This is a genomic window from Streptomyces sp. NPDC031265 (assembly GCF_055570295.1).
Genome location: NZ_JBVIHM010000001.1, coordinates 260053 through 316335, shown reverse-complemented (window position 1 = coordinate 316335; position 56283 = coordinate 260053). Strand labels below are relative to the sequence as shown.

The following is a 56283-nucleotide window of genomic DNA, read 5'->3' as shown; positions in this document are numbered from 1 at the left end:
GTTGCGCTTGATCGCGACGAGCAGGGCCTTGGCGATGAGCAGGAGCGGGTTGACCCGCAGCCCCGCCATCTCCTTGTCGCCCTTCAGCTCCTCGACCAGCTTCATCGTGCGCGTCACGTCCACCGTCACGAACTCGGTGACGTGCGGCGCCGTGAACGCCGAGCCGATCATCGCCTGCGCGGTCGCCTTCCGTACGCCCTTGACGGGGATACGGGTCTCGCGCGCGTCCGTGGAGACAGCGGCCGCGACGGGCGCGGGGGTTGTTTCACGTGAAACAGGGGCCGGTTCTGCCACCGGGGCCGCCGCCGCGTGGACGTCGTCGCGGGTGATGACGCCGTCCGGGCCGGTCGGGACCACGCTCGCCAGGTCGATGCCCAGGTCCTTGGCCAGCTTGCGGACCGGCGGCTTCGCCAGCGGCCGGGCGGCCGGGGCGGCGCCGTGGCCGTTCAGCTCGGCCGGCACGGCCACGGCCTGCTCGGGGACCGAAGCCCCCTTGCGCGGGCGGCGCTTGGTGGAGGACTCCGCGACCCCGTAGCCGACGAGGACCGGCTGGCGGCCCTTGGGCGCCTCAGGCTCCTCGGCGGCCGGGGCCTCGGCGACCGGTGCCTGGACGGGGGCGGCGGCCTCGGCGGCCGGCTCACCGGAGCCCGGGGCCACGTCCACCGAGATGATCACCTCGCCGACGTCCACCGTCGTGCCCTCGGGGAAGCGCAGCTCGTGCACCACCCCGTCGAACGGGATCGGCAGCTCGACGGCCGCCTTCGCCGTCTCCACCTCGCAGACGACCTGGCCGTCGGTGACCGTGTCGCCGGGCTGGACGTACCACTTGAGGATCTCCGCCTCGGTGAGCCCCTCGCCGACGTCCGGCATCTTGAACTCGCGGAAGCGGGCAGAAGTTTCAGTCATGGTCACGGGACTCCTCAGTACGCCAGCGAGCGGTCGACGGCGTCGAGCACCCGGTCCAGACCCGGCAGGTACTCCTCCTCCAGGCGCGCCGGCGGGTACGGGGCGTGATAGCCGCCGACCCTGAGCACCGGTGCCTCCAGGTGGTAGAAGCTGCGCTCGGTGATCCGCGCGGCGATCTCCGCGCCCGCGCCGTAGAACACCGGCGCCTCGTGGACGACCACCAGATGGCGCGTCTTCTCCACCGACGCCTGGACCGCGTCGAAGTCGATCGGGGACATCGAGCGCAGGTCCAGGACCTCGATCGACTTGCCCTCCTCGGCGGCGGCCGCGGCGGCCTCCACGCAGACCTTCACCATCGGACCGTACGCCACCAGCGTCAGGTCCGAACCGGCCACGACCGTACGAGCCTTGTGCAGCGGACCGGGGATGGCCTCGGTGTCGACCTCGCTCTTGTCCCAGTACCGCCGCTTGGGCTCGAAGTAGATGATGGGGTCGTCGGACTGGATGGCCTGCTGCATCATCCAGTACGCGTCGGAGGCGTTGGAGGGCGAGACCACCTTGAGGCCGGGGATGTGCGCGAAGAGCGCCTCCGGGGACTCGCTGTGGTGCTCGACCGCGCCGATGCCGCCGCCGTAGGGGATGCGGATGACGACCGGCAGCTTGATCTTTCCGAGCGCGCGGGCGTGCATCTTCGCGAGCTGGGTGACGATCTGGTCGTACGCCGGGAAGACGAAGCCGTCGAACTGGATCTCCACGACCGGGCGGTAGCCGCGCAGGGCCAGGCCGATCGCGGTGCCGACGATGCCCGACTCGGCGAGCGGGGTGTCGATGACCCGGCCCTCGCCGAAGTCCTTCTGGAGCCCGTCGGTGACCCGGAAGACGCCGCCGAGCTTGCCGACGTCCTCACCCATGATCAGGACCTTGGGGTCGTTCTCCATCGCCTTGCGCAGCGACTCGTTGATCGCCTTCGCGATGGGAAGCTTCTGTACGGTCATGGCTACTTGCCCTCCCCCGCGGCGAAGCCGCCATCGGACTCAGTCGCGAACGACGCCTGGTAGGCCGCGAACTGGGCCCGCTCCTCGTCGACGAGCGCGTGCCCGTCGGCGTAGATGTTCTCGAAGATGGCCATCCGGTCCGGGTCGGGCATGGCGCGGACCGCCTCGCGGACCTGCTTGCCGAGCGTCTCGGACTCCTCTTCGAGGGAGGTGAAGAACGCCTCGTCGGCGTGCCCCTCGTTCTCCAGGTACGTCTTCAGCCGCAGGATCGGGTCCTTGGCCTCCCACGCCTCGCGCTCCTCGTCGGCCCGGTACTTGGTCGGGTCGTCGGAGGTGGTGTGCGCGCCCATCCGGTACGTGAACGCCTCGACCAGGGTCGGCCCCTCGCCGCGCCGGGCCCGCTCCAGGGCGGACCGGGTCACGGCCAGACAGGCCAGCACGTCGTTGCCGTCGACCCGGATGCCGGGGAAGCCGTAGCCCTGGGCGCGCTGGTAGAGCGGCACCCGGGTCTGCTTCTCGGTCGGCTCCGAGATCGCCCACTGGTTGTTCTGGCAGAAGAACACGACCGGGGCGTTGTAGACGGCGGAGAAGGTGAACGACTCCGCGACATCGCCCTGGCTGGAGGCGCCGTCGCCGAAGTACGCGATCACGGCCGAGTCCGCGCCGTCCTTGGCCACACCCATGGCGTAACCGGTCGCGTGCAGCGTCTGCGAGCCGATCACGATCGTGTACAGGTGGAAATTGTTGCTGTTGGGGTCCCAGCCGCCGTGGTTCACACCACGGAACATCCCGAGGAGGTTGGTGGGGTTGACCCCCCGGCACCAGGCGACACCGTGCTCGCGATAGGTCGGGAACACATAGTCGTCGTCGCGCAGAGCGCGGCCGGAGCCGATCTGGGCGGCCTCCTGGCCGAGCAGCGAGGCCCACAGGCCCAGCTCTCCCTGGCGCTGCAGTGCGGTGGCCTCGGCGTCGAAGCGCCGGGTCAGCACCATGTCGCGGTAGAGCCCGCGCAGCTCTTCGGGGGTCAGGTCAACGTCGTAGTCAGGGTGCTCGACCCGCTGGCCCTCGGGCGTCAGCAGCTGTACGAGCTGGGGTTCGGCGACAGCCTTCCCGGCGCTGCTACCGGTGCGCTTGCTGCTGCGTCGCGGTTTGCGCGCGGCAGTGCTCTCCACGGTCACGTGCGTGCTCCTCCGTCTGTCCGGCCCCCGGGTTCGCCGGTGTGGCCAGTTGCGGCTCCTCGCCTGCTTCCGGTCGCGGTGCACGGGGGTGGGTGCGCCTCACCGGGAACCAGGCGTGACAGGTGCCCCGGCGAGCGCCCTGTCATAGGCACGTTACCCAGTGCTGCGCATTACTGCGAAACCCCATTTGACCTGCGATTTTGCTTGGATTTCCAAGTAAATCGAGAAAGTCGGGAACAACCACTGGTCACAGCCTTGCAGGCCGCCGGAACAACGGCACGTTATCCCGGTCACCTGCGACACGGGAAGAGCGAATGTGTGAGACTGCCTCCGTGCGCGAACCAGGCAAAATCACCGTATTCCTGCTCGACGACCACGAAGTGGTCCGCCGCGGCGTCCACGAAATGCTCTCCGTCGAGGAGGACATCGAGGTGGTCGGCGAGGCCGGCACCGCGGCGGATGCCCTGGTCAGGATCCCTGCGACGCGTCCGGACGTGGCTGTGCTCGACGTCCGGCTGCCGGACGGGAGCGGCGTGGAGGTCTGCCGCGAGATCCGCTCCCAGAACGAGGACATCAAATGCCTGATGCTGACCTCGTTCGCGGATGACGAAGCCCTCTTCGATGCGATCATGGCGGGTGCGTCCGGATATGTCCTGAAGGCGATCCGGGGCAGCGAACTGCTCTCGGCGGTACGGGACGTGGCGGCGGGCAAGTCCCTGCTCGACCCGGTCGCCACGGCCCGGGTCCTTGAGCGCCTGCGCGACGGCGGCACGGCCAAGCGCGACGACCGTCTGGCCAACCTCACCGAGCAGGAACGCAAGATCCTCGACCTGATCGGCGAGGGCCTCACGAACCGGGTGATCGGCGAACGCCTGCACCTGGCGGAGAAAACGATCAAGAACTATGTCTCGTCGCTGCTGTCGAAGCTGGGGATGGAGCGGCGGTCACAGGCGGCGGCGTATGTGGCAAGAATCCAGGCCGAACGCCATTAGCCCCAGGAGTCCCCCACCCCACCCGTTCCCTCAACCCCCCGGGGGGTGGGTGGATGGTTGAGGTGGCCTCCCCGGGGCTACGCCCCCGGCCCCCGTCCACGGGGGCTCCGCCCCCTGCACCCCTGGCGGGGCTCAGCACCGGCACCCCGATTACGGGGCCTGCGGCCTCCGCGCGCCGCTTACGGCGGCTCCGCCTCCCCTGCCCCCTCCGGGGCCGCGCTCCCGCCCCCGACGAGCCCGAACTCCTCGGCCCAGCCCCCCCCACCGCGTGGACGGCGAGCCCTTCGAGCCCGCCCTTCTGCGGGTCGAACTCCAGTTCGCAACCGTCCACTCCCTGGACTATTCCACAGAGCCACACCTGCGCCACGCCGCGTGATCTAACATCTGGCGCGTGCCGCGCTCATATGCAACCCCGCCCGTGAGGGACCTGCTTCGCCGATTCGCCTCGCTGGGCGAGCCGCTCACCTGCGAACCCGTCGCCCAGGGCCTCCTCAACCGCGGTTACCGCCTCGCCACCACCCGCGGCGAGTTCTTCCTCAAGCACCACCTCGACGGCGACCGCGAGGCCATCGCCCGCCAGCACGACGCCACCCGCCGCCTCCAGGCGCTCGGCGTGCCCGTCGCGCCCCCCGTACCGGACTCCGACGGCGACACCGTCACCGTCCTCGGCGGCCGCTGCTACGCCCTGCACCCATGGGTCCACGGCCGCCACCGCGACGGCGCCCAGCTCAGCGCCGCCGGCTCGCGGCGGCTCGGCGCGCTGCTCGGCCTCGTCCACATCTGCCTGGAGGAGGTGATGGAGGGACGGGACGAGCACGCCGACCACCTCAGCGCCGACCCCGCCGACACCTTCGCCCTCATCGACGACCTGCTCGCCCGCGCCCGCCGGCGCCGCCCCCGCGACTCCTTCGACGAGCTCGCCGAACACCGGCTGCGCGAGCGCCGCCACCTCATCGAGCAGCACGCGCACCGCCGCCCGCCCCCGCAGAACGCCGGCGGCTGGGTGCACGGCGACTTCCATCCGCTGAACCTGCTCTACCGCGGCAAGGAGCACGCCGCGATCGTCGACTGGGACCGCCTCGGGGTCCAGCCCCGCGCGGAGGAGGCGGTACGGGCCGCCGTGATCTTCTTCGTACGCCCGGCCGGGGAGCTGGAGCTGGACAAGGTGCGCGCGTACGCCCGCGCGTACCGGGGAGCCACCGGCGCGGACCCGGCGGAGCTCGCCGCCGCCGTCCACCGCGTGTGGTGGGAGCGGCTCAACGACTTCTGGATCCTGCGCTGGCGCTACCAGCTCCAAGACCGAAGGGCCGACCCGCAGTTCCCTGCGGCGTCGGCCCTGGCGGTCTGGTGGACCCGCGAATACGAGGCGGTGTGCGAGGCGTTCGCGGGGTGAGGCACGAACGCCGGGCGCCTCAGGGCGTCTTGGGTGTGCTGCCGCCGGCGCTCTGACCTGCGGTCGTACCGGTAGTGGTGCCCTGGTTCGTCCCCGCGTTGGTACCCGCGGTCGTACCGGTGGTGGTGCCCTGGTTCGTCCCCGCGTTGGTACCCGCAGTCGTGCCCTGGTCCGTACCGGCCGTCGTGCCCTGGTCCGTACCGGCCGTCGTGCCCGTCGTCGTGCCCTCGTCCGTACCGGCCGTCGTGCCCTCGTCCGTACCGGCCGTCGTCCCCTGGTCGGTGCCCGAGGTCGTGCCCTGGTTCGTGCCGGCCGTCGTGCCCTGGTTGGTGCCCGGCGACGGCGAGCGCTTCTTGCTGTGCTTGGGCGACGGCGAGTACGGCGGCGGGTAGTTGCCGCCGGTCGTCGACGTCTGGTCCTGGCCGCGGCTGGCCTGGTCGTCGGGGCTCGGCGAGGTCTTCGACTCGTCGGACGGCGACGGGGAGTTGGAGATCGCCGGCTTCTTCGGCGTATGGCCGCCGTCCTTCTTGTTCGCCGCGTTGATCGCGAACGCCACGCCCGCCGCGATCGCGATGATCGCGAACACCACGAACAGGACGACCTTGCCCCGGCCGCTGGAGCGGCGGCCGTTGCCGTTGTAGCCACCGTTGTTGTAGCCGCCCGAGCCGTAACCCCCGTCGTACCCGCCGTCGTCCGGGTTCATCGGCGGCAGGATCGGACCGCGGAACTGCGAGGTATCCCCGTGCACGGGGTGGCCCATGGCGGAGGTCGGCGCGGTCATGCCCATGGCGGGGGTGCGGGCGCCCTCGTGCATGAGCTCGACCGGACCGGTGTTCCAGGTGCCGGTGTGGCTGCCCTGCGCCTGGAGCATCTGCAATCCGTACTGGACCAGGCCGCGCATCTCCTCGGCGGACTGGAAACGGTCGTCCGGGTCCTTGGCGAGAGAACGCATGACGAGCCCGTCGAGTTCCGGCGGCGCCACATCGGCTACGTGCGACGGCGGAACCGGGGTGTCCTGGACGTGCTGGTACACCACTGACAACGGTGTCTCGCCGGTGAAGGGCGGCCGCAGCGCGAGCAGTTCGTACAGCAGGCAGCCCGTCGCGTACAGGTCCGAGCGGTGGTCGACGGCCTTGCCGAGCGCCTGCTCCGGCGAGAGGTACTGCGGCGTGCCCATGACCATGCCGGTCTGCGTCATCGTCGACTGCGCGCCGTGCAGGGCGCGGGCGATGCCGAAGTCCATCACCTTCACCGCGCCGGTGTGCGTGATGATCACGTTGGCGGGCTTGATGTCGCGGTGCACGATGCCGTGCTGGTGCGAATACGCCAGCGCCTCAAGGACGCCGGAGACGATGATCAGCGCCTGCTCCGGCGGCGGTGCGTCCGCCTGGACCAGCAGGTCACGGATGGTGCGGCCCTCGACCAGCTCCATCACGATGTAGGGGAGGGTCTGGCCGCCCACCGTGTCCTCGCCCGAGTCGTACACCGCCACCACCGCATGGTGGTTGAGCCCGGCCACCGACTGCGCCTCGCGCGTGAAGCGGGCCTTGGAGACCGGGTCCTCGGCGAGATCGGGACGGAGCAGCTTCACCGCGACGGTACGGCCCAGACGTACGTCCTCGGCCGCGAAGACCTCCGCCATGCCGCCCCGGCCGAGCCGGTGCGTCATCCGGTAGCGGCCGTCACCGACGAGTCCGCCGACCCACGACTCGTGGTCCTGCGCATCGGGCATCCCGGCGCCGTTTCCCTCGGGTTCGGGTGCCATCAGTCCTCGCCGTCGTGTCTGGCCGCGTCAGCGGTGGTTCCTTACGGTCTTACGGTTGTGCAGTAGTGCACGCTACAGCGTTCGTACAGGCCGCCGGTTCGGGATGGACCGGCCATCCAATCGGTTCCGCGTGTACCCATGCAAATTCCATGCGATTCCTGTAACGCTTACGAGACGCTTCTTGCGCGTACGGTCACGGAACGGGCACCCGGCTTGACGTGTCAGGCCCCTCCGGCAGACTTGGCCTGAAAAATTCGAGGATCATCACTGGCCGTCGCGCCACGGGGGGATGCACAGTCATGAGCCAGGACGGCGCACAGGGCCGCTATGCGGGCGGCTCCATCGCGGGCGGGCGCTACCAGCTGCGCGACCTCCTCGGCGAAGGCGGCATGGCCTCCGTCTACCTGGCGTACGACGCCGCGCTGGACCGCCAGGTGGCCATCAAGACCCTGCACACCGAACTCGGCCGGGAACAGTCGTTCCGCGAGCGCTTCCGCCGCGAGGCCCAGGCCGTCGCCAAGCTCCAGCACACCAACATCGTCTCGGTCTTCGACACCGGTGAGGACGAGCTGGGCGGCGCGATGATGCCGTACATCGTCATGGAGTACGTGGAGGGCCAGCCGCTCGGCTCGGTGCTGCACACCGACATCCAGCAGTACGGCGCGATGCCCGCCGACAAGGCCCTCAAGATGACCGCCGACGTACTGGCAGCCCTTGAGGTCAGCCACGAGATGGGCCTGGTCCACCGCGACATCAAGCCCGGCAACGTGATGGTGACCAAGCGCGGTGTGGTCAAGGTCATGGACTTCGGCATCGCGCGCGCCATGCAGTCCGGCGTCACCTCGATGACCCAGACCGGCATGGTCGTCGGCACCCCGCAGTACCTCTCGCCCGAACAGGCGCTGGGCCGTGGCGTGGATGCCCGCTCCGACCTGTACTCGGTCGGCATCATGCTCTTCCAGCTGCTCACCGGCCGGATCCCGTTCGACGCCGACTCGCCGCTGGCCATCGCGTACGCACACGTCCAGGAGGAGCCGGTCGCGCCCTCCTCGGTCAACCGCTCCATCCCGCCGGCCGTGGACGCGCTGGTGGCCCGCGCGCTGAAGAAGAACCCGAACGAGCGCTTCCCGAGCGCCGCCGCGATGCGCGACGAGATCGCCCGTATCTCCGCCAGCGGCCAGACCGGCGCGGCCCCGGTGATCACCGGCGGCGGCCCGGTCTCCAGCGGCCAGGGCGTCGGCTCGACGGTCTTCCCGCCGCTGGACTCCTCGGCCCAGCAGGGCTACCAGGGCAGCGTCCAGACCCCGTACCAGACGAGCCCGTACGGCCCGCCGACGCCGGCCCCCACGCCCCACCCGCAGCCCTCGTACGGCTACCCGCAGCAGCAGATGCAGCCGCAGGCACCGATGCCCGTGCAGCACACCCCGCCGCCGTACACGATCTCCCCGAGCGCCCCGGCCGGTGGTTCTTCTTCGAAGAAGAACACCCCCGTCATCGTCGGCGCGATCGCGGTGGCGGTCCTCGCGGTCGGCGGCCTGGTCACGGCGCTGATGCTGAACAACGGCGGCGACTCGGACTCCGGCGGCGACAAGAAGGCCTCCGGCGAGAACGTCGCGGGCCACAAGGGCCCCGAGCGCAGCCGCACGCTGGAAACCACCAAGTGCACCAGCCCCTCGAAGTCGTCGCTGGACCCGTCGAAGGTCCAGGCGCCGGACTTCACCTACAAGGACATCCTTTCGGTGAAGTCGTGCATCCAGGCGGCGGGCTGGAAGGTCAACACCGAGACCGTGGACGACGGCCAGTGGGGCCAGGACGTCGTGGTGACGCAGTTCCCGGCGTCGGGCGTCGATGTCGACCCCAAGACGGCCCAGTTCACGCTGACGCTGTCGTCGGGCAACCCGCCGCAGCAGTAGGGGGCGCGGGCTCGGGGCACCCGGGTGACGCACCCGGGATGCCCGGTTTGTCGAGTCATGTGACGCTGACCCCATGGCTTCAGGGCTCCGGACACGGCTCCGGACACTCGGCGTGGGCGCCGCACTGGCGGTCCTGCTGCTCGTGACCCCGCCCGGCATACCCGCGTACGCCGAGGACCCGGCGCCGCCCGCCGCGCCCTCCCCCCTGGACCAGCGGTTCGCGGGCAACCGGGCCGGGGAGGGCCGGGCCAGGCCGGGACGCCCGCCGCAGACCCTCCCGTACGTACCGGACGAGTCGGCGCAGCCGATCGCCGACGCGTTCCTGTCGCCTACACCGCCACCCCCGAGCGCCGAGCCGGCGGTGGCCCGCAAGAGCCAGCCGTCCCGTCTGTCCACCACGTCGGACCTACGGGTCCATGTCCTGTCGATGGGGGCGGGCCTGACCCTGACGGGCCTGGGCCTGGGTTTCCTGGCCCTGCGCCTACGCCGCCCCTGACGCGCATTTCCCTCGCCTCCAATGGGTGGATCACCTCTCTCCGGGGGCACAACGTGATGTGAGGCACGTGTGCGAGAGAATGGGCGGCATGGAGATGCCGAGGAACGAACAGTCGCCGGACAGCCCCCACATCCTGGTAGTCGGACAGGACGGCATGGCCATCGGCGGCGGTGACGACGAGTCGCGCGAGGTCCCGGTGACGGAGATGGTCGAACAGCCAGCGAAGGTCATGCGCATCGGCAGCATGATCAAGCAACTTCTGGAAGAAGTGCGCGCGGCTCCTCTGGACGAGGCGAGCCGCGTACGCCTGAAGGACATCCACGCCTCCTCGGTCAAGGAGCTTGAGGACGGCCTGGCCCCGGAGCTGGTCGAGGAGCTGGAACGCCTCTCGCTCCCCTTCACGGACGAGGCGATCCCCTCCGAAGCGGAACTGCGCATCGCCCAGGCGCAGTTGGTGGGCTGGCTGGAAGGCCTCTTCCACGGCATCCAGACGGCCCTGTTCGCCCAGCAGATGGCAGCCCGGGCCCAGCTGGAACAAATGCGCCGAGCCCTCCCGCCCGGCACCTCGCACGACGACGAGGACGGGCCGGGGCTGCGGTCGGGGCCGTACTTGTAGGAGTGCGGCGGGGCTGCCGCGTGGCCTGATGGGCCGGGGGGCAGCCCCACGCCACCTGCGCAGGCGGGGTACCCCTCAGGGGCGCGGCGAATTGCACAACCAGCCACACACAGCACGCAGACGAGCTGGCGGGGCGCAGCCCCGTAAGGGCCCGAGGCCAACGGCCCTCACCAGCCCGCCCGCCCGTCGGGGCCGAGCCCCAGCAACCCGCCCGCCCGTCGGAGCCTGACCGCAGCAGCCCACCCACCCGAGAAGAGGCCGAGGCCCAACCTCGCGGGGTCCGGGGCGCAGCCCCGTAAGGGCCCGAGGACAACGGCCCTCACCAGCCCGGCCGCCCGTCGGGCCTGACCGCAGCAGCCCACCCACCCGAGCAGGAGCCGAGGCCCAACCCGCGGGGTCCGGGGCGCAGCCCCGAAGCGGGGTGCAGGGGCCGCAGGCCCCGCCAGGGGTGCAGGGGCCGCAGGCCCCGCCAGGGGTGCAGGGGGCGGAGCCCCCGCCCAGGGGCCCGGCGACGGAGTCCCCGGGAAACCCCCTTCCCCCACCCCCGCCCACCCCCGGAGGCCACGCGACCTAGCCGCAAATGTCTCAGCGGGAGGGGCCGGGAGGGGCTCAAACCACCAGCAGAACCTTCCCCACGTGCTCCCCTGCCTCCAACACCCGATGTCCCTCCGCCGCGGAGCTCATCCCCAACACCCGGTCCACAACCGGCCGCACCCGCCCCGCAGCAACCAGCGGCCACACATGCTCCCGAACCGCCGCCACGATCGCCGCCTTCTCCACCTCCGGCCGCCCCCGCAGGGTCGTCGCCGTCACCGCCGCCCGCTTCGCCATCAGCGCCCCGAGGTTGAGCTCACCCTTCACCCCGCCCTGCAACCCGATGACGGCCAACCGCCCGTTGACCGCCAACGCCCGTACGTTCCGGTCGAGATACTTCGCGCCCATGATGTCGAGGATGACGTCCGCCCCCGCCCCGTCCGTCGCCTTACGGAGCTCCTCCACGAAGTCCTGCTCGCGGTAGTCGATCAGCACGTCCGCGCCCAGCTCCGCGCACCGCGCCAGCTTCGCGGGCCCACCCGCCGTGACGGCGACCCGCGCCCCGACCGCCTTGGCCAGCTGGATCGCCATCGTGCCGATCCCGCTCGCACCCCCGTGCGCCAACAGCGTCTCGCCGGGCCGCAGATGGGAAACCATGAACACGTTGGACCACACCGTCGAGACGGCCTCCGGCAGCGACGCCGCGACCGTCAGCTCCACCCCTTCCGGCACCGGCAGCAACTGCCCCACCGGCACCGCCACCTTCTCCGCGTACCCGCCACCGCTGAGCAGCGCGCACACCTCGTCGCCCACGGACCACCCGGACACCCCGGTCCCCAGTGCGACGATCCGCCCGGAGCATTCAAGGCCCGGATACGGCGAGGCTCCCGGCGGCGGCTCATAGTGCCCCTGCCGCTGCAGCACATCCGCACGGTTGACGGCCGCCGCCGCCACCTCGACGAGGACCTCGCCCTCGCCCGCCACCGGATCGGGCACCTCGGCCCAGACCAGCGCTTCGGGACCACCCGGCTCAGGAATCGTGATCGCATGCATGCGGCCGACGCTACTCCGCCGCGCCCTCCGAGGCCGCCCCGCCCGCCCGTACGATCGTGATCAGCCGGTCCGTCAGCTGGAGCGGGCTGGCCCGTGCGTCGTCGTACGCCAGCAGCCGGTGGCCGCGCAGCACACTGACCGTGAGGTCCTCGGTCTCCCGGACCCCCCGCCCCACCTCGCTCTTCTTCACCGGCCGTTCGACGAGGTCGAGCCCGCTGCCCTGCTGGATCAGGTCCTCCATCACCGTTCCGGCGCTCGGGCTGAGCACGGACAGCCCGAGCAGCCGCCCGGCCGCGCTCGCGCTGGTGATCACCGCATCCGCCCCGGACTGCCGCAACAGCGGCGCGTTCTCCTCCTCCCGCACCGCCGCGACGATCTTCGCCCCCCGGTTGAGCTGGCGTGCCGTCAGCGTGACCAGCACCGCCGTGTCGTCGCGCTGGGTGGCGATCACGATCTGACGGGCCTTCTGCACCTCGGCGCGGAGCAGCACATCACTGCGCGTCGCGTCCCCGATGACCCCGACAAACCCCTCCGCGTTGGCGGTCTCGACCACCTTCGCGCTCGGGTCGACGACCACGACCTGCTCCTTCTTCAGCCCGGTCGCACACAGCGTCTGGATCGCCGAACGGCCCTTCGTCCCGAAGCCGACGACAACGGTGTGGTCTCGCAAGTTCGCCTTCCAGCGGTTGAGCCGCCACTCCTCCCGGGTCCGCTCCGTGAGGACCTCGAGAGTCGTACCGACCAGGATGATCAGAAAGAGCACGCGCATCGGTGTCACCAGCAGGATGTTGGTGAGCCTGGCACTGTCGCTGTACGGAACGATGTCGCCGTAACCCGTCGTGGAGAGCGTGACGGTGGCGTAGTAGGCGGCGTCCAGCAGGTCAACGCCGCCGTCGGCGTTGTCGTGGTAGCCGGCACGGTCGATCCACACGATGAACGTGGTCAGCACCAGCACGCTGAGCGCCATCAGGATCCGCTTGCCGACCTGCCGCAGCGGCCGGTCGACCACCCGGCGCGGCAACTTCACCCGCCGGGTGACCAGATTCTCGCCGGCCTGCCGGGCGATCGCGTCTTGGCCGGGCAGTTTCACGTGAAACACCGTTCAGTGGTGCAGGAGTTGAGGAGTAGGGCGGGATGTTTCACGTGAAACACCGTTCGGGAGTGCAGGAGTTGAGGGGCCGGGCGAGAGAAGCGGGGTGTTTCACGTGAAACACCCTTCACCCGCCCCCAGTTGCCCCCACGGCAGGTCCAGGACCTCGACCTCCTGACCGGCCCGCGCCCCGCCGGGCGGTACGACCGCCAGCCCGTCCGCCGCCGCGATCCCCCGGAGCATCGCCGGGCCGTTGTAGTGCAGCGGCACGATCCGGTCGGCCCGGTGCACCACGGGCACGAGCCGGGTGTCGTACTGATGCCCGTGGACTTCGTCGCGCAGCGCGGCGGTGTACGGGCCGGTGGACGCGGCACCGCCCGCGCGCCCCGCGAGCTCCCGCAACAGGGGTTCGGCGAGCGTGAGCAGCGCCGAGACGGCCGCGAGCGGGTTGCCCGGCAGCCCCACCAGGTGCTTCCCGGCGGCGATCCGGGCCAGCAGCATCGGATGCCCGGGGCGGACGGCGACCCCGTCCACCAGCAGCTCGGCCCCCATAGCCCGCAGCACGGGGTGCACATGGTCGACGGGCCCGGCCGCCGTCCCGCCGGTCGTCATCACCAGGTCGGCCTCCGACCCGGTGACGGCCGCGAGCAGCATGTCGGCGTCGTCCTTGAGCCGCCGCGTGGCGACGGCGTCCGCGCCGAGCATGCGCAGCCAGGGCCCCAGCATCGGGCCGAGCGCGTCCCGGATCAGCCCGTCGCGCGGCAGCCCCTCGGCCAGCAGTTCGTCGCCGAGGACGAAGATCTCGACGCGGGGCCGTGGCACGGTGCTCAGCCCGTCGTACCCGGCGGCCGCCGCCAGCCCCAGGACCGCCGGGGTGACCAGCGTGGACGCGGGCAGCAGCTGGTCGCCGGAGCGGCACTCCTGCCCGCGCGGACGGATGTCCTGCCCGGTGACGACCTCCCGCTCCGCGTGGAGCAGCGTCTTGGCCGCGTCCGTGCGGGCGTGCTCGCTGCGGATGACGGCGGTCGCCTCGGCGGGGATGCGCGCGCCGGTGGCGATCCGTACGGCCTCGCCGTCCACGAGGGGCGCGGATGCGGCGCGCCCGGCGAGGATCCCCTCGGCCGCGCCCCGGATCCGCCAGGGCCCGGGGCCCGCGACGACCCAGCCGTCCATGGCGGAGGTGTCGAAGGACGGCAGATCGGTGAGGGCCGCGAGGGGGGCGGCCAGGGTCTCGCCGAGGGCCTCGGCCAGCGGCACCCGATGGCTGCGGCGGGGTGCCGCGCGCCCGGCCGCGACGGCGGTGTCCCTGGCTTCGTGCCAGGGCGCGGCGCGGTGGCGGGGGCGGGGGCGGGACCCCGGTGCGGGGCCGGGGGCGGGGACGGGAGCATTCACCAGGGCCAGTGCCTCCTCCACCCCGTCGTCGACGGGTGACACGGACGGCTCGGCGCCGGTCATGGGTTGAGCTCGTCCTTCTCGGCGGCCCACCGGTTGGCGAGGGCGGCGGCCTTGCGGGCCGCCTCGGCGACGTCGGCGCCCTCCCCGCCCGCCTTGGCGGCCGCGTAGCCGACCAGGAAGGTCGTGAGCGGCGCGGCGGGCCGGGCCACGCCGTGGGCGGCGTCTCTGGCCAGGTCGAGCAGCACGCCGGTGTCGACGTCCAGGTCGATGCCGAGTTCGTCCTTGACTGCGGTGATCCATTCGTCCAGCACGTTCCCATGCTCCCTGATCCGGGCCCGGGCCGCCGCGATGTCCTCCCAGGTGTCGCAGTCGAACGAGGCGAGGGGCTGGGGGGCGGGAAGGTGGGCGAGGTCGAGTTTCCGGGTCAGCAGCCGCAGGGGAAGCCCGCCGAGGCCCCCGTGCTCGGCTGCGAGGAGGGCGAGCTCACGGCGGAGCGGCTCGGCCCGGTAGACGGCGACCAGCGGCTGCGCCCGCCCGCTCTCGTCGACGCACAGGACACCTTCGCGCGCGCCCGTGCCGAGCGCGTCCAGGAGGCCCGTGACGGTGGGTTCGCCCAGGAAGGGAAGGTCGGCGGAGAGCGCGAGCACCGAGGGGGCGGTGGTCAGCCGCAGTCCGGCGTCGAGCGCGGCGAGGGGCCCGCCGCCGACCGGCTCCTCCCGCGTCCACACCACGGGCCGCGCCGTGGTCCGGCGCCCCCCGACCACCACGGTGACCCCGGCCCCGGCGCAGGCGCCGAGCACACGGTCGAGCAGCGCCCTGCCCCCCACCCGCACCCCGGGCTTGTCCGCCCCGCCGAGCCGCCGCGCGGCCCCTCCGGCGAGCACGATGGCGTCATAGCGGGTCGTCATCCCAGCAGTATGGGCCGCCTGGGATACGAGGGGCATCGCCCGGGGTACGAGGGGCATCCCCGGGGTACGAGCGGAATCCCCGGGGTACGAGGGGAATCGCGCCCGGGCACACGGGGTAGCGGAGCCCGCTACCCCTGCCCGGCTACAGCCCTCGCTGCCCCCCGCGCGGCTACAGCGACCGCAGCAGCACCGCCGGCTGCTCCACGCAGTCCGCCACGTACCGCAGGAATCCGCCCGCCGTACCGCCGTCGCACACCCGGTGGTCGAAGGTCAGCGACAGCTGGACGACCTGACGCACCGCCAGCTCGCCCTGGTGAACCCACGGCTTGGCCATGATCCGGCCCACTCCGAGCATGGCCGCCTCGGGGTGGTTGATGATCGGCGTGGATCCGTCCACCCCGAACACCCCGTAGTTGTTCAGCGTGAAGGTGCCCCCGGTCAGGTCGGCGGGTGTCAGCGTCCCCGCCCGGGCCGCCTCGGTCAGCCGCGCGAACTCCTCGCTCAGCGACGCCGCGCTACGCGCCTGCGCGTCCCGGACGACCGGCACGACCAGGCCCCGCTCGGTCTGGGCGGCGAAGCCCAGGTGCACCGCCGGCAGCCGCACGATCTCCCGCGCCGCCGTGTCCACCGTCGAGTTGAGCTCGGGATACCGGTCGAGGGCAGCCGTGCAGATCCGGGCCAGCAGGGCCAGTACGGAGATCTTCGGGCCGCCCACCGCGTTCATCGCGGCCCGCGCCGCCATGAGTTCGGTGGCGTCCGCGTCGACCCAGCACGTCGCGTCCGGGATCTCGGTCCGGCTGCGCGCCAGCTTGTCGGCGACCGCGCCCCGTATCCCGCGCAGCGGTATGCGCGTCCCGGCGGTGGCGGAACCGGCCGCCACCGGAACGGGCTGGGCCGTCGTCCCTGCCGGTTCGGCCTCCACCCGAAGCGCCGACTCCACGTCGCAGCGCAGGATCAGACCCTCCGGCCCGGAACCGGTCAGCTCACGCAGGTCCACCCCGTTCTCGCGGGCCAGCTTCCGTACGAGGGGCGAGATGACCGCCACGGGGCCACCGGCCGCCGGAGCGGCGACAGGCGCGTGGCCCGGCGCGGCATCCGCCGGGGGCCCGGACGGCGTCACCGGCACGGTGGCGGGCGGTGCGCCCACCGGCGCCGGGCGCACCCGGCGCCGCCGTCGCACGGCCTCGCCCGTCCCGTAGCCGACCAGCACATTGCCGGAGTACTCCGACGACTCGGCCTCGGCGGCCTCGGGCGCGCCGACGGCGACGGTCAGCAGGGGCGCGCCGACGGGCAGTTCCGTGCCCTCCTCGCCGAACCGCGCCGTCACCACGCCCCCGTAGGGGCACGGCACCTCCACCATCGCCTTGGCGGTCTCGACCTCGACCACCGGCTGGTCGATCGCCACGACGTCGCCCACCGCCACCAGCCAGCGCACGATCTCCGCCTCGGTGAGGCCCTCGCCGAGGTCCGGCAGCTTGAATTCCAGGACCTTGGGCATCAGCTCTCCGCCTCCCACTGCAGCCGAGCCACCGCGTCCAGGACCCGGTCCACGCCCGGCAGGTGGTGCTTCTCCAGCATCGGCGGCGGGTACGGGATGTCGAACCCGGCGACGCGCAGCACCGGCGCCTCCAGGTGGTGGAAGCAGCGCTCGGTGACCCGGGCCGCTATCTCGCCGCCGGGGCCGCCGAAGCCGGTCGACTCGTGGACGACGACCGCCCGGCCCGTACGCCGCACGGAGGCGCACACCGTCTCGTCGTCGAAGGGCACGAGAGAGCGCAGGTCGACGACTTCCAGGTCCCAGCCCTCGGCCGTGGCCGCCTCCGCCGCCTCCAGGCAGACCGGGACGGAGGGGCCGTAGGTGATCAGCGTGGCGCTGCGGCCGGGGCGGCGGACCACCGCCTTGCCGATCGGCGCCACCTCGGTGGGCGCGTCCGGCGACCACTCGGCCTTCGACCAGTAGAGCCGCTTGGGCTCCAGGAAGACGACCGGGTCGTCGGAGGCGATGGCCGCGCGCAGCAGCCCGTACGCGTCCTCGACGGTGGCGGGCGTCACCACGTGCAGCCCCGGGGTCGCCATGTAGTACGCCTCGGAGGAGTCGCTGTGGTGCTCGACGCCGCCGATCCCGCCCCCGTACGGCACCCGGACCACCAGCGGCATGCCCATGGAGCCGCCCGTGCGGTTGCGCATCTTGGAGACATGGCTGATCAGCTGCTCGAACGCCGGGTAGGCGAACGCGTCGAACTGCATCTCCACCACGGGCCGCAGCCCGTACATCGCCATGCCGACCGCCGTGCCGAGGATCCCGGCCTCGGCGAGCGGGGTGTCGGTGCAGCGGTCCTCGCCGAACTCCTTGGCGAGCCCGTCGGTGATCCGGAAGACCCCGCCGAGCGTGCCCACGTCCTCTCCGAGGACATGGACCGTGGGGTCCTCGGCCATCGCGTCGCGCATGGCGCGCTGCAGCGCCTGCGCCATGGTGGCGGGCTTCGCCGCGACCGTGGTCATCGCTCCCCCTCGTCCTCGTTCTCGTGCGCCGCCAGCTCGGCCCGCAACTGGGCCTCCTGTTCGCGCAGCTGTGCCGTCTTCTCGGCGTAGACGTGCGCGAAGAGGTCCATGGGGTCGAGCTCCGCGTCCGCGTTCATCCGTTCGCGCAGCTCGGCGGCCATCGTCTCCGCGGCCTCGGCCGCGGCCTTCTTCGCGCTGTCGTCGAGGAATCCGCGGCTGGTCAGCTCGGCCTCCAGGAGCTGGATCGGGTCGTGGTCGCGCCACGCCGCCACCTCGGCGTCCACCCGGTAGCGGGTGGCGTCGTCGGCGTTGGTGTGCGCCTCGATCCGGTACGTCACGGCCTCGATCAGCGTGGGGCCCCCGCCACGGCGGGCGCGCGCGACGGCGTCGGCCAGCACTTCGTGGACCGCCGCCGCGTCGTTGCCGTCGACCAGCCGGCCCGGCATCCCGTACCCGACGGCCTTGTGGGCGAGGGAGGGGGCCGCGGTCTGCTTGGCCAGCGGCACCGAGATCGCGAAGCCGTTGTTCTGCACGAAGAAGACGACCGGGGCCTGCCAGACGGCCGCGAAGTTCAGCGCCTCGTGGAAGTCGCCCTCGCTGGTGCCGCCGTCGCCGACCATGGCGAGCGCCACCACGTCGTCGCCCTTGAGCCGGGCGGCGTGCGCCAGGCCCACCGCGTGCGGGAGCTGGGTGGCGAGCGGGGTGCACAGGGGCGCGATGCGGTGCTCGTGCGGGTCGTATCCGGTGTGCCAGTCGCCGCGCAGCAGGGTAAGGGCCTGTACGGGGTCGAGTCCGCGGGCTACGGCGGCGAGGGTGTCCCGGTAGCTGGGGAAGAGCCAGTCCTGCTCCTGGAGCACCAGCGCGGCCGCGACCTCGCATGCCTCCTGGCCGGTGGAGGACGGGTAGACCGCGAGGCGGCCCTGCTTGGTGAGGGCGGTGGCCTGCGCGTTGTACCGCCGGCCGCGGATCAGCTCCGCGTACAGCCGCAGCATCAGGGCGCGGTCGAGCGGGGCGTCCGTGCCGAGCACGCGGTACGGCTCGGGGTCCGGGAGCAGCGGGGCGGGGTCGGTGCGGGGCCTCCAGGCAGGGGGAGGGGTGGGCCGGTAGGCGGCGGCACCGGCACCGGGCAGCTCTTGGACCGTCATGACGAAGCACCTCCTCGTGGGGAGCGGGAAGGAGGCACGACAGTGTGATGCGCCTCACCTACCGATTGTTCGGTCGAGAGCGCATTTTGGCTACAGGCACCGCGAGCCTGTGGACAAACGGTTCTGCACAGCCTGGGATAGAGACAGGTCGTCCATGCTAGGGAGGCGGGGGGACATGGCAGCTGAACAAATGGCCGACGAGGGCCAGGGCGTCCAGGGCACGGCGGCGCGGCCGCTGGACGCCGTCGACCGCGACATCCTGCGCATGCTCCAGACCGACGGGCGCGCGTCGATACGCTCCGTGGCCGAGCGCGTGCACGTGTCCCGCGCCAACGCCTACGCCCGGATCAACCGTCTGCTCGACGACGGGGTGATCCGCGGCTTCACCGCGCGCGTGGATCACGAGAGGGCGGGCCAGGGCGCGTCCGCGTACATCACGCTCAAGATCGTGCAGAACTCTTGGCGCACGGTCCGCGAGCAGCTCCAGGCGCTGCCGGGCGCCGCACACATCGCCCTGGTCAGCGGCGACTTCGACGTGCTGCTGCTTGTGCACTCGCCGGACAACCGGGCGCTGCGCGAGCTGGTCCTGACCAAGCTCCAGTCGATCCCCGAGGTGCTGTCCACACGGACCCTGCTGGTCTTCGAGGAGACCGACCTGGACCCGGGACCCGGCACGCCGTAGGCGGTGCGGCGTCAGGCGCCGTACTTCTCTCAGGTGCAGTACTTCTTGAGGAAGGCCAGCACCGTGGACCAGTTCTTGGGGTCGTCCAGCAGCGCGACGCCGTGCTCATACACGCCCTTGAGCTCGTAGAGCCGGTTCTCGGGCGCCTTGGTGCTGGCTCTGCTCAGCTGGACGGCCGCGTCACCGAAGGGGCTGTCCTCGGCGCCCGCCATATAGAGCACGGGCGAGGTCAGCTTGGGCGCCGCGGCCAGGGCATCGTCCGGGCCGTACTCGGTCGGCCCGGAGAGCGAGACGACGGCATCGGGCCTCGGCTCCAGCACCGTGGCCGCCTTCACGACGGCGGTGCCGCCCTTGGACGCGCCCATCAGGATCAGCTTCCAGGCGCCCTTGGCGCGCAGATGGGCGGCCGCCCCGCCGACCTCGGCGACGTCGTCGCCGGTGGAGTTGACGGCGAGCACCTGGAAGCCCTCCTTGCCCAGCTCCAGGGCCTTGTCCTTCCACTGGCAGACGTTCCCGTCCGCCTGGTGCGCGAGCACGATCCCCGTGTTGCCCTTGCCGGCGTAGAAACCGGCCGTCTCCGCGCCGTCGGTGCCCTTGAAGACGACGGATCCCGCCTTGGCCTGCCCGGGCGTCAGACAGCCGAAGTCGTCGCCCTTCTTGAGGGGCACGCGTGCGCTGTCGCTCTGCTTGGCGGAAGGTTTCTCCCCGCTGTCGCCGCCCCCGTCGCAGCCGGACACCATCACTCCCACGAGCAGCGTCACAGCACACAGGGACACAGCGGCAACACGGGTGCGCACGGCATTCATGACCGTGGATGGTGATCTGGAGCCAGTGGGGAGTCAACGGCACGCGCGCGTCAGGGGTGGGTGCGCAGCCCGTCGAAGGCCAGGTGGACGATCGCCTCGGTGACCTGGGCGCGCTCCGCCTCCCCGTCGCGCTGCGGCCGGTACCACTCCACCAGGGAGTTGACCATGCCGAACAACAGCCGGGTCGCCAGGCGTATGTCCATGTCAGAACGGAGGTCCCCGTCGGCCGCCGCGGCCTTGAGCAGGTCGGAGACGCGCTGGTCGAACTCCCGGCGGCGCTCCATCGCCCAGCGCTCGGTCTTGGTGTTGCCGCGTACGCGCAGCAGCAGCGTGACGTATGGCAGCTCCGCCATCAGCACTTCGACCGTACGTCGGGTGACGTACTCGACCCGCTCGATCGGCCGCCCGCGCGTGGCGCCCGGCTCGTCCAGGACGGCGAACAGGCCGTCGATGGCGCGGCTGACAGCCCGTCGCAGCAGCTCTTCCTTGCCCGACACATGGTGGTAGATCGACGACTTGGAGATGCCGGCCGCCTTGGACAGGTGCTCCATGGACGTGCCGTCGTAGCCGCGCTCGTTGAAGACCCGCACAGCGACCGTGAGCAGGGTCTCCGGGGTGTACGTGTCCCGCTTGGCGGTGGTCATGAGGCGGTCTCCTCGCCGTTGCTGTACGACTGCCGGTAGAGGGCGAGCGAGGGCGCGTACCGCCCGGTGGGGCAGCGCTCGTGCATCGCCGTCAGCAGGTCGTACGCCCAGTCCTGGCCGAGCCTGCGGCTCCACTCGACGGGTCCGAGCGGGTAGTTGACGCCCAGGCGCATCGCGGTGTCGACGTCCTCGGCCGTGGCCACGCCCCGGGCGACCGCGTCGGCGGCGAGGTCGGCGAGCATCGCGACGGTACGGGCGACGATCATGCCGGGCACGTCCCCGATCACGCTGACCTCCTTGCCGAGCTTCTGGAAGAGGCCCACGGCCTCGCTCACCGCGCGCGTGGAGGTGTCCTCGCTCGCCGAGAGCGCGATACGGGTGGCGCCCCGGTAGTCGAGGGCGAGGTCGAAGTAGACGACGTCCGCGTACTCGACGGAGGTGCGCCCGTCGGCCGGGACGAGCTGGCCGTCGCCCGGCAGCCCGATGTAGGGGCCGCCCGACTCGACCGTCTTCACCTCGATGCCGGCCTCGCGCATCATCGCGACGAGCTCGGCAGCCGGACCGAGGTCACCGACGACCGTGACGGCCTCGGGCGCGTCGGCGGGCTCGGCGGTGTGCGGCTCGGGCCGCACCTCGCCGTCGCCGTACGTGTACCAGCCGCGTCCGCTCTTGCGGCCGTGCAGGCCCGATTCGACCAGCCTGCGCTGGGCCAGTGACGGGGTGAACTTGGGGCTCTGGAAGAAGGACTCCCACACCGAGCGGGTCACGGCCTCGTTGACGTCCTGGCCGATGAGGTCGGTCAGCTCGAAGGGGCCCATGGCGAAGCCGCCGCTCTGGCGCAGCACGGCGTCGATGGTGGCGGGGTCGGCGCCGCGCTCCTCGTACACGGAGAAGGCCTCCGCGTAGAAGGGCCTGGCGATGCGGTTGACCAGGAAGCCCGGGGTGTCGGCGCACCGTACCGGGGTCTTGCCCCACGCCTTCGCCGTCTCGTACGCGCGCGTGGCGGCCGCCTCCTCGGTCGCGAAGCCGGAGACGACCTCGACGAGGGGGAGCAGCGGCGCCGGATTGAAGAAGTGCAGCCCGACGAAGCGGCCCGGGTGGCGCAGGGCGCCCGCGACGGCCGTGACGGACAGGGAGGAGGTGTTGGTGGCGAGCAGGCAGTCCTCGGCGACGATCTCCTCGATCGCCGTGAACAGCTCCTGCTTGACGTCGAGTTGCTCAAGGACCGCCTCGACGACCAGCGCGGCGTCCGCGAGCTCGGCCAGCTCCTCGGCCGGGTGCAGCCGGGCGAGTGCCGCGTCACGCTCGGCCGATGCGATCCGGCCTTTCTCGACGAGCCGCTCCAGGCGGGCCGCGATGGCCGCCGCGGCCTCGCGCGCCCGGCCGGGGACGGCGTCGTACAGCCGCACGGGGTGCCCGGCCACCAGGGCCACCTGGGCGATGCCCTGTCCCATGGTCCCGGTGCCGACGACGGCGACGGCACGGTCCGGCCCGACGGCGGTGCTCTGTTCGATGGCGGTCATGACGCGATCCTCCCCGATGAGTTGTCCACAGGTTCTACGGACCCCCTTGTCCCGACCGATCGTTCGGTTACTCTAACTCTGTCCGCCCGTCCCTGCCCAGCTCGACGAGGAGTGGGTCCGTATGGCCGCCCAGCTCAGCCCCCAGCAGCTCACCGAGACCCACCGGGCCACGCTCGACCAGGCCCTGGAAGCGATCCGCACGCGTGCGTACTGGTCGCCCCACCCCGAGCACCCCAAGGCGTACGAGAACGACGGCAAGGCCGCCTTCGACGCCCTGCTCGGCACCCGCCTCGACCTGGACCAGCCCGGCACCGACGACTGGACGGGCGCGGAAGTCTCCCCGTACGGGACAGAGTTGGGCATCACCTACCCGCACCCCGACCTGGAGGTGCTGCTGCCCGCGATGAAGGCCGGCATGGGCGCCTGGCGCGAGGCCGGCCCCGAGACGCGCGCCCTGGTGTGCCTGGAGATCATCTCCCGCATCTCCGCCCGCACCCCGGAGCTGGCGCACGCGGTCATGCACACCAGCGGCCAGGCCTTCATGATGGCGTTCCAGGCGGGCGGCCCGCACGCCCAGGACCGCGGCCTCGAAGCGGTGGCGTACGCGTACCAGGAGCAGACCCGCACCCCCTCGGACACGGCGCACTGGTCCAAGCCGCAGGGCAAGCGCGACCCGCTGGAGCTCAGCAAGACCTTCGTCCCCACCGCGCGCGGCATCGCGCTGATGATCGGCTGCAACACCTTCCCGACGTGGAACGGCTACCCGGGCCTGTTCGCCTCGCTGGCCACCGGCAATCCGGTCCTGGTCAAGCCGCACCCGCGCGCGGTGCTGCCGCTCGCCCTGACCGTCCAGATCGCCCGTGCGGTCCTGGCGGAGGCGGGCTTCGACCCGAACCTGGTGGCGCTGGCCGCCGAGCGGCCCGGCGAGGGCATCGCCAAGACGCTGGCCGTCCGCCCCGAAATCAAGATCATCGACTACACGGGGTCAACTGCCTTCGGCGACTGGCTGGAGGCCAACGCCCGCCAGGCACAGGTCTACACCGAGAAGGCCGGCGTCAACACGGTCGTCGTGGACTCCACCGACGACTACAAGGGCATGCTCTCCAACCTGGCCTTCTCGCTGTCCCTCTACAGCGGCCAGATGTGCACCACCCCGCAGAACCTGCTGATCCCGCGCGACGGCATCAGCACGGACGCGGGAGCCAAGTCCTACGACGAGGTGGTGGCCGACCTCGCCGCCTCGGTCGGCGGCCTGCTCGGCGACGACGCGCGCGCCAACGCGATCCTGGGCGCGCTGGTCAACCCCGACGTGAAGACCCGTCTGGAGGCCGCTTCCGGCCTCGGCGAAGTCGCCCTGCCCTCACGGGAGATCGCGAACCCCGACTTCCCGCACGCGGTGGTGCGCACCCCCGTGATCGTCAAGCTGGACGGCGCCAAGCCGGACGCGGAGGCGGCGTACCTCTCGGAGTGCTTCGGCCCGGTCTCGTTCGCCGTGGCGGTCGACTCCACGGCCGGCGCGGTGGAGCTGCTGCGTCGCACGGTCCGCGACAAGGGCGCCATGACGGTCGGCGCGTACACGACGTCGCAGGAGGTGGAGCGCGCCATCGAGGACGTCTGCCTGGAGGAGTCCGCCCAGCTCTCCCTGAACCTGACCGGCGGGGTCTACGTCAACCAGACGGCCGCGTTCTCCGACTTCCACGGCTCGGGCGGCAACCCGGCCGCGAACGCGGCTCTGTGCGACGGCGCGTTCGTGGCCAACCGCTTCCGGGTGGTGGAGATCCGCCGCCAGGCCTGAGGCGCGCGCACCTGCGCCCGCACCGGACCCGGCCGCTTCAGAGCGCCGGGTCCGGGATCGCGGCGTAGCGCTGCACCCAGGCGTGCATCGCGATCGCGGCCGCCGCGCCCGCGTTGATCGACCGGGTCGAGCCGAACTGGGCGATCGAGCACACCGCCGAGGCGTGCTCGCGCGCCTGCTCGGTGAGCCCCGGCCCCTCCTGCCCGAACAGCAGCACACACCGCCGGGGCAGCACGGTGCGCTCCAGCGGCACGGCGCCCGGCAGATTGTCGATCCCGATGATCGGCAGCCCCTCGGCGGCCGCCCACGCCGTCAGCGACTCGGTGTCCGGGTGGTGGCGTACATGCTGGTAGCGGTCGGTGACCATCGCGCCGCGCCGGTTCCAGCGCCGCCGCCCCACGATGTGGATCTCCTTCGCCAGGAAGGCGTTCGCGGTCCGTACGACGGAGCCGATGTTGAAGTCGTGGCCCCAGTTCTCCACCGCCACATGGAAGTCGTGGCGGCGGGTGTCCAGGTCCGCGACGATCGCCTCGCGCGTCCAGTAGCGGTAGGCGTCGACGACATTGCGCCGGTCGCCGTGCGCGAGCAGCTCCGGGTCGTACCGCTCCCCCTGCGGCCAGGGCAGCGGGTGCGGCCCGACGCCGACCTCGGGCGCGTAGCCGTCGTCGTACTGAAGCGGCTCCTCGGCCGGGGCCTCGGCAGAAGGGGAAGGGCGGGGACTGGTCTCGCTGCTCACGCCACGAGCGTACGGGGCCGCCGCTCCTCTTCCGTACGCCGCTGCGGGGCCACCCGCGCCACCAGCCGCTCGCACAGCCGCCCGACACGGCCGCCCAGCCACCGCAGGAAGCCGGTGGGCAGGAACACCGCGTCCGCCGCGATCATCGCGAGCGAGAAGAACGGCAGCCCGAGCAGCAGGGCGATGCCCGCGTGCTCCATCATCATCGCCACCAGCAGGACGTTCTTGACCCGCCGATTGAAGAGCGTGAACGGGAACGCCACCTGGACGGCGACCGTTCCATAGGTGAGCAGCATGACGATCAGGCCGCTGCCGCCGAGGATGTCCGAGAGGGCGGGCCAGGGCGAGAAGTAGTCCAGGTGCAGCGGGTAGTAGAGCGCGGTGCCGTCCTGCCAGCGCGAACCCTGGATCTTGTACCAGCCGGCGGTCGCGTAGATCAGACAGACCTCGGCCATGATCACGACCATGGTGGCGTTGTGCGCGAGGTTGGCGACGACGTCGAGCAGGGCGCGCGGGTCACCCTGGGCGTACCGGCCGGCCGCCCACCACAGCGCCTGCACCACCCACAGGCCCCAGAAGACCAGCAGCCAGCCCCCGCCGGCGTCGCCGAGCAGTGTGACGGCGACGAGGGCGGCCCCGAGGACGGCCCACAGCACGGGCCCTATCCGGTCCGGCACCGGCTCGCCGGACTCGGCGGCGCGGGCGGCGGCCCGCTCGCGGCGCCGCGCGTCCAGCGACCAGACCTGGCCGCAGCGGGTGAGCACCAGATAGATCGCCATCAGGTGGATGACGTTGTCACCGCCGTCCCCCATGAAGACGGACCGATTCTGCAGCGACAGGACACCCACCATGAACAGCACGGACATCGTGCGGGTGCGCCAGCCGAGCATCAGCAGCGCGCTGGAGAGCACAGCGACGGCGTACACGACCTCGAACCAGAGCGTGCTGTCCGTCCACAGCAGCGCCGTGAAGGCGTGGTTGCCGGAGACGAGCCGCTGGGCCATGTCCCAGCTCCACGGGCCCTCGGGGCCGTACAGCTCACGGCGGTGCGGCAGCTCGCGCAACAGGAAGAGCAGCCACGTCGCGGAGAAGCCGATACGGACGACAGCGCTCTGGTACGGCCCGAGCGCGGCGCCCGTGACCCGGCGCAGGGCCTGGGCGGGCTTGGACTCGGGGGGGAAAGTGGGGGCGGACGTGTGGGAGAGGTGGGGCGTGAGGGTGGCGTGGGCTGTCTGGAGTGATTGGTGCTCAAGGGACGCATGCCAGCCCTGAGACTCAGGGGACGTACGCGGCGCATGAGTCTGCTCGCCGGTCACCCCGCTCGTCGCGCCCTTCACCGATCCGCTCACCGGCCCGTTCACCGCCGCTTCCCTCTTCGACTCACTCATCGGCCGGCCTCCGTCCGTGCGTCGGCGGAACCGGCGCCGGCCGGGAGGTCGGCGGGGGTCACGGTCCACCAGGGGACGACCCGGTAGTACGGCCGGGTGTCGATCTTCTCGTCGCTCCACCGCGGAGCCTTCACGGACGTCGTCACGGACCTGACCTGTACACGCTCGACGGTCCCGCCGTCACGCTGCGCGCCGAGGCGGAGCATCACGATCCGGTGGATGTAGCGGTCGGAGAGCTCGCCGCGCAGGCCGTTGGGCTTGTTGTCGTCGGTGTGGGAGTTGATGAAGAACTCCCAGCCCCGGCGCAGCTCGTTCTGCTGGGTGTGGCTCGGCAGCGGGTTGCCGCGGATACCGGAACCGTCCCCGGCCGACAGGTCGATCCAGCCGGTCGTCCTGCGGTTCCCGTCCGCCATCCGGATCTCGGCACGTGCCTGGACCGCGATGTTCTGCTGGAGTGGATTGGGAGCGAAGAGCTTCCAGTTCTGTTCGAACTCGGGATAGATCCAGTCGTCGACGACCTTGCCGTGCTGCTTGGTGACCGTGTTGGACGGCGCGACGTGCAGGAACACCATGGCGATGTGGACGACCCCCACGACGGCGACGACGGCCAGCGCGAGCGCGGCCGCCACCTGGTACGGGAGCGAGAGCCCGGCGATACCGCGCCCGGGGACGCCGGGAGCGGCGGGCTCGGGAGCCGTGGGAGCTGCGGAGGCGGGAGCGGGCGCGCCGGGCGCGTGGGCGGGCCTGTCCGAGGTGCCGGACGCGGAGGCGGGTGTGTCCGACGCGCCGGGCGCGGTCACGTCTTCGCTGTTCGGAGCGGGTGCGGCAGCGCCAGGGGCGGTCTGCGGGCCGCCGTCGGCGGCGTCGGACCCGGGCCGCCGGGCCTGCTCCTCCCCGTCCGGCACGTCCTTCTCGTCGTACGAATCCATCCCGCCCCGATCCCGGTTGGCTCCACTGGGTTATCCACAGGGTTGACACCCTACGGGCCGCCGACTCACCATTGAAGTCAATGAACCGAACGATCGGTCGGGAGCGAGTGGCCCGGCGGACGGCCCGGAATCGACAGCTCGGCAGGGGGCTCGGATGACGGCAGTGACCGCAGAGACCGGCACCAACAAGCACGGCTCACCAGCGGCGGACGAGAAGGACGCGTCGGCATACGCGTCGGCGTTCGACGCCGCCGTGGCCGCCGACGAGCGCATCGAGCCGCGCGACTGGATGCCCGAGGCCTACCGGGCCTCGCTGGTCCGCCAGATAGCGCAGCACGCCCACTCCGAGATCATCGGGATGCAGCCCGAGTCCAACTGGATCACCCGCGCACCCTCACTGCGCCGCAAGGCGATCCTCATGGCGAAGGTGCAGGACGAGGCGGGCCACGGGCTGTACTTGTACAGCGCGGCGGAAACCCTCGGCGTGAGCCGCGACGAGCTGCTCGACAAGCTCCACTCGGGCCGCCAGAAGTACTCGTCGATCTTCAACTACCCCACCCTGACCTGGGCCGACGTCGGTGCCATCGGCTGGCTCGTGGACGGCGCCGCCATCACCAACCAGGTCCCCCTCTGCCGCTGCTCCTACGGGCCGTACGCACGGGCGATGGTCCGCGTCTGCAAGGAGGAGTCCTTCCACCAGCGCCAGGGCTACGAGCTGCTCCTCGCCCTCTCCCAGGGCACCCCGGAGCAGCACGCGATGGCGCAGGACTCGGTGGACCGCTGGTGGTGGCCCTCGCTGATGATGTTCGGCCCGCCCGACGACGAGTCGTCCCACTCGGCGCAGTCCATGGCCTGGAAGATCAAGCGGCACTCGAACGACGAACTGCGCCAGCGCTTCGTCGACATCTGCGTCCCCCAGGCCGAGGCGCTCGGCCTCACCCTCCCCGACCCCGACCTGCGGTGGAACGAGGAGCGGGGACACCACGACTTCGGGGCGATCGACTGGACCGAGTTCTGGGACGTCCTCAAGGGCAACGGGCCCTGCAACGAACAAAGGATCACCCAGCGGCGCCGCGCCCACGAAGAAGGCGCCTGGGTCCGCGACGCGGCAGCCGCGTACGCGGCCAAGCAGCACAAGAACGGGGAGGCAACGGCATGACCACACACGACTGGCCGCTGTGGGAGGTGTTCGTGCGCTCGCGCCGCGGACTGTCCCACACCCACGCCGGAAGCCTGCACGCCCCGGACTCGCAGATGGCGCTGCGCAACGCGCGCGACCTGTACACCCGACGGTCCGAAGGCGTCTCCATCTGGGTGGTGCCCTCCACCGCCGTCACCGCCTCCTCGCCCGACGAGAAGGACTCCTTCTTCGAACCGGCCGGCGACAAGCCCTACCGCCACCCGACCTTCTACGAGATCCCGGAAGGGGTGAAGCACCTGTGACGACCCCGACCCCGCAGAAGACGGCGGACACGCCGGCGGCCACGGCCGCGCTGGCCCTCGGCGACGACGCGCTGGTGCTCTCGCACCGGCTGGGGGAGTGGGCGGGACACGCCCCCGTCCTCGAAGAGGAAGTGGCCCTCGCCAACATCGCACTCGACCTGCTCGGCCAGGCCCGCATCCTGCTCTCCCTCGCGGGCGACGAGGACGAACTGGCCTATCTGCGCGAGGAGCGGGCCTTCCGCAACCTCCAGCTCGTCGAGCAGCCCAACGGCGACTTCGCCCACACCATCGCCCGCCAGCTCTACTTCTCGACCTACCAGAAACTGCTCTACGGACAGCTCGCGGCAGGCGACAGCGAACTCGCCGGACTCGCCGCCAAGGCGGTCAAGGAAGTCGCCTACCACCAGGACCACGCCGAACAGTGGACCCTGCGCCTGGGCGACGGCACCGAAGAGAGCCACCAGCGGATGCAGCGCGCGTGCGAGGCGCTGTGGCGGTTCACCGGCGAGATGTTCCAGCCCGTCGGCGGCGTCGACATCGACTGGCAGGAGACCGAGCGGACCTGGCTGGCGTCCGTCACCTCAGTGCTGCAGCAGGCCACCCTCACCGTCCCCGAAGGCCCCAGGACCGGCGCCTGGGCCGCCGGAGCCGGCCGCCAGGGCCTGCACACCGAGCCCTTCGGGCGGATGCTCGCCGAGATGCAGCACCTGCACCGCAGCCACCCGGGGGCGACATGGTGACCGGCACGGCCGCGGCCACGGCCGACATGACACCGCTGGAACAGGAACTGGCCCGGCTCGCCGGATCGGTCCCCGACCCCGAGCTGCCCGTGCTCACCCTGGAAGAACTCGGCGTGCTGCGCGGAGTCCATCTGGAGGGCCCCGGCAAGGTCACCGTCCAGCTGACCCCCACATACACCGGCTGCCCCGCCGTAGAAGCGATGACCACCGACATCGAACAGGTACTGCACCAGAACGGGATCCCGGACGTCTCGGTCGTCCGGGTGCTCTCCCCCGCCTGGTCGACCGACGACATCAGCGCCGAAGGCCGCCGCAAACTGGCGGAGTTCGGGATAGCGCCGCCCCGGCCCCACACCGCCGAGGGGCCCGTCGCCCTCACCCTCTCCGTGCGCTGCCCCCACTGTGGCTCCACCGACACCGAGCTGCTGAGCCGGTTCTCCTCCACGGCGTGCAAGGCCCTGCGCCGCTGCGTGGCCTGCCGCGAACCGTTCGACCACTTCAAGGAGTTGTAGATGTTCCATCCACTCCGGGTGAGCGAGGTCGAACGGCTCACGGACGACTCGGTGACCGTCACCTTCGACGTGCCGCCGGACCTGCGCGAGGCCTACCGGCACCGCCCCGGCCAGCACCTGGCGCTGCGCCGCAACGTGCAGGGACAGGAGATCCGCCGAACGTACTCGATCTGCGCACCTGCCGTCGAACAGCCGGACACACCCGTCCTGCGCGTCGGCATCCGCCTCGTCGAAGGCGGCGAGTTCTCCACGTACGCCTTCAAGGAACTCACCGTCGGCGATGTCGTCGACGTCATGGAGCCGATGGGCCGCTTCATCCTGGAGCCCCGCGCCGGATACTTCGTGGCCGTCGTCGGCGGCAGCGGCATCACCCCGGTGCTGTCGATCGCCACGACCCTGCTGGAGCGGGAGCCCGCAGCCCGCTTCTGCCTCATACGCAGCGACCGCACGGTGTCGTCCACCATGTTCCTGGAGGAGACGGCCGACCTGAAGGACCGCTTCCCCGACCGGTTCCATCTGGTCACCGCGCTCTCCCGGGAGGAGCAGCAGTCCGGGCTGCCCTCCGGACGGCTCGACCAGGAACGGCTGACGGCCCTCCTGCCCGCGCTGCTCCCCGTGGAAGAGGTCGAGGGCTGGTACCTGTGCGGACCGTTCGGCCTGGTCCAGGGAGCCGAGCGGGCCCTGCGTGAACTGGGCGTCGCGCGCGGCCGCATCCACGAGGAGATCTTCCACGTCGACGAAGCCCCCGTGAAGAGCACCGCGGCGGCCTCGGCCCCGGCGCACGCCACACTGACCGCGACGCTCCACGGCCGCTCTGGCACCTGGCCGGTCCAGGACGGCGAGAAGCTCCTGGACACGGTGCTGCGAGCCCGCTCCGACGCCCCGTACGCCTGCAAGGGCGGGGTCTGCGGCACCTGCCGTGCGTTCCTGGTCTCGGGCGAGGTGCGAATGGACCGCAACTTCGCCCTGGAGGAAGACGAGACCGAGGCAGGCTACGTACTGGCCTGCCAGTCCCACCCGGCGACGAAGGAAGTGGAGCTGGACTTCGATCGGTGAGGTGGAGTGGGCTGGGTTGGGGGTGGGGGCGGGGGCGGGCGGGGGGGGAGGGGGAAGCCCCCAGGTACTCCCGGTTCTGCTCATCGCGCGACGCCGACCATTCCAATCTGCTAGAACCTGTTCTATCTTGACGGTCCGTCAGATCCGGTGTGTGCGGGAGGACAGGGCTGTGGACTTCACCTTCACCGAGGAGCAGCAGGCGGCCGTCGAGGCGGCGAAGGCGGTCTTCTCGGGGGTCGTGCCCGACGCGGTGCCGAGCCCCGCGCTGACTCAAGGCGCGGTGGCCGAGGAGTTCGACCGCCCGCTGTGGGCCAAGCTCGCCGAGTCGGACCTGTTGAGCCTGGTCATCGACCCCCAGTACGGCGGGGCGGGCCTCGACCCGATCGCCCTCTGCCTGGTGCTGCGCGAGTCCGCGAAGGTGCTGGCCCGGGTGCCGCTGCTGGAGAGCAGCGCGGTGGCGATGGCCGTACAGCGTTACGGGGACGCCGAGTTGGCCCGTGAGCTGCTTCCCGCCGCAGGGCAGGGCGAACTGGTGTTCACCGTCGCGGCCAACGGCCGCACCGGCCACGACCCCGCCGAACTCGCGGTCACGGCACGGCCGGGGAGCGCCGACAGCGGCGACGACTGGGTGCTCGACGGGGTGCAGACCGGGGTGCCCTGGGCGCAGAACGCGGACCGTATCGCCGTGCCCGCGCACACCGGCGAGGGCCGCGCCGTACTCGCGCTGATCCCCCGCGTCCACGACGGGATCACGCTCGCCGAGCAGATCTCCACCAGCGGAGAGCGCTTCGCCGAGGTCCGCCTCGACTCCGTACGTATCGAAGCGCGCGCGGTCATCACGGCCGAGGGGGCATGGGAGTGGCTGCGCGAGCTGCTGGCCACCGGCACCTGTGCGCTCGCGCTCGGCCTCGGTGCAGGCGTACTCGCGATGACCAGCGAATACACCGGGAAACGCGAACAGTTCGGGTTCCCCATCGCCACCTTCCAGGCGGTCGCCGTCCAGGCGGCCGACCGCTACATCGACCTGCGCGCGATGGAGGCCACCCTGTGGCAGGCGGCGTGGCGCATCAGCACCGGCGCCGGGGGAGCGCTGCCCGTCTCCGGTGACGTGGCGGTGGCGAAGATCTGGGCGTCCGACGGCGTACGCAGAGTCGTACAGACCGCCCAGCATCTGCACGGCGGCTTCGGCGCCGACACCGACTATCCCCTGCACCGCTACCACGCCTGGGCCAAGCAGCTGGAACTGTCACTCGGCCCGGCCGCGGCCCACGAGGAAGCCCTCGGCGACCTGCTGGCCGCGCACCCGCTCGGGTAGCGGGGGCGTACAGCCACCCGCACCGCCGCGCGAGCGGCTCAGTCGGCAGCCCGGCCGCTCAGAGGCGGGGCCGGTGCCGGGGCGCCGGTGCCGGTCAGAGGACGAAGGCCGCGTTGTCGTTGTCCGTGACCATCGGGCGACCGGCGGAGTCCCACGCCTGCATGCCGCCGTCGACGTTCACCGCGTCGATGCCCTGCTGCACCAGATACTGCGTGACCTGCGCGGACCGGCCGCCGACCCGGCACATCACATACGCCCGGCGGCCGTTCTCGACGGCCTGCGTCACATCGCCGAAGCGCGCCACGAAGTCGCTCATCGGCACGTGCAGCGCGCCCTCGACATGCCCGGCCGCCCACTCGTCGTCCTCACGGACATCCAGCACCAGGGCGTCGGCCGGCACAGCAGCGACATCCACGGACGGCAGCTGGGCGAAATTCATGGGTCATGCCTTCTCTCGTACGCGTCGGCCGCGTCGGCCGTGTCGGTCGCAGGGCTGTATCGGCCACACCAGTTGTACCGGCCGTATCGGCCGCTCAGCGGGATCCGCCGTATGGGCAGGTCACTGGGAACGCTACTGCACCAGCTCGGCCAGGATCGCCTCGCGCCCGGCCACCTGGGCAAGCAGCTGCTCGGCGATCTCCTCAAGGAGCCGGTCCGGGTCGTCGGGCGCCATCCGCAGCATCGAACCGATCGCGCTCTCCTCCAGCTCACGGGCCAGCACGGCCAGCAGCTCCTTGCGCTGGGCCAGCCACTCCAGCCGGGCGTAGAGCTCCTCGCTCTCGCTGGGCCGCACCTCCTCAGGCACCGGCCCCGCCGCCCACTCCTCTGCGAGCTCCCGCAGCAGCTCCTCGTCACCGCGGCCATAGGCGGCGTTGACCCGGGTGATGAATTCCTCCCGCCGTGCCCGTTCCTGGTCCTCCTGCGCGAGGTCGGGGTGCGCCTTGCGGGCCAGCTCGCGGTAGAGCCTGCGCGCCTCCTCACTGGGGCGGACCCGCTTGGGCGACCGTACGGGCTGGTCGGTGAGCATCGAGGCGGCCTCGGCGGAGATCCCGTCCGAGTCCATCCAGTCGTGGAAGAGCTCGTCGACCCCGGGCATCGGCTGCACCGCGGCCCGCGCCTCGCGTGCCTTGCGCAGGTCCTCCGGGTCGCCGGTGAGCGAGGCCTTGGCCTCGGCGATCTGGGCGTCGAGCTCGTCGAGCCGGGTGTACATCGGGCCGAGCTTCTGGTGGTGGAGGCGGGAGAAGTTCTCCACCTCCACGCGGAAGGTCTCCACGGCGATCTCGAACTCGATCAACGCCTGCTCGGCCGCCCGCACAGCCCTGTCCAGCCGGGCTTCGGGCCGTTCCGCGTTCTCGGGGTCCTCGGGCCGGGCGGTCGTCTCTTCGGCAGGTTCGTCCGTCACCGGTCCAGCGTACGGGCGTGGGGGGTGGGGCCCCTCCCTCCCCCTCCCCCACCCCCCTCTCCCCGCCCCCACACCTCACCCCAGCCGAAAGCACCACCCCGCAACGCGAAGCCCACCCCAGCCCAGCCCACCCAGCCCGCCTCGCGCCGTCGGCCGACCCGCCTCACACCCCCGTCCCGTCCGGCTCACACCCTCACCCCGCGCTCGTCACACCCCCAGCTCTGCCGCCACCCGTCCGTCCCTGATCGCGGCGAGGAGCGTCGCGTGGTCGGACTCCGTGCGGTCGGCGTAGAGGACCGCGAAGCCGGCCACGGCCTCGTCGAGCTCTTCGTTCTTGCCGCAGTACCCGGCTATCAGGCGCGGGTCGGCGCTGTGGGCGTGGGCGCGGGCCAGCAGTGCGCCTGTCATGCGGCCGTAGTCGTCCAGCTGGTCGGCGGTCAGGGCCGCGGGGTCGACGCTGCCCTTGCGGTTGCGGAACTGCCGTACCTGGTATGGACGTCCGTCGACGGTGGTCCAGCCGAGCAGGATGTCGCTGACGACCTGCATCCGCTTCTGGCCGAGGACCACACGGCGGCCCTCGTGGCCCCCGTCCGGGGCGTGGAAGCCGGCCTTGGCCAGGTGCGGCAGCAGGGCGGAGGCGCGGGCCTCCTTGACCTGGAGCACCAGCGGCTCGCCGCGGTGGTCCAGGAGCAGGACCACGTACGACCGTGTTCCGACGCTGCCGGTGCCGACGACCCGGAAGGCCACGTCGTGTATCGCGTACCGCGCGAGCAGCGGCAGGCGGTCTTCCGAGAGGGTTTCCAGGTAGGGGCCGAGCGAGGCGGCCACGGCGGCCGCCTCGGCGTCGGGCACCCGGCGCAGCACCGGCGGCGCGTCCACGAAGCGTCGGTGCCCGTCGGCGATCTGCTCGGTGGCCTTGGCGGCGAAGCGGGCGCTGGTGTTGTTGCGGGCCTTGGCCGACACCCGTTCCAGCGTGCCGAGCAGGTCCCGGGCGTCGGCGTGGGAGACCAGCTCCTCGTCGGCTATCGCATTCCAGGCGTCCAGCACCGGCAGTTTCGCGAGGAGGCGCATCGTCCGCCGGTAGGCGCCGACCGCGTCGTAGGCCGCGGCCCGGCAGGTGTCCTCGTCGGCGCCCGCTGCACGGCCGGCCAGGATCAGCGAGGCGGCGAGGCGCTTGAGGTCCCATTCCCAGGGGCCGTGCACGGTCTCGTCGAAGTCGTTCAGGTCGATGACGAGTCCGCCGCGCGCGTCGCCGTAGAGGCCGAAGTTCGCCGCGTGGGCGTCGCCGCAGAGCTGGGCGCCTATTCCGGTGACGGGGGTGCCGACGAGGTCGTGGGCCATCAGTCCGGCGGCGCCGCGCAGGAAGGCGAACGGGGAGGCCGCCATGCGGCCCACCCGGATCGGCGTGAGCTCCGGCACGCGGCCCATGTTCGACTCCTCGACGGCCCGGACCGCGTCGGGACGGTCGGTGGAGAGGACGAGCGAGTCGTGCGAGGAGCGGGGCACGCCGTCGCGCAGTGCCTTGCCGTCACTCTTCGGCGAGCCGGCCGTATGGCCCGGTCCCCGGCCGTTGTGGTGTCGGAAGCCCGGCACCTCGGGAATCCGGATCTGCCCGTCGTCGGGCACCGCTCGCAGGACCGGAATCATCGTCTCGACATCGCTCATCGCGTGCCGCCTCCCCCGTGCTCGTTCAACATCAGCAGCTCGAATGCCATGACGGTACCGGCGGCGGCCGACAGCCGTCTCCCCCTGTGGATAACTCCCGGCGGTGGCCATCGGGCAGGCCACCGCCGGAAGTTATCCACAGAGGGGCGGTCGAGGTCAGGCAGACGATCGCGGTCAGACGCCGACCGCTTCCTCCAGCTCCTCCTCCAGCTCCTCTTCTCCGTCCCGGCCTTCGCCTCCGGTACCGGAGCCCGTACCGCCCAGAGCGGCCGCGCCCGCACCAGCCGCCAGTCCGGCTCCCGCACCCGCACCCGCACCCGCACCGGCACTCACCCCCGGAGCCACTACCCTCCGCCCCCGCTCGGCCAGCGCCGCGATACCCATCAGAGCGACGCCCGCCAGGAGCCAGAGCACCAGGACCAGGATGTGGGCGCCGAGGCCGTTGCCCGCGAAGTACACGTGGCTGCGGGCACCCTCGACGAACCCGGCGCCGTTCCAGAAGGCGTGCAGGGCGCCGAAGAAGCCGGGCTGGAGTTCGGGCCGGAAGATGCCGCCCGAGCTGGTGAAGTTGAGCATCACGAAGAGGACCATCAGGCCGAGCGTCGTCCACCTCTTGAGGAAGGTGTGCAGCCCGACGCCGATCAGCAGGATCCCGGCCGAGTACAGCCACGCCATGCCCCAGACGCCGCCGAGTCCGGTGTCGACGAGGTGGAACATCGGGCCCGCGAAGACCGCGCCGATGCCGCTGACCAGGACCGACATGCCCAGCGCCAGCAGCGCCCTGATCCGCAGCGGCAGCACCGCACCGGCGCCGCCGATCACCGCGACGGACGCGTACGAGCCGATGCTCAGCGCGACGAGCAGGAAGAAGATGCCCTGGCCGGTCGGGTCGCCCTTGGCGAGGTCCGTCACGTCGGTCACCTTGAGGGGCGCGTCCTGAGCCGCCGCCACCTTGGTGAAGACCTTCTCGACGGCCGTGGCGCTGGTGTCGGAGGAGGCGGAGGCCACGAGCAGTTCGGGCTTGGCGCCGGGTATGTAGGCGCCGTACACGTGCTGCTGCTCCAGGCTGTCGACGGCGGTGGCGCGGTCGGGGACGGTACGGACGTCGAGCGCGCCCGCGCCCTTGTCCTGGAGGGTCTGGGCAAGCACCTGCGCGCTGGGGCCCGAGCCGACGATGTCGACCCGCAGGTCGTGCGGCTGCGGGTTGTGGAAGGCCCCCAGATACGCGAGGCCCATCCCGACGCACATCAGCAGCGGGGTGAGGAGATGGCTGAGCACATGGCGCAGAGGGCTGGGAGCGGTACCGGCGGACACCACAACTCCAATGGTTGGCTTATACAACTCACTCGATATGTTGTACTCTACAACCACTTTTTTGAAATGGCGAACGCCCAGATCAGAGCGTCAGGTCGGGGGCGTCAGGTCGGGGGCGTCAGGTCGGGGGCGTCAGGTCAGGGGCGTCAGGTCAGGGGCGTCAGGTCAGGGCGTTGGATCAGCGCGTTAGATCAGAGAACCCGGAAACCGCAGCGCGCCGCGCCCGGTGTTTCACGTGAAACAAGCCCTTCGGACGCTGAGCCTCCAACCCCACCCCACCCCTCCCCATCGCCCCCACCTCGTCGCACGGCCTACAACCCCGCATCCCGCGCGAACAACGCCGCCTGCACCCTGTTCTCGCACTCCAGCTTCGCCAGGATGCGGCTCACATACGTCTTCACCGTGGCCTCGCTCATATGGAGCCGCTTCCCGGCGTCCGCGTTGGACAGGCCCTCCCCGAGCAGCGCCAGTACGTCCCGCTCCCGCGCGGAGAGCACCTCCACCCGGCGCCGCGCCTCCTCGCCCCGGGCCGCCGCGCGCCCCGTGGCCAGCTGGTCCACGACGTGCCGGGTCGCACCGGGCGACAGATAGGCGTCCCCGGCCGCCGCCGCCCGTACCGCGGCGATCAGCTCGGCCGGGGCGGTGTCCTTCAGCAGGAATCCCGCGCCCCCGTATTCCAGCGCGCGCAGCACGTTCTCCCGCTCGCCGAAGGTCGTGAGGATGATCACTCGGGCCGCCGGGGTGCTCCTGCGCAGCTCGGCCAGCGCGGTCAGACCGTCCATCACCGGCATCTGGATGTCGAGCAGCACCACGTCGGCGCCGTGCGCCCGTACCGCCTCGATGGCCTCCCGGCCGTTCGCCGCCTCGGCCGCGACCTCGATGGCCGGGTCCGACGTGAGGATCATCCTGATCCCCGCCCTGATCAGCGGCTCGTCGTCCGCGATCACCACCTTGATCCGCACACCGTGTGCGCCCCCCGGACCGAGTGGACCGCCTGGACCCGTCACGCCTGCTCCTGTCCTCGCGCCGCGCCGACGTGCTCCCGCCGCCACCGCGCTACCACTCGACCTCGTCCGACGAGCTATCGCTCGACCTCGTACGACTTCTTCTCGATCAGCTTGCCGTCCTTGAAGCAGAACCGGAAAACGGGCTCGGTCCCGGCGTTGTCGCCGAACTCGGACGACATCAGTACCAGGCAGCTCGAACCGGCGGGCTCGGCAGGGCCCTTGCCGGGCAGCCCCTTCGTCAGGAACGTGTCGCCGCCGGGCAGCCGGTCGCGTACGTCCTGCTCGGGGCTGCCGACCTTGATGTCCTCGTACTCGGCGGGGTCGATCATGGCCTTGTCCGCGGACCCGGCGAGGAAGAACAGTCCGACGCCTGCGGCCACCGCGAGCAGCACCACCACCGCGAAGGCGATTCCGCACCCCAGGGCGACGCCACCGGCCCTGCTCCTGCTGCTCATGGCCAACTCCTTCTCCGCGACGTTCAGGTCGACGTTCCAGCCGTGCTGCCGGCCGGCCTGCTGCCGGCAGGTCCACGTCGTGCCGGCCGGACCACCGTCGCCGAGCGGGAGTGCACCCGGATGCTGCCGGAAGTCGTCCACCGCATCGACGAAGGTCGTCACCTCCGCCGCCCCGTAGGGGAGCACCCCGGCCACCCGGAAGCCCCCCTCGCCGGTCCGCCCCGTGTGGACCATGCCGCCGACCAGCCGGGCCCGTTCGTGCAGCCCGGTCAGGCCCTGGCCACCGCTGACCACTTCGTCCGGCGGGGGCCCGGCCACCGGCCCGTTGACGACCTCGACGACGAGCGAGTCGGGCTCGTAGCGCAGTTCCACGCCGATGGGAGCGCCCGGCGCGTGCTTGTACGCGTTGGTCAGCGCCTCCTGGACGATGCGGTACGCCGCGTGGTCGGACGCGGGGGCCAGCTGCCGCGGCTCCCCCGTCTCGCGCAGCTCCACCGTGGTGCCCGCCGCCCGGGCGGCCGCCACCAGGAGCTCGACGCCTGCCGTGCCGCGGGCGGCGCGCTGTGCCTCGTCCGTGTGGTGGTCCGGTGCCTCGACGCCGTCGCGCAGGATGCCGACGACCGCGCGCAGTTCGTGCATGGCGGCGACCGAGGCCTCCCGCAGCACCCCGACGGCCTCGCGCTGGCGGCCCGTCAGCGCCGGGTCGACCTCAAGGGCACCGGTGTGCACGGAGATCAGCGCCAGTTGGTGGCCGAGGCTGTCGTGCATGTCCTGGGCGATGCGCTGACGCTCGCGCAGCCGTGCCTGGCCGGCGACCATCGCGCGCTCGCGCAGCAGCTGCGTGTTGCGCTCCTGCATGGTCTGCAGCAGGGTGCGGCGCTGGTACCAGTAGCGGCTGGCGAGGCCCGGCACCACGGCGATCACCATGAAGAAGAGCGTCGCGATCAGGGCGACGACGAACAGCGGCTGCTCGCCGGACTCGGTGAGCGCGATGCCGGCCAGATATCCGGCGAACGCGGCGCAGAAGGCGACCAGGGCCCGTCCCGCCCCGGCGATGCGCCGCCCCGCCGAGCAGGCCACCACGAGCAGCAGCAACGTGGCGCCCGCGCTGGCCCCGCTGAGCGCGGCCGTGGCGATGAGCACGCTCGCGGGGAACCTGCGGCGCAGCGGCGTCAGGACGAGGACGGCGGCGGCCACCAGGGCGGGCACCACCAGGCCGCCGTCGGCCAGCCGGCCCGCGCCTGCGGCGGCCAGGGCCAGCAGGAGGGCGAGGGCCGACTCGCCGAAGGTCCGGCGGCGGGACCAGGGCTCCGGTCCTGCCAGTCGGCGGCGGGCGTCCTGGATCTTCGATGACACATCCACGTCCGCACCCTAGGCAGCGGTCCGGGCGCCGGACGGCTCTCTTTCGTCGCGCCCCGCCGAGACGAAAGTCTCCGCAGAGCGGGGCCGGCGGCCGGGTCGGCGGCGGGTGCGCTCGGCAGCCTCGTATGACGGACATCTCGTAGGAGAGGGTCCGCCGAGTTCTCCCGCACATCCGGGAACGCGGAAGCCCCGCCGGTCGTTTGACCTGCGGGGCTTCCGTTCTGTGGGCGAGGGGGGATTTGAACCCCCACGTCCCGAAGGACACTGGCACCTGAAGCCAGCGCGTCTGCCGTTCCGCCACTCGCCCGAGTGGTGTCCGAGGCCTTCGCACCTTTTCGGTGCGCTTGCCTGGCGACGTCGAGAAGATTAGCACGCTGGACAGGGTGGATTCACATCCGTTGTTTCCGCTGCCCATGGGGGGCAGGAGAGGGGAGGAAGGACGACATACAGCGACGGTTCGGAGACCCACAGAAACCTCACAGAGGCACGATGGGAACGAGGAGGGGCTCCACCCACTCCTCCACGGTGCACCCCGGGTGCGGGACACTGTCAGGAGGCCACCTCTACGATCCGTGTGAGAGGTGACACTCGTCCACCGGTCACAGAAGGGGAACCAGCCGATTTCCCGACGCGTGGATACGATCAGTAAGCAGTACCAGGACGACATCGACGGAGGAGGTGCCCCATGGGAGTCCTGAAGCGTTTCGAGCAGCGTCTCGAAGGCCTGGTCAACGGCACCTTCGCGAAGGTCTTCAAGTCCGAGGTCCAGCCCGTCGAGATCGCCGGCGCCCTCCAGCGCGAGTGCGACAACAACGCGACGATCTGGAACCGCGAGCGGACCGTCGTCCCCAACGACTTCATCGTCGAGCTCAGCGCGCCCGACTTCGAGCGCCTGAGCCCGTACTCGGGCCAGCTGGGCGACGAACTGTCCGGCCTGGTCCGCGACTACGCCAAGCAGCAGCGGTACACGTTCATGGGGCCGATCAAGGTCCATCTGGAGAAGGCCGACGATCTCGACACCGGCCTGTACCGGGTGCGCAGCCGTACGCTCGCCTCCAGCACCGACCAGCAGGACCAGCACAACCAGCAGGAGCAGCACGGCAGGCCTCCGGGTCCGGCCCGTCCCGCTCCCGCTCCTGCCGCATCGCCGCAGTCCCCCCAGGGCCGCGGCGGCTACGGCTATCCGCCCGCCGCGGCACCGCCGATGCCCGCCGCCCCGCCCCCCGGCGGGAACGGCGGCCCCGGCCGCCCCGGCGCGGACCGCCGCCCGACGGCTCCCGGCCCCATGCCGGGCTCCCAGGTGCGGCGCTGGATCGAGATCAACGGCACCCGCCACCAGATCTCCCGCCCGACGCTGGTGCTGGGTCGCAGCACCGACGCCGATGTGCGGATCGACGACCCCGGCGTCTCGCGCCGGCACTGTGAGATCCGGACCGGAACGCCCTCGACGATCCAGGATCTCGGGTCCACCAACGGCATCGTGGTGGACGGGCAGCACACCACCCGCGCTACGCTCCGCGACGGCTCGCGGATCGTCGTGGGCAGCACCACCATCGTTTACCGGCAAGCCGAAGGGTGAAGCGGGGGCAATGTCAGAGCTGACCCTCACGGTCATGCGGTTGGGTTTCCTCGCCGTACTGTGGCTGTTCGTCATCGTGGCCGTTCAGGTCATTCGCAGTGACCTGTTCGGCACCCGGGTCACCCAGCGCGGTTCGCGCCGGGGTGGCGACACGGGCCGCCAGCAGACCGGCCGGCAGGCCGCCGCTGCCGCTGCCGCGCCGCCGCAGCAGCGTGGCCAGCAGGCCCCGTCCGGCGGCCGCCAGCGCCGGGGCGCGCCCACCAAGCTGGTGGTGTCCGAGGGCACCCTCACCGGCACGACGGTGGCGCTGCAGGGCCAGACCGTCACGCTGGGCCGGGCGCACGACTCGACGATCGTCCTGGACGACGACTACGCATCGAGCCGGCATGCCAGGATCTACCCGGACCGCGACGGCAACTGGATCGTCGAGGACCTGGGTTCCACCAACGGCACCTACCTGGACCGGACGCGGCTCACCACCCCGACCCCGATTCCGCTGGGCGCGCCGATCCGCATCGGCAAGACCGTCATCGAGCTGCGGAAGTAGTACGACAATGAGCGAGCGGAGCGAGCTAGCCGCGGCGGTCCGGACGACGGACCGGGACGGGCTCCCGACCGGAGGGTGGGCAGTGTGGCTCGACATGACCGGCTGTACCCCGAGCCGACGGGCGAGGTGGGTATGAGTCTCTCCCTGCGCTTCGCCGCCGGATCCCACAAGGGCATGATCCGCGAGGGCAACGAGGACTCCGGTTACGCGGGTCCGCGTCTCCTCGCCATCGCCGACGGCATGGGCGGCCAGGCCGCCGGTGAGGTCGCCTCCTCCGAGGTGATCTCCACCCTGGTCACGCTCGACGACGACGTGCCCGGCTCCGACATCCTGACCTCGCTCGGTACGGCGGTGCAGCGCGCCAACGACCAGCTGCGCCTGATGGTCGAGGAGGACCCCCAGCTGGAGGGGATGGGCACCACGCTCACCGCTCTGCTGTGGACGGGCCAGCGCCTCGGCCTTGTACACGTGGGCGACTCGCGCGCGTATCTGCTGCGCGACGGCGTGCTCACCCAGATCACGCAGGACCACACCTGGGTGCAGCGGCTCGTGGACGAGGGCCGCATCACCGAGGAGGAGGCGACGACGCATCCGCAGCGCTCGCTGCTGATGCGCGCGCTCGGCAGCGGCGACCACGTCGAGCCGGACCTGTCGATCCGCGAGGTGCGGGCGGGCGACCGCTATCTGATCTGCTCCGACGGGCTGTCGGGGGTGGTGTCCCACCAGACGATGGAGGACACCCTCGCCAGCTACCAGGGCCCGCAGGAGACGGTGCAGGAGCTGATCCAGCTCGCGTTGCGCGGCGGCGGCCCGGACAACATCACGGTGATCGTGGCGGACGTCCTGGACGTCGACTCCGGCGACACGCTGGCCGGGCAGCTCAGCGACATCCCGGTGATCGTGGGCGCGGTCGCCGAGAACCAGCTCCAGCTCAACGACGACGGGGCGATGCAGACCCCGGCGGGCCGCGCCTCGGGCCTGGGCCGTGCCACCGCGCCGCAGGGGGGCTTCGGCCCGCCCGGCAGTGGTGAGGACTCCGGCTACGGCGCCCCGCCCGAGGGCACCTTCGGCGCCTACTCGGACGAGGACTTCGTCAAGCCGCGGCGCGGCAAGTGGCTGAAGAGATCCGCCTACATCGTGCTCGCCCTGGCCGTGCTCGGCGGCGGGCTGTACGGCGGCTACCGCTGGACGCAGACCCAGTACTTCGTCGGCACCAAGGACGAGCACGTCGCGCTCTACCAGGGCATCAGCCAGGACCTGGCCTGGGTGAAGCTGTCGAAGGTGGAGACCGACCACCCCGAGGTCGAACTCAAGTACCTGCCGCCGTACCAGCGCAAGCAGGTCGAGGCGACGATCGCCGAGAGCAGCCTCTCCAAGGCCCAGGCCAAGATCACCGAACTGTCCACGCAGGCGTCGGCGTGCAAGAAGGACGAGCAGCGGCGCGCCGCCGAGAGCCAGAACCCGCCGAAGACCGGTACGACGACATCACCGTCGCCGTCCGGCAAGCCCGGTTCCACCAAGACCACCGCCACTCCCACGCCCGGCCCCAGCCTCTCGGAGGAAGAGCAGAAGCTGGTCCCGCAGTGCGGTAAGCAGTAGGCAGCCGTAGGGGGCCTTTCCACACCATGAGCGTTGTCACCAACACGACCACCATCGGCGCGATCGACGCACCGAGCCGTCGCAACACCGAGCTCGCGCTGCTCGTCTTCGCCGTCGCCATCCCGGTGTTCGCGTACGCCAACGTGGGCCTGGCCATGACCGGCAAGCTGCCTTCCGGCATGCTCGGTTACGGTCTGGGCCTCGGGCTGCTCGCGGGCGTCAGCCACCTCGTGGTGCGCAAGTTCGCCCCGTACGCGGATCCGCTGCTGCTGCCGCTGGCGACGCTGCTCAACGGGCTGGGCCTGGTGCTGATCTGGCGCCTGGACCAGTCGCCGCGCCTGATCCAGCGGGCCAAGACCAACTTCGGCGCCTTCCATGCGGACGCCCCGAAGCAGCTGCTGTACACAGCGATCGGTGTGGCGCTGTTCATCGGTGTGCTGATGCTGCTGAAGGACCACCGGATCCTCCAGCGTTACACGTACATCTCGATGGCGGGCGCGCTGTTCCTGCTGATCCTGCCGATGTTCTTCCCCGCGGTGAACGGCGCCAAGATCTGGATCTCCATCCCGGGTCTCGGAACCATCCAGCCCGGCGAGTTCGCGAAGATCATCATCGCGGTGTTCTTCTCCGGCTACCTGATGGTCAAACGGGACGCGCTGGCGCTCGCCAGCCGCCGATTCATGGGCATGTACCTGCCGCGCGGCCGCGACCTCGGGCCGATCCTCGTGGTGTGGGGCGTCTCGATCCTGATCCTGGTCTTCGAGACCGACCTCGGTACCTCACTGCTCTTCTTCGGCCTGTTCGTCATCATGCTGTACGTGGCGACCGAGCGGACCAGCTGGATCGTGTTCGGTCTGCTGATGTCGGCGGGCGGCGCGGTCGCGGTGGCGTCCTTCGAGCCCCACGTGAAGCTGCGCGTGGACGCCTGGCTGGACCCCTTCGGCTGCTACAAGACCACGGGCGCCTGCGAGCAGATCGGCCAGGCGATCATGTCGTTCGGCTCGGGCGGCACGCTCGGCACGGGCCTGGGCCAGGGCAACTCCGACCTGATCGGCTTCGCCGCCAACGCCGACTTCATCCTCTCCACGGTCGGCGAGGAGCTGGGCCTGGCCGGGATGATGGCGATCCTGCTGATCTACGGCCTGATCGTGGAGCGGGGCGTGCGCACCGCGCTCGCCGCCCGCGACCCGTTCGGCAAGCTGCTGGCCATCGGCCTCTCGGGCGCGTTCGCGCTCCAGGTCTTCGTGGTCGCCGGCGGTGTCATGGGTCTCATCCCGCTGACCGGTATGACCATGCCGTTCCTCGCGCAGGGCGGCTCCTCGGTCATCGCCAACTGGGCGCTGATCGGCATCCTCATTCGGATCAGTGACACCGCGCGCCGCCCGGCGCCCGCCCCTGCCCCGTCCCCCGACGCCGAGATGACCCAGGTGGTCCGACCGTGAACAAGCCCCTGCGACGGATCGCGATCTTCTGCGGGCTGCTGATCATGGCTCTGATGATCCGCGACAACTGGCTCCAGTACGTGCGCGCCGACGAGCTGAACGCGCACAAGTACAACCGCCGGGTCCAGATCGAGCGGTTCGCCCACGAGCGCGGCAACATCATCACGGCCGACGGCCAGCCGATGACCTCCTCCAGGGAGACCTCGGGCAGCGACTTCAAGTTCAAGCGGACCTGGAACAACGGCACCCTCTGGTCGCCGGTGACCGGCTTCAACTCGCAGGCCTTCGACTCCTCGCAGCTGGAGAACATCGAGGACAAGATCCTCTCCGGCAACGACGACCGGCTCTTCTTCGACCGCACCCTGTCGATGTTCACCGGTGAGAAGAAGCAGGGCGGCAACGTCGTCACCACCCTCAACAGCGCGGCCCAGAAGGCCGCCTTCGAGGGGCTCGGCGACAAGAAGGGCGCCGTCGCCGCGATCGACCCGCGCACCGGCGCGATCCTGGCGCTGGCCTCGACGCCGTCGTACGACCCGTCGGTGTTCGCGGGCAACTCCAAGGCCGACTCCGAGGCCCGCCAGAAGCTGCTCACCGACAAAGACAAGCCCATGCTGAACCGGGCGCTGCGCGAGACCTACCCGCCCGGCTCCACGTTCAAGGTGGTCACCGCCTCCGCGGCGCTGGAGAACGGGCTGTACTCCAGCATCGACGAGCCGACCCGCTCGCCGGTGCCGTACCAGCTGCCGCAGTCGACGCTCCCGCTGAAGAACGAGGGGAACATCCCCTGTGAGAACGCCAACCTCAAGGTGGCGCTCCAGTGGTCCTGCAACACCGTCTTCGGCAAGATCAGCGATGACCTCGGCAACGAGAAGATGATCAAGGAAGCCAACAAGTTCGGCTTCAACGACGAGGTCTTCACCCCGGTCCGCGCGGACGCCAGCGTCTACCCCAAGGACAACCGGCCGCAGAACGCGATGGCCGGCATCGGCCAGGCCTCCAACCGCGCCACCCCGCTCCAGATGGCCATGGTGGCCGCCGCCGTCGCCAACGACGGCAAGCTGATGAAGCCGTACATGGTCGACCAGCTCCAGGCGCCCAACCTCGACGTCCTCTCCAAGACGCAGCCGGAGAAGATGAGCCAGCCGCTGTCGGCGGCCAACGCCCAGAAGGTCCAGGCGCTGATGGAGAACGTCGTCACGGACGGTACGGGCAAGAGAGGCGCCATCGACGGCGTCACCGTCGGCGGCAAGACCGGTACCGCCCAGCACGGCCTCAACAACAGCGAGAAGCCGTACGCCTGGTTCATCTCGTACGCCAAGACCGACCAGGGCTCCCCGGTCGCGGTCGCCGTGGTCGTCGAGGACGGCGACGCCAACCGCGACGACATCTCCGGCGGCGGTCTGGCCGCCCCCATCGCCAAGGCTGTGATGAAGGCGGTGCTCAAGAAGTAACCCCGGGACGTTTCACGTGAAACAGTCCTCGTTTCACGTGAAACGTCTCTCGCGCCCTGTACCGGTCCGGTATCAGCTGACGGTCACGGACAGATCCACTACCGGTGCCCGGTAGCGTATGCGCGAACAGCACACCGCCGGACCACACACACGGGTGCGGTCGGGACTGACGGAGAGGGCTGGAACGTTATGGAAGAGCCGCGTCGCCTCGGCGGCCGGTACGAGCTGGGCCAGGTGCTCGGCCGTGGTGGCATGGCGGAGGTCTACCTCGCGCACGACACCCGGCTCGGCCGCACCGTCGCTGTGAAGACGCTGCGGGCCGACCTCGCCCGCGACCCGTCCTTCCAGGCCCGGTTCCGCCGTGAGGCCCAGTCCGCCGCCTCGCTCAACCACCCGGCGATCGTCGCGGTCTACGACACCGGCGAGGACTACGTCGACAACATCTCCATCCCGTACATCGTGATGGAGTACGTCGACGGGTCCACCCTGCGTGAGCTGCTTCACTCCGGACGCAAGCTGCTGCCCGAGCGCACGCTGGAGATGACGGTCGGCATCCTCCAGGCCCTGGAGTACTCCCACCGCGCCGGCATCGTCCACCGCGACATCAAGCCGGCCAACGTCATGCTGACGCGCACCGGCCAGGTCAAGGTCATGGACTTCGGCATCGCGCGCGCCATGGGCGACTCCGGCATGACGATGACGCAGACCGCGGCCGTCATCGGCACCGCCCAGTACCTCTCCCCGGAGCAGGCCAAGGGCGAGCAGGTCGACGCCCGCTCCGACCTGTATTCGACTGGCTGCCTCCTCTACGAGCTGCTGACCGTCCGGCCGCCGTTCGTCGGCGACTCGCCGGTCGCGGTCGCCTACCAGCATGTACGGGAAGAGCCGCAGCCGCCGAGCAACTTCGACCCCGAGATCACGCCTGAGATGGACGCCATCGTCCTGAAGGCGCTGGTCAAGGACCCGGACTACCGCTACCAGTCGGCCGACGAGATGCGCGCCGACATCGAGGCCTGCCTGGACGGCCAGCCGGTCGCCGCGACCGCCGCCATGGGCGCGGCCGGCTACGGCGGCTACGACGCCTACACCTCGGGCCCGCAGGACCAGCCGACGACCGCGCTGCGCCCCACGGACGCGGCGGGCCAGACGTCCATGCTGCCCCCGGTCAACCCGGACGACGGCAACTACGGCTACGACGACCGCCCCGCCCGCCGCCGCCAGAAGAAGTCGCACACCTCGACGATCCTGCTGGTGCTCGCTGGTGTGCTGGTGCTCGTCGGCGCCATCCTGATCGGCAAGTCGGTCTTCGGCGGGGGCGGCGACAGCGGCCAGGTGCCGGTGCCGCAGCTGGTCGGCGAGACCCAGAAGTCCGCCGAGACCCTGACGGCGAACGTCGGACTCAAGCTGACCGTGTCCAAGACGGAGCCCTGCGCCGACCAGCCCAAGGGCAGCGTCTGCAGCCAGAGCCCGACCAGCGGCAAGCTGAACAAGGGCGACGCCGTCTCGGTCGTCGTCTCGACCGGCGCGCCCAAGGTCGAGGTGCCGGACGTCACGGAGAAGAAGAAGGACAGCGCGATCCAGCTCCTCCAGGAGAAGGGCTTCGCCTTCAAGACGACCACGGTCGAGTCCGAACAGGACGAGGGTACGGTCGTCAGCCAGAACCCCGAGGGCGGCAAGCAGGCCGAGAAGGGCTCCGAGGTCACGCTCACCATCGCCAAGAAGAAGACGTCCAAGCTCCCCGACGTCACGGGCAGCGACTACAACGCGGCGGTGGCGCAGCTCAGCACGCTCGGATACGTCAATGTGTCCCGCCAGGACGTCGACTCGGTCAAGCCCGCGGGCCAGGTCGTCGACCAGACACCCAAGGGCAACACCAACCAGACCAAGGACGTCCAGATCGTCCTGAAGGTCTCCAAGGGCCCGCAGACGCCCGTGCCGGTCCCGGTGCCCAACGTGTTCGGACTGACGGTCAAGCAGGCCACCGAGAAGCTCAACGCGGCCGGATTCAGCAACATCCAGTTCGCGCCGGGAAGCTCGAGCGACGAGAAGGCCCGAGTCACCACGCAGACCCCGCCGGCCAACACCCCGTCCGACCCGGCCACCACGGCGATCGTCCTGACGACGCTCGGCGGCGGCGGGAACCAGGGCCAGGACGGCGGGAACTTCCCGTTCGGCGGCCCGTCCGGCGGCTGACCGGCAGCACAGCGCGAAGCCCCGGTCCCCTTCACAGGGGGCCGGGGCTTTCCCGTACGTACGCCGTGTACGCGGAGGCCGTGCAGGGGCTGCTAGCGCAGCTCCACGGGCTTGGTGCGCTTCTGGTCGACCTTCTGGGTGCGCACCAGCTCGCCCCACACGATGTAGCGGTAGTCGGAGGTGTAGACGGGCGTGCACGTCGTCAGCGTGATGTAGTGGCCCGGCTTCTTGGCGCCCGACTCCTCCGGCACCGGCTGGAGGACGTCGACGTTGTACTTCGACGTCTCCTTGAGCTCCGCGAACGCCTTGTAGATGTACCAGGTGCCCTTCGTCTCGAAGACGATCGGGTCGCCGGTCCTTATCTTGTCGATGTTGTGGAACTTCGCGCCGTGGCCGTCGCGGTGCGCGGCCAGCGTGAAGTTGCCCTTGGTGCCGCTCTCGGGCAGGGCCGCCTTCACCGGGTCGGTGTAGTAGCCCGCGACGCCGCCGTTGAGCACCTTGGTGTCGGTGCCCCGCTTGACCAGCACCTCGCCGTTCTTCATGGCGGGGACGTGCAGGAAGCCGATGCCGCCCTTGGTGTCGAGGGCGCCGGGGCCGCTGTTCGCCCAGTCTCGGCGGACGTCCTTGCCGTCCTTGGCCGCCTCGCGGTCCGCTATGACATTGGTCCACCACAGCGAGTAGACGACGAAGAGGCCGAGCACCAGCCCGGCCGTGATCAGCAGCTCGCCGATGACGCTGACGACCCCGGCGACCACGCCGCGGCGGCGCGGTCGCGGCGGGACGGGGGCGTCGGTCTGCTGGTCGTCGTGCTCGGTCCTCACTGCCACCGCACCTGTCTGTCGTTCCGTCAGCCGGAGAGCGCGTCGGGCACGCCCTTGCTGCGCGGTCGTTCGTCCACCATCTTGCCCCACACGATCATTCGGTACGTACTCGTGAATTCGGGGGTGCAGGTCGTCAGCGTCAAGTAGCGGCCCGGTCGGGTGAACCCCGAGCCGACCGGGACCGGCTTGAGCACCGAGACGTTCCTCGGGCTGGTCGACGGGAGCGTGCTGGTGATCGCGTACGTGTAGTACGCCTGCTGGGTCTCCACGATCACCAGATCTCCCGGCTTGAGCCGGTTGATGTAGCGGAAGGGCTCGCCGTGCGTGTTGCGGTGCCCGGCGACCGCGAAGTTGCCGGTCCTGTCGCCCGGCATCGCGGTCTTCAGGCTCCCCTGGCCGTAGTGGCCGACCATGCCCTTGTCGAGGACCTTGTGCTTGTTGATGCCCTCGGCGACGGGGACGACCACGTCCAGCTCGGGGATGTGCATGATGGCGAAGCCCTTGCCGGGCTCGAAGGCGCCGGGGGCCTTCTTGCCGCTGGCCCAGTCGTGCGTGATCTTCTTCGCCTCGCTGCCCGCCTGCTGATGGGCGCGGATGTTGGTCCACCACAGCTGGTACGTGACGAACAGCAGCATCATCACGCCGAGCGTGATGAACAGTTCACCGATGACCCGGCTGGCCACCACGGCCGCGCTGTCCTTGCGGGCCTTGGCAGCGCGGCGCGCCTCGGCGCGGGTCGGCGGACGGCCGCTCACCACGGGCTTGGCGGGCGCGGCTGGGGCACGGTGTCCCCGTGCCTTGGCGGCCCGACGCCGCTCGGCCCGCCCACCGGTGGGGGGTGCGGGCGTCTCTGCTATTCGCTTGAGCGCCATGGTCGCGTCGTCGAAGGGGACGACGCCGGGCCCTGGCTCGGGCCCCGGGTCTGGCTCGGGGAGAGGCGGGCCGGGGTCCGCGGCGTGCTCCGCGTACCACTCCTGCGCGGGCGCAGCCGCCGCTTCCGCCACGCGCGCGTAGGCGTCGCCCGGCACCTGGGCCTGAGGTTGGACCTGGACCTGGGGCTGAGCCTGGTCCTGCGGGATGTTGTCCGCCCCGAACCAAGGCGACCCGTGACCACCCGCCGGATGGGGGCCTCCCCTGCTCGAGCGGAGCCGAGAGCTTGGGGAAGGGTCCGTCAGCGGGTCGTACTCGTGCTCGGGCCGGACGGCCGTCACGCCGCGGCCTTGCCCACCACCGGTGCCAGGCCTGCCGACCGCTCGACGGCTCCCGTGTCCCCGCACCGCACCAGCCAGTTGGCGAGCATCAGATGGCCGTGTTCGGTCAGGACGGACTCGGGGTGGAACTGGACGCCCTCCACGGGCAGTTCCCGGTGGCGCAGCCCCATCACGATCCCGTCGGTCGTCCAGGCGGTGACCTCCAGCTCCGCGGGGAGCGTGGCGGGCTCGGCGGCCAGCGAGTGGTAGCGGGTCGCGGTGAACGGCGAGGGCAGCCCCTGGAAGACCCCGGCGCCCTCGTGCAGGACCGGCGAGGTCTTGCCGTGCAGCAGCTCGGGCGCCCGGTCGACCACGCCCCCGTACGCGACCATCATCGACTGCATGCCCAGGCAGACGCCGAAGACCGGCACCCCGGTCGCCGCGCAGTGGCGGACCATGTCGATGCAGACACCGGCCTGCTCGGGCGCGCCCGGGCCGGGCGAGAGCAGCACGCCGTCGAAGCCGTCCTGGGCGTGCTCCAGGGACACCTCGTCGTTGCGTACCACCTCGCACTCGGCGCCCAGCTGGTACAGGTACTGGACCAGGTTGAAGACAAAGCTGTCGTAGTTGTCCACGACGAGAACGCGTGCGCTCATCGGGTCGCTCCCATGCCCTGGTCGACGGTGACATCGTTGAACGGCAGCAGCGGCTCCGCCCACGGGAAGATGTACTGGAAGAGCACATAGACAATCGCCAGTACCAGTACGAGCGAAGTGAACGCCCGTACCCACGCGTTGCCCGGCAGATGCCGCCAGATCCAGCCGTACATGCTGTCCGCTGTCCCTTCCGACGATCGTTACCGCACCAGACTAAGGGGCGGCGCTGTGGACAGGGGCTCAGCCGGTCAAAGCTTGGGGCTTGCCCTTGGCCACGGGCAAGGTGGAGTCGAGGTGGCCCCAGGCGATCAGCCGGTGGCTGCTGCCCCATTCCGGATCACAGGTGGTGAGGGTCAGATAGCGGCCGGGGGAGCGGAACGGCGACTTGGCGGGGACCGGATCGATGACCCCTATGTCACTCGGCACGGTCCGGTAGGGCTTGTTGTCGACGCGGTAGGTGAACCAGGTCGTCCCGTCGGTGAGCACCACCGCGTCGCCGGGCCGCAGCTCGGGGAGGTCCTTGAACGGGTCGCCGTAGGTGCGCCGGTGCCCGGCCACCGAGAAGTTGCCGGGCTGCCCCAGGCGCGTGGTGGTGGCGTAGTGCCCGAGGCCCTTCTGGAGGTCCTTGACCCCGGTCCCTTCGAGCACCGGCTTGTGCCAGTCCTTGCCCAGCCTGGGGATGTACATGACGGCGAAGGACTTTCCCTCGGTGTACGGGCCGGGCACGGGCGGTGCGGTCCGCTCGGGCGCGCTCGCGGCGGGGGAGCGCGCCCACTGGTGGTGCAGGTCGGATATCTGGCTGTCGGCGGCGCTGTCCGCCTTCACCCCGGTCCAGTACAGGACGTATACGACGAAGAGGATGATCAGGGCGCCGGCCGTGATGCACAGCTCGCTGAACGTCCTGACGACCAGCCGCACCGAGACAACAGGCACAGGCACCGGGCCGCCCCCTCCCGCGCTATCCCACCGGCTTCGCGTAGTGGAGATCCACTGTGCCCGAGTAGCCGGGCAGAGTCATCGCCTTGCGCTCGTCGACTTTCCAGCCGAGCCCGTACGCCTTCACATACAGCTGGTAGTTCTGGATCGCCCGGGAGTCCGTGAGCGCCTGGCGCAGCTTCCCGGGATCGCCCACCGCGCTGATCTTGTACGGGGGCGAGTAGACGCGGCCCTGGAGGATCAGGGTGTTGCCGACGCAGCGCACGGCGCTGGTGGAGATGAGCCGCTGGTCCATGACCTGGATGCCCTGGGCGCCGCCCTGCCACAGCGCGTTGACCACGGCCTGCAGGTCCTGCTGGTGGATGACCAGGTCGTTGGGCTGCGGGGCGGGGTAGCCGGGGGCTGCCGTGGCGTTGGGCGGGGCGTCGTTGAGGGTGACGCTGAGCGCCTTGCCGGTGACCTTCTCGGTGCCGGCCGCGTCCTTGAGGGCGGCGAGCTGCTGGTCCTGCGCCTTGGTGGAGCCGTTGTCGCGCTGGGCGAGGGCGTCGACATCGGTGCGGACACTGGCGGTGGACTGGTCGAGCTCGGCGTTCTTGCGGCTGCGCTGCTGGATCAGGTCGGAGAGCTTCAGCAGCGAGGCGTCGGTGCGGATGTTGGTGCCCTTGGCCGTGTTGAAGCTGGTGACGAAGATGAGTCCGGCCAGAGCGAAGACGGCCGCGGAGAGCAGCCGGACGGGGCGGGCGCGAAAGCGGCGGCCCGGACCGGCGGGCTCGTCGGGGAGCCCTTCGGGGGAGTCGGCGGAATTGCTCAACGTACCCTTATCTCCTTCGGCGCCACGGAAGCACTACGCTAACGGACGCCTGGGGGCAGCAGTGATCCCCCGTTGTCCCTCCGCCGCCGCCCAGCCACAGTTCTCTGCGCGGTCACGCAGCGCATCGACAGGAGTGTTCCTCGTGCCGAAGTCACGTATCCGCAAGAAGGCCGACTTCACGCCGCCGCCGGCGGCGAAGCAGGCCACCGCCATCAAGCTGGGCAGCCGGGGCTGGGTGGCCCCGGTGATGCTGGCGTTCTTCCTGATCGGGCTCGCCTGGATCGTCCTCTTCTATGTGACCGAGGGCGATCTGCCGCTGCAGTCCTTCGGGAACTGGAACATCGTGGTCGGCTTCGGCTTCATCGCCGGCGGCTTCGGTGTCTCCACGCAGTGGAAGTAGCCCCTCCACGGCCTCCTCGTCAAGCCTTGCCCACGGGTTATCCACAACGCTATCCACACTGGGGAAAAGGTCAGACGATCTGTGGATAACCTCCGCCGTGTTGACGCCGGTGTGACTGCACCCTCCCACACCGGCCCACGGCCCGCCCCTTGTCTCCGCTGGGAAAACCCAGGTCAGCGACAAGGGGCACAGCTGTTCCCCACCGGATGCACAAGATCCGGCACGCGCTGTGGACAACCTTGGGGGAAAGCCCGACTCCACGTGCCCGCCCAGCTGGGGGTCCGCCGGTTCAGGTGAGCGCGGCGGTGCGGGCTGTCACGATGGCCACGACGGCCAGCAGGACCACCGCGCAGGTTCCCCACTGGATCAGCGACCGGCGCTCGCGGGGCGCGTGGACCATGGCGTACGCGATCACCGTGCCGCCCACCAGGCCGCCGATGTGGGCCTGCCACGCGATCCCGCCCCAGGGATTGAACGTGATCACCAGGTTGATCACCAGGAGCGCGATCAGCGGCCGCATGTCGTAGTTCAGCTTGCGCATCAGCACGGCGGTGGCGCCGAACAGCCCGAAGATCGCCCCGGAGGCGCCGAGCGAGGCCGAGTTCGGGGCGGCGAGCCAGTACGTCAGCGCGCTTCCGGCGAGCCCGGAGACGAAGTAGAGCGCCAGATAGCGCACCCGGCCGAGCGCCGCCTCCAGCGGCCCGCCGATCCACCACAGGCTGAGCATGTTGAACGCGATGTGCATGGGGCCGCCGTGCAGGAACATCGACGTCACCAGGCGGTACCACTGGCCCTCGGCGACGCCCTGGACCGAGTCGAACGCGGGCGGGAGGGCCGCGCGCCCCAACATTTCGTACGCGTACTCGAACTTGTCCCCGATCACCTGCTGCAGCAGATAGCCGACGAGATTGAGCCCGATGAGGATCTTGGTGAGCAGATGGGGGTCGCCGGGTGCGAGCGCGGCGCCCGCCATCGTGCGCGGCTGGTTGGCCGTCGGCGCGTGGCCGGTGCCCGAGCCGCCGCGCACGCACTCCGGGCACTGGAATCCGACCGAGGCGCTGACCATGCACTCCGGGCAGATCGGGCGCTCGCAGCGGGTGCAGGTGATGCCCGTCTGCACGCCCGGGTGCCGGTAGCAGCTCGGCAGGCTCGGCTGGTCCATCGGGCTCCTTGTACTCGGTGCGGGGGCGGCAACCGCGCCGCCCCGCTCGTCACGTCATACGGACGAGCGGGGCGGTTTGGTTCCCCTCGAACGGGTGCCGTCGGTGGTGTCGCTTCCTCGGGGGGCTCGCGGCGACCCCACCGGGTCCGGCGCGCGGGGCTCAGCCCTCGCGGGACTCGATGACGACCGACTCGATGACCACGTCCTGGACGGGGCGGTCGGTGCGCGGGTTGGTCTGGGCGCTCGCGATGGCGTCCACGACCTTCTTGCCGGCCTCGTTGGCGACCTCGCCGAAGATCGTGTGCTTACGGGTCAGCCACGCGGTGGGGGACACCGTGATGAAGAACTGGGAGCCGTTGGTGCCCGGCCCGGCGTTCGCCATGGCCAGCAGGTACGGCTTGTCGAAGCCCAGCTCCGGGTGGAACTCGTCGGCGAACTCGTAGCCCGGGCCGCCGGTGCCGTTGCCCAGCGGGTCACCGCCCTGGATCATGAAGCCGCTGATCACCCGGTGGAAGACCGTGCCGTCGTAGAGCGGGTCCGTGGACTGCTTGCCGGTCGCCGGGTGCGTCCACTCGCGCTCGCCCTTGGCCAGCTCGACGAAGTTCCTGACCGTCTTCGGGGCGTGGTTCGGCAGGAGCCGGATCTCGATGTCCCCTTGGTTGGTCTTCAGGGTGGCGTAAAGCTGCTCGGCCACGGTCTGCCTTCCTTTGGTCCGCACTGACGTCCCACGATCCTCGCACGGAGGGCCCCGCGGCAAGGAAACGCCGCCGAGTGCCGCCCGATCCCGCCGAACAGGCGCGCCCGGGGGCGAACCGTGGCATCGTCGAACGCGAGCTCCCCTCGCACCGCCCTCGCGCCCTCGTGCCGCGCATCGGCCGAAGTCGCCCCGCATGACCCGGATGCCTTTCCTCGCATGCCGGGTACCCGTCCGACAGGCATGATTTCGAGATGGGTGGAAAGGCGACACTGTGCTCATTCCGGCGACAACCCACCGGACCGCCCTGAACCCCGCCACCAAGGAGGAGGATCACGTGACCCGCATGGACAGCGTGCGCGCCGCGACCGGCTCGGCGAAGGAGAGCGTGCTGCACGCCGCGGAAGTGGTGGCGCCCTACGCCGACTCGGCCAGGAGTCAGGCCGCGCACTACGCGCACGAAACCCGCGTACGGCTCGCGCCCAAGGTGGCCAAGGCCGCCCAGCAGGCCCGCAGCCAGGCGCATCTCCAGTACGACTCGTATCTCGCACCGCACGTGCCGCCGAAGGTCGACGAGGTGGCCCGGGAGGCCGCCGCCCGCTCCCGCCGCGCCGCCCGCCAGGCAGCCGACTACACGGCGCCCCGCGTCAGCCAGGCGGTCGCCGCCACCCAGCCGGTACGCGAGGAGGCCATGGCCCGCTCCACGGCCGCCCTGGCGGCGCTGCGCGGCCAGATCTCCCCGCGCCAGATCGAGAAGCTGGCGAAGAAGCAGCGGCGCCGGGCCCGGGCCGGACGCGTCGCCAAGGGCCTCCTGGTCGTCGGCATCCTGGCGGGCGGCGCCGTCGCCGCGTGGAAGTGGTGGGACAAGCAGGCCAACCCGGACTGGCTGGTCGAGCCCCCGGCCCCCACCGAGGTCGCCGAGCGGACCCCGCTGAGCTCGGTCGACGGCAGCGGTTCCCTCGACCCGGAGGTCCAGGCCAAGGAGGCCGAGGAGGCCGAATACGGCGACGAGCGCGGGGGCGGCCACTGACCCCGGGCCACCGGCCGTACGTAACGAAGCGGGGGGGGGGGGGGGGGGGGGGGGGGGGGGGGGAGGAAGGGGGGGGGGGGGGGGGGGGGGGGGGGGGGGGGGGGGGGGAGGTGCGCG

General features: G+C 71.1%; 52 protein-coding genes and 1 tRNA gene (1 of these 53 only partly in view). 21 read left to right on the top strand and 32 right to left on the bottom strand.

Features of this window, described 5'->3' with window-relative positions:
* The 3 genes in view from ACZ499_RS01470 to pdhA (ACZ499_RS01460) are tightly spaced (at most 14 nt apart) and all read right to left on the bottom strand, a layout consistent with a single transcriptional unit that may run on beyond the window.
* Positions 1-906: the 5' portion of a dihydrolipoamide acetyltransferase family protein gene (locus ACZ499_RS01470; protein ID WP_468670996.1), read on the bottom strand. It extends 477 nt beyond the left edge of the window; only the first 906 of its 1383 coding nucleotides appear in the window; its start codon is at positions 904-906; its stop codon lies off the left edge, out of view.
* A 14-nt stretch (positions 907-920) separates the two neighbouring features.
* A complete protein-coding gene (locus ACZ499_RS01465; protein ID WP_385543584.1) occupies positions 921-1901 on the bottom strand; it encodes an alpha-ketoacid dehydrogenase subunit beta in 981 nt (326 codons plus the stop codon).
* A 2-nt stretch (positions 1902-1903) separates the two neighbouring features.
* Entirely contained in the window at positions 1904-3079 is a 1176-nt protein-coding gene (pdhA, locus tag ACZ499_RS01460) for a pyruvate dehydrogenase (acetyl-transferring) E1 component subunit alpha (RefSeq protein WP_385543581.1), read from the bottom strand.
* 332 nt (positions 3080-3411) lie between these two features.
* Here pdhA (ACZ499_RS01460) and ACZ499_RS01455 point away from each other — a divergent pair, with 332 nt between their 5' ends.
* Complete coding sequence (locus ACZ499_RS01455) at positions 3412-4071, top strand: response regulator (protein ID WP_371653626.1); 660 nt, start codon at positions 3412-3414, stop codon at positions 4069-4071.
* A 391-nt stretch (positions 4072-4462) separates the two neighbouring features.
* Positions 4463-5464 (top strand): phosphotransferase, encoded by a 1002-nt coding sequence (locus tag ACZ499_RS01450; RefSeq protein WP_468670992.1) that lies wholly within the window; start codon positions 4463-4465, stop codon positions 5462-5464.
* Positions 5465-5483: 19 nt separating this feature from the next.
* On the opposite strand, the gene ACZ499_RS01445 is transcribed toward ACZ499_RS01450, so the two are convergent.
* Positions 5484-7229: a protein kinase domain-containing protein gene (locus ACZ499_RS01445; RefSeq protein ID WP_468670990.1), complete on the bottom strand. Its 1746-nt coding sequence runs from the start codon at positions 7227-7229 to the stop codon at positions 5484-5486.
* 299 nt (positions 7230-7528) lie between these two features.
* On the opposite strand from ACZ499_RS01445, the gene ACZ499_RS01440 reads away from it, so the two are divergent.
* The 3 genes from ACZ499_RS01440 to ACZ499_RS01430 all read left to right on the top strand — a co-directional run bounded on the left by ACZ499_RS01440 (position 7529) and on the right by ACZ499_RS01430 (position 10254).
* The gene (locus tag ACZ499_RS01440; protein ID WP_468670988.1) at positions 7529-9142 is read left to right on the top strand and encodes a protein kinase domain-containing protein; all 1614 of its coding nucleotides are present in this window, start codon (positions 7529-7531) and stop codon (positions 9140-9142) included.
* Positions 9143-9215: 73 nt separating this feature from the next.
* Entirely contained in the window at positions 9216-9638 is a 423-nt protein-coding gene (locus ACZ499_RS01435; protein ID WP_468670987.1) for a hypothetical protein, read from the top strand.
* A gap of 88 nt (positions 9639-9726) precedes the next feature.
* Positions 9727-10254, top strand: a complete 528-nt coding sequence (locus ACZ499_RS01430; protein WP_385550144.1) for a bacterial proteasome activator family protein — start codon at positions 9727-9729, stop codon at positions 10252-10254.
* Between the two features lie 609 nt (positions 10255-10863).
* Here the strand turns inward: ACZ499_RS01430 and ACZ499_RS01425 are convergent.
* From ACZ499_RS01425 to pdhA (ACZ499_RS01395), 7 genes are all read right to left on the bottom strand, one after another.
* The gene (locus tag ACZ499_RS01425; protein WP_468670982.1) at positions 10864-11841 is read right to left on the bottom strand and encodes an NAD(P)H-quinone oxidoreductase; all 978 of its coding nucleotides are present in this window, start codon (positions 11839-11841) and stop codon (positions 10864-10866) included.
* 10 nt (positions 11842-11851) lie between these two features.
* Positions 11852-12931 carry a potassium channel family protein gene (locus ACZ499_RS01420; RefSeq protein WP_468670979.1) on the bottom strand — a complete coding sequence of 360 codons (1080 nt, stop codon included), beginning with the start codon at positions 12929-12931 and terminating at the stop codon, positions 11852-11854.
* Between the two features lie 111 nt (positions 12932-13042).
* Entirely contained in the window at positions 13043-14386 is a 1344-nt protein-coding gene (locus ACZ499_RS01415; RefSeq protein WP_468670976.1) for a molybdopterin molybdotransferase MoeA, read from the bottom strand.
* Positions 14383-15234, bottom strand: coding sequence for a DUF6457 domain-containing protein (locus ACZ499_RS01410; protein ID WP_468670973.1), 852 nt, complete (start codon positions 15232-15234; stop codon positions 14383-14385). Before ACZ499_RS01410 ends, ACZ499_RS01415 begins: the two co-directional genes overlap by 4 nt.
* A 169-nt stretch (positions 15235-15403) precedes the next feature.
* Positions 15404-16732, bottom strand: coding sequence for a dihydrolipoamide acetyltransferase family protein (locus tag ACZ499_RS01405; RefSeq protein ID WP_468670971.1), 1329 nt, complete (start codon positions 16730-16732; stop codon positions 15404-15406).
* Complete coding sequence (locus ACZ499_RS01400; protein ID WP_468670969.1) at positions 16732-17736, bottom strand: alpha-ketoacid dehydrogenase subunit beta; 1005 nt, start codon at positions 17734-17736, stop codon at positions 16732-16734. Before ACZ499_RS01400 ends, ACZ499_RS01405 begins: the two co-directional genes overlap by 1 nt.
* On the bottom strand, positions 17733-18881 hold the full coding sequence (gene pdhA, locus ACZ499_RS01395) for a pyruvate dehydrogenase (acetyl-transferring) E1 component subunit alpha (RefSeq protein ID WP_385541716.1): 1149 nt from the start codon (positions 18879-18881) through the stop codon (positions 17733-17735). Before pdhA (ACZ499_RS01395) ends, ACZ499_RS01400 begins: the two co-directional genes overlap by 4 nt.
* Before the next feature lie 175 nt (positions 18882-19056).
* On the opposite strand from pdhA (ACZ499_RS01395), the gene ACZ499_RS01390 reads away from it, so the two are divergent.
* Positions 19057-19563: an Lrp/AsnC family transcriptional regulator gene (locus ACZ499_RS01390; protein ID WP_468670966.1), complete on the top strand. Its 507-nt coding sequence runs from the start codon at positions 19057-19059 to the stop codon at positions 19561-19563.
* 29 nt (positions 19564-19592) lie between these two features.
* Here ACZ499_RS01390 and ACZ499_RS01385 read toward each other — a convergent pair whose 3' ends face one another.
* From ACZ499_RS01385 to ACZ499_RS01375, 3 genes are all read right to left on the bottom strand, one after another.
* Entirely contained in the window at positions 19593-20324 is a 732-nt protein-coding gene (locus ACZ499_RS01385) for an alpha/beta hydrolase family protein (RefSeq protein ID WP_468670962.1), read from the bottom strand.
* Between the two features lie 95 nt (positions 20325-20419).
* A complete protein-coding gene (locus tag ACZ499_RS01380) occupies positions 20420-21013 on the bottom strand; it encodes a TetR/AcrR family transcriptional regulator (protein ID WP_371653641.1) in 594 nt (197 codons plus the stop codon).
* Complete coding sequence (locus tag ACZ499_RS01375) at positions 21010-22536, bottom strand: 3-hydroxyacyl-CoA dehydrogenase (RefSeq protein ID WP_468670956.1); 1527 nt, start codon at positions 22534-22536, stop codon at positions 21010-21012. The genes ACZ499_RS01380 and ACZ499_RS01375 overlap by 4 nt, the downstream gene beginning before the upstream one ends.
* Positions 22537-22657: 121 nt before the next feature.
* On the opposite strand from ACZ499_RS01375, the gene paaN reads away from it, so the two are divergent.
* Positions 22658-24331, top strand: a complete 1674-nt coding sequence (paaN, locus tag ACZ499_RS01370; RefSeq protein WP_468670955.1) for a phenylacetic acid degradation protein PaaN — start codon at positions 22658-22660, stop codon at positions 24329-24331.
* A 37-nt stretch (positions 24332-24368) separates the two neighbouring features.
* On the opposite strand, the gene ACZ499_RS01365 is transcribed toward paaN, so the two are convergent.
* Genes ACZ499_RS01365 through ACZ499_RS01355 form a run of 3 tightly spaced genes read right to left on the bottom strand, consistent with a single transcriptional unit; the run spans position 24369 to position 27384 of the window.
* Positions 24369-25067, bottom strand: coding sequence for a TrmH family RNA methyltransferase (locus tag ACZ499_RS01365; protein ID WP_468670954.1), 699 nt, complete (start codon positions 25065-25067; stop codon positions 24369-24371).
* Positions 25064-26455, bottom strand: coding sequence for an HTTM domain-containing protein (locus tag ACZ499_RS01360; RefSeq protein ID WP_468670953.1), 1392 nt, complete (start codon positions 26453-26455; stop codon positions 25064-25066). The genes ACZ499_RS01365 and ACZ499_RS01360 overlap by 4 nt, the downstream gene beginning before the upstream one ends.
* Complete coding sequence (locus ACZ499_RS01355) at positions 26452-27384, bottom strand: DUF5819 family protein (protein WP_468670952.1); 933 nt, start codon at positions 27382-27384, stop codon at positions 26452-26454. Before ACZ499_RS01355 ends, ACZ499_RS01360 begins: the two co-directional genes overlap by 4 nt.
* A 154-nt stretch (positions 27385-27538) precedes the next feature.
* Between ACZ499_RS01355 and paaA the strand changes: the two genes are divergently transcribed.
* The 6 genes from paaA to ACZ499_RS01325 all read left to right on the top strand — a co-directional run bounded on the left by paaA (position 27539) and on the right by ACZ499_RS01325 (position 32450).
* On the top strand, positions 27539-28543 hold the full coding sequence (paaA, locus tag ACZ499_RS01350; RefSeq protein ID WP_468670950.1) for a 1,2-phenylacetyl-CoA epoxidase subunit PaaA: 1005 nt from the start codon (positions 27539-27541) through the stop codon (positions 28541-28543).
* Positions 28540-28827, top strand: coding sequence for a 1,2-phenylacetyl-CoA epoxidase subunit PaaB (gene paaB, locus ACZ499_RS01345; protein ID WP_468408090.1), 288 nt, complete (start codon positions 28540-28542; stop codon positions 28825-28827). The genes paaA and paaB overlap by 4 nt, the downstream gene beginning before the upstream one ends.
* The gene (gene paaC, locus ACZ499_RS01340) at positions 28824-29567 is read left to right on the top strand and encodes a 1,2-phenylacetyl-CoA epoxidase subunit PaaC (protein ID WP_468670947.1); all 744 of its coding nucleotides are present in this window, start codon (positions 28824-28826) and stop codon (positions 29565-29567) included. Before paaB ends, paaC begins: the two co-directional genes overlap by 4 nt.
* Positions 29561-30079, top strand: a complete 519-nt coding sequence (paaD, locus tag ACZ499_RS01335) for a 1,2-phenylacetyl-CoA epoxidase subunit PaaD (protein WP_468670945.1) — start codon at positions 29561-29563, stop codon at positions 30077-30079. Before paaC ends, paaD begins: the two co-directional genes overlap by 7 nt.
* Positions 30080-31135 carry a 2Fe-2S iron-sulfur cluster-binding protein gene (locus ACZ499_RS01330; protein WP_468670943.1) on the top strand — a complete coding sequence of 352 codons (1056 nt, stop codon included), beginning with the start codon at positions 30080-30082 and terminating at the stop codon, positions 31133-31135. It begins immediately after the preceding gene.
* Between the two features lie 169 nt (positions 31136-31304).
* Positions 31305-32450: an acyl-CoA dehydrogenase family protein gene (locus tag ACZ499_RS01325; RefSeq protein WP_468670940.1), complete on the top strand. Its 1146-nt coding sequence runs from the start codon at positions 31305-31307 to the stop codon at positions 32448-32450.
* A 94-nt stretch (positions 32451-32544) separates the two neighbouring features.
* Here ACZ499_RS01325 and ACZ499_RS01320 read toward each other — a convergent pair whose 3' ends face one another.
* From ACZ499_RS01320 to ACZ499_RS01290, 7 genes are all read right to left on the bottom strand, one after another.
* On the bottom strand, positions 32545-32889 hold the full coding sequence (locus tag ACZ499_RS01320) for a rhodanese-like domain-containing protein (RefSeq protein ID WP_468408100.1): 345 nt from the start codon (positions 32887-32889) through the stop codon (positions 32545-32547).
* 132 nt (positions 32890-33021) lie between these two features.
* On the bottom strand, positions 33022-33852 hold the full coding sequence (locus ACZ499_RS01315) for a J domain-containing protein (protein ID WP_468670938.1): 831 nt from the start codon (positions 33850-33852) through the stop codon (positions 33022-33024).
* 207 nt (positions 33853-34059) lie between these two features.
* The gene (locus ACZ499_RS01310; protein WP_468670936.1) at positions 34060-35517 is read right to left on the bottom strand and encodes a DUF2252 domain-containing protein; all 1458 of its coding nucleotides are present in this window, start codon (positions 35515-35517) and stop codon (positions 34060-34062) included.
* A gap of 174 nt (positions 35518-35691) precedes the next feature.
* Complete coding sequence (locus ACZ499_RS01305) at positions 35692-36765, bottom strand: ABC-2 transporter permease (protein ID WP_468672056.1); 1074 nt, start codon at positions 36763-36765, stop codon at positions 35692-35694.
* A 377-nt stretch (positions 36766-37142) separates the two neighbouring features.
* Complete coding sequence (locus ACZ499_RS01300; RefSeq protein WP_468670934.1) at positions 37143-37793, bottom strand: response regulator transcription factor; 651 nt, start codon at positions 37791-37793, stop codon at positions 37143-37145.
* 119 nt (positions 37794-37912) lie between these two features.
* Positions 37913-39655 carry a sensor histidine kinase gene (locus ACZ499_RS01295; RefSeq protein WP_468670933.1) on the bottom strand — a complete coding sequence of 581 codons (1743 nt, stop codon included), beginning with the start codon at positions 39653-39655 and terminating at the stop codon, positions 37913-37915.
* 224 nt (positions 39656-39879) lie between these two features.
* A tRNA-Leu gene (locus tag ACZ499_RS01290) sits at positions 39880-39962 on the bottom strand.
* 378 nt (positions 39963-40340) lie between these two features.
* Between ACZ499_RS01290 and ACZ499_RS01285 the strand changes: the two genes are divergently transcribed.
* From ACZ499_RS01285 to pknB, 6 genes are all read left to right on the top strand, one after another.
* Positions 40341-41234, top strand: a complete 894-nt coding sequence (locus ACZ499_RS01285) for an FhaA domain-containing protein (RefSeq protein ID WP_468670931.1) — start codon at positions 40341-40343, stop codon at positions 41232-41234.
* A gap of 10 nt (positions 41235-41244) precedes the next feature.
* On the top strand, positions 41245-41781 hold the full coding sequence (locus tag ACZ499_RS01280) for an FHA domain-containing protein FhaB/FipA (protein WP_468670929.1): 537 nt from the start codon (positions 41245-41247) through the stop codon (positions 41779-41781).
* A gap of 132 nt (positions 41782-41913) precedes the next feature.
* Positions 41914-43380, top strand: a complete 1467-nt coding sequence (locus ACZ499_RS01275; protein ID WP_468672054.1) for a Stp1/IreP family PP2C-type Ser/Thr phosphatase — start codon at positions 41914-41916, stop codon at positions 43378-43380.
* Positions 43381-43406: 26 nt separating this feature from the next.
* Positions 43407-44822, top strand: a complete 1416-nt coding sequence (locus tag ACZ499_RS01270; protein ID WP_468408112.1) for an FtsW/RodA/SpoVE family cell cycle protein — start codon at positions 43407-43409, stop codon at positions 44820-44822.
* On the top strand, positions 44819-46273 hold the full coding sequence (locus ACZ499_RS01265; protein ID WP_468670925.1) for a peptidoglycan D,D-transpeptidase FtsI family protein: 1455 nt from the start codon (positions 44819-44821) through the stop codon (positions 46271-46273). The genes ACZ499_RS01270 and ACZ499_RS01265 overlap by 4 nt, the downstream gene beginning before the upstream one ends.
* A gap of 189 nt (positions 46274-46462) precedes the next feature.
* Positions 46463-48466 carry a Stk1 family PASTA domain-containing Ser/Thr kinase gene (pknB, locus tag ACZ499_RS01260; RefSeq protein WP_468670922.1) on the top strand — a complete coding sequence of 668 codons (2004 nt, stop codon included), beginning with the start codon at positions 46463-46465 and terminating at the stop codon, positions 48464-48466.
* Positions 48467-48558: 92 nt separating this feature from the next.
* On the opposite strand, the gene ACZ499_RS01255 is transcribed toward pknB, so the two are convergent.
* The 6 genes from ACZ499_RS01255 to ACZ499_RS01230 all read right to left on the bottom strand — a co-directional run bounded on the left by ACZ499_RS01255 (position 48559) and on the right by ACZ499_RS01230 (position 52880).
* Positions 48559-49293 carry a class E sortase gene (locus tag ACZ499_RS01255; RefSeq protein WP_468670919.1) on the bottom strand — a complete coding sequence of 245 codons (735 nt, stop codon included), beginning with the start codon at positions 49291-49293 and terminating at the stop codon, positions 48559-48561.
* A gap of 20 nt (positions 49294-49313) precedes the next feature.
* Positions 49314-50498, bottom strand: coding sequence for a class E sortase (locus ACZ499_RS01250; RefSeq protein ID WP_468670917.1), 1185 nt, complete (start codon positions 50496-50498; stop codon positions 49314-49316).
* Positions 50495-51133: an aminodeoxychorismate/anthranilate synthase component II gene (locus tag ACZ499_RS01245; RefSeq protein WP_468670914.1), complete on the bottom strand. Its 639-nt coding sequence runs from the start codon at positions 51131-51133 to the stop codon at positions 50495-50497. Before ACZ499_RS01245 ends, ACZ499_RS01250 begins: the two co-directional genes overlap by 4 nt.
* On the bottom strand, positions 51130-51306 hold the full coding sequence (locus ACZ499_RS01240) for a hypothetical protein (protein WP_361375913.1): 177 nt from the start codon (positions 51304-51306) through the stop codon (positions 51130-51132). Before ACZ499_RS01240 ends, ACZ499_RS01245 begins: the two co-directional genes overlap by 4 nt.
* A gap of 67 nt (positions 51307-51373) precedes the next feature.
* Entirely contained in the window at positions 51374-52051 is a 678-nt protein-coding gene (locus ACZ499_RS01235) for a class E sortase (protein WP_468672052.1), read from the bottom strand.
* 40 nt (positions 52052-52091) lie between these two features.
* Entirely contained in the window at positions 52092-52880 is a 789-nt protein-coding gene (locus ACZ499_RS01230) for a DUF881 domain-containing protein (protein WP_468670911.1), read from the bottom strand.
* 142 nt (positions 52881-53022) lie between these two features.
* On the opposite strand from ACZ499_RS01230, the gene crgA reads away from it, so the two are divergent.
* The gene (gene crgA, locus ACZ499_RS01225) at positions 53023-53280 is read left to right on the top strand and encodes a cell division protein CrgA (RefSeq protein WP_385541762.1); all 258 of its coding nucleotides are present in this window, start codon (positions 53023-53025) and stop codon (positions 53278-53280) included.
* Between the two features lie 289 nt (positions 53281-53569).
* Here the strand turns inward: crgA and ACZ499_RS01220 are convergent, their stop codons facing one another.
* Both ACZ499_RS01220 and ACZ499_RS01215 read right to left on the bottom strand, forming a co-directional pair.
* The gene (locus ACZ499_RS01220; RefSeq protein ID WP_468670910.1) at positions 53570-54442 is read right to left on the bottom strand and encodes a rhomboid family intramembrane serine protease; all 873 of its coding nucleotides are present in this window, start codon (positions 54440-54442) and stop codon (positions 53570-53572) included.
* A 160-nt stretch (positions 54443-54602) separates the two neighbouring features.
* Positions 54603-55136: a peptidylprolyl isomerase gene (locus ACZ499_RS01215; protein ID WP_385541766.1), complete on the bottom strand. Its 534-nt coding sequence runs from the start codon at positions 55134-55136 to the stop codon at positions 54603-54605.
* 337 nt (positions 55137-55473) lie between these two features.
* Here ACZ499_RS01215 and ACZ499_RS01210 point away from each other — a divergent pair, with 337 nt between their 5' ends.
* Complete coding sequence (locus ACZ499_RS01210; protein ID WP_468670908.1) at positions 55474-56166, top strand: DUF5324 family protein; 693 nt, start codon at positions 55474-55476, stop codon at positions 56164-56166.
* Positions 56167-56283: the final 117 nt, after the last annotated feature.

What these genes read in the sequence shown, in the direction of transcription:
- ACZ499_RS01465 (WP_385543584.1), bottom strand. Translation starts at nt 1,901, where the DNA reads ATGACCGTACAGAAGCTTCCCATCGCGAAGGCGATCAACGAGTCGCTG.
- ACZ499_RS01445 (WP_468670990.1), bottom strand. Translation starts at nt 7,229, where the DNA reads ATGGCACCCGAACCCGAGGGAAACGGCGCCGGGATGCCCGATGCGCAG.
- ACZ499_RS01440 (WP_468670988.1), top strand. Translation starts at nt 7,529, where the DNA reads ATGAGCCAGGACGGCGCACAGGGCCGCTATGCGGGCGGCTCCATCGCG.
- ACZ499_RS01435 (WP_468670987.1), top strand. Translation starts at nt 9,216, where the DNA reads ATGGCTTCAGGGCTCCGGACACGGCTCCGGACACTCGGCGTGGGCGCC.
- ACZ499_RS01430 (WP_385550144.1), top strand. Translation starts at nt 9,727, where the DNA reads ATGGAGATGCCGAGGAACGAACAGTCGCCGGACAGCCCCCACATCCTG.
- ACZ499_RS01425 (WP_468670982.1), bottom strand. Translation starts at nt 11,841, where the DNA reads ATGCATGCGATCACGATTCCTGAGCCGGGTGGTCCCGAAGCGCTGGTC.
- ACZ499_RS01415 (WP_468670976.1), bottom strand. Translation starts at nt 14,386, where the DNA reads ATGACCGGCGCCGAGCCGTCCGTGTCACCCGTCGACGACGGGGTGGAG.
- ACZ499_RS01410 (WP_468670973.1), bottom strand. Translation starts at nt 15,234, where the DNA reads ATGACGACCCGCTATGACGCCATCGTGCTCGCCGGAGGGGCCGCGCGG.
- ACZ499_RS01405 (WP_468670971.1), bottom strand. Translation starts at nt 16,732, where the DNA reads ATGCCCAAGGTCCTGGAATTCAAGCTGCCGGACCTCGGCGAGGGCCTC.
- ACZ499_RS01400 (WP_468670969.1), bottom strand. Translation starts at nt 17,736, where the DNA reads ATGACCACGGTCGCGGCGAAGCCCGCCACCATGGCGCAGGCGCTGCAG.
- pdhA (WP_385541716.1), bottom strand. Translation starts at nt 18,881, where the DNA reads ATGACGGTCCAAGAGCTGCCCGGTGCCGGTGCCGCCGCCTACCGGCCC.
- ACZ499_RS01390 (WP_468670966.1), top strand. Translation starts at nt 19,057, where the DNA reads ATGGCAGCTGAACAAATGGCCGACGAGGGCCAGGGCGTCCAGGGCACG.
- ACZ499_RS01380 (WP_371653641.1), bottom strand. Translation starts at nt 21,013, where the DNA reads ATGACCACCGCCAAGCGGGACACGTACACCCCGGAGACCCTGCTCACG.
- ACZ499_RS01375 (WP_468670956.1), bottom strand. Translation starts at nt 22,536, where the DNA reads ATGACCGCCATCGAACAGAGCACCGCCGTCGGGCCGGACCGTGCCGTC.
- paaN (WP_468670955.1), top strand. Translation starts at nt 22,658, where the DNA reads ATGGCCGCCCAGCTCAGCCCCCAGCAGCTCACCGAGACCCACCGGGCC.
- ACZ499_RS01360 (WP_468670953.1), bottom strand. Translation starts at nt 26,455, where the DNA reads ATGAGTGAGTCGAAGAGGGAAGCGGCGGTGAACGGGCCGGTGAGCGGA.
- ACZ499_RS01355 (WP_468670952.1), bottom strand. Translation starts at nt 27,384, where the DNA reads ATGGATTCGTACGACGAGAAGGACGTGCCGGACGGGGAGGAGCAGGCC.
- paaA (WP_468670950.1), top strand. Translation starts at nt 27,539, where the DNA reads ATGACGGCAGTGACCGCAGAGACCGGCACCAACAAGCACGGCTCACCA.
- paaB (WP_468408090.1), top strand. Translation starts at nt 28,540, where the DNA reads ATGACCACACACGACTGGCCGCTGTGGGAGGTGTTCGTGCGCTCGCGC.
- paaD (WP_468670945.1), top strand. Translation starts at nt 29,561, where the DNA reads ATGGTGACCGGCACGGCCGCGGCCACGGCCGACATGACACCGCTGGAA.
- ACZ499_RS01330 (WP_468670943.1), top strand. Translation starts at nt 30,080, where the DNA reads ATGTTCCATCCACTCCGGGTGAGCGAGGTCGAACGGCTCACGGACGAC.
- ACZ499_RS01320 (WP_468408100.1), bottom strand. Translation starts at nt 32,889, where the DNA reads ATGAATTTCGCCCAGCTGCCGTCCGTGGATGTCGCTGCTGTGCCGGCC.
- ACZ499_RS01310 (WP_468670936.1), bottom strand. Translation starts at nt 35,517, where the DNA reads ATGAGCGATGTCGAGACGATGATTCCGGTCCTGCGAGCGGTGCCCGAC.
- ACZ499_RS01305 (WP_468672056.1), bottom strand. Translation starts at nt 36,765, where the DNA reads ATGTGCGTCGGGATGGGCCTCGCGTATCTGGGGGCCTTCCACAACCCG.
- ACZ499_RS01285 (WP_468670931.1), top strand. Translation starts at nt 40,341, where the DNA reads ATGGGAGTCCTGAAGCGTTTCGAGCAGCGTCTCGAAGGCCTGGTCAAC.
- ACZ499_RS01280 (WP_468670929.1), top strand. Translation starts at nt 41,245, where the DNA reads ATGTCAGAGCTGACCCTCACGGTCATGCGGTTGGGTTTCCTCGCCGTA.
- ACZ499_RS01275 (WP_468672054.1), top strand. Translation starts at nt 41,914, where the DNA reads ATGAGTCTCTCCCTGCGCTTCGCCGCCGGATCCCACAAGGGCATGATC.
- ACZ499_RS01270 (WP_468408112.1), top strand. Translation starts at nt 43,407, where the DNA reads ATGAGCGTTGTCACCAACACGACCACCATCGGCGCGATCGACGCACCG.
- pknB (WP_468670922.1), top strand. Translation starts at nt 46,463, where the DNA reads ATGGAAGAGCCGCGTCGCCTCGGCGGCCGGTACGAGCTGGGCCAGGTG.
- ACZ499_RS01245 (WP_468670914.1), bottom strand. Translation starts at nt 51,133, where the DNA reads ATGAGCGCACGCGTTCTCGTCGTGGACAACTACGACAGCTTTGTCTTC.
- ACZ499_RS01240 (WP_361375913.1), bottom strand. Translation starts at nt 51,306, where the DNA reads ATGTACGGCTGGATCTGGCGGCATCTGCCGGGCAACGCGTGGGTACGG.
- ACZ499_RS01220 (WP_468670910.1), bottom strand. Translation starts at nt 54,442, where the DNA reads ATGGACCAGCCGAGCCTGCCGAGCTGCTACCGGCACCCGGGCGTGCAG.